The 54,006-nt window shown below is 37.4% G+C and carries 50 protein-coding genes, 1 rRNA gene and 1 other RNA gene; 27 read left to right on the forward strand and 25 right to left on the reverse strand.

What is annotated here, in order from left to right; translation table 11 throughout:
• From rrf to DHD80_RS18410, 4 genes are all read left to right on the forward strand, one after another.
• Positions 1-103: ribosomal RNA gene (gene rrf, locus DHD80_RS18395) — 5S ribosomal RNA — on the forward strand; the annotation flags it as partial.
• 435 nt (positions 104-538) lie between these two features.
• Positions 539-1,483, forward strand: coding sequence for a DUF4382 domain-containing protein (locus DHD80_RS18400; RefSeq protein ID WP_251742934.1), 945 nt, complete (start codon positions 539-541; stop codon positions 1,481-1,483).
• Between the two features lie 167 nt (positions 1,484-1,650).
• Positions 1,651-2,520, forward strand: coding sequence for a creatininase family protein (locus DHD80_RS18405; protein WP_251742935.1), 870 nt, complete (start codon positions 1,651-1,653; stop codon positions 2,518-2,520).
• Between the two features lie 5 nt (positions 2,521-2,525).
• The gene (locus DHD80_RS18410; RefSeq protein WP_251742936.1) at positions 2,526-3,746 is read left to right on the forward strand and encodes an MFS transporter; all 1,221 of its coding nucleotides are present in this window, start codon (positions 2,526-2,528) and stop codon (positions 3,744-3,746) included.
• A gap of 149 nt (positions 3,747-3,895) precedes the next feature.
• Here the strand turns inward: DHD80_RS18410 and DHD80_RS18415 are convergent, their stop codons facing one another.
• On the reverse strand, positions 3,896-4,579 hold the full coding sequence (locus tag DHD80_RS18415) for a ZIP family metal transporter (protein WP_251742937.1): 684 nt from the start codon (positions 4,577-4,579) through the stop codon (positions 3,896-3,898).
• A 108-nt stretch (positions 4,580-4,687) separates the two neighbouring features.
• Here DHD80_RS18415 and DHD80_RS18420 point away from each other — a divergent pair, with 108 nt between their 5' ends.
• On the forward strand, positions 4,688-5,851 hold the full coding sequence (locus DHD80_RS18420) for a THUMP domain-containing protein (RefSeq protein WP_251742938.1): 1,164 nt from the start codon (positions 4,688-4,690) through the stop codon (positions 5,849-5,851).
• Here the strand turns inward: DHD80_RS18420 and DHD80_RS18425 are convergent.
• From DHD80_RS18425 to rlmD, 3 genes are read right to left on the reverse strand one after another with little or no spacing between them, the layout of a single operon-like run.
• A complete protein-coding gene (locus tag DHD80_RS18425; RefSeq protein WP_251742939.1) occupies positions 5,848-6,549 on the reverse strand; it encodes a DUF6048 family protein in 702 nt (233 codons plus the stop codon). The genes DHD80_RS18420 and DHD80_RS18425 overlap by 4 nt on opposite strands.
• A complete protein-coding gene (locus tag DHD80_RS18430; protein ID WP_251742940.1) occupies positions 6,530-7,042 on the reverse strand; it encodes a DUF6452 family protein in 513 nt (170 codons plus the stop codon). The genes DHD80_RS18425 and DHD80_RS18430 overlap by 20 nt, the downstream gene beginning before the upstream one ends.
• Positions 7,043-8,452 (reverse strand): 23S rRNA (uracil(1939)-C(5))-methyltransferase RlmD, encoded by a 1,410-nt coding sequence (gene rlmD, locus DHD80_RS18435; RefSeq protein WP_251742941.1) that lies wholly within the window; start codon positions 8,450-8,452, stop codon positions 7,043-7,045.
• Positions 8,453-8,619: 167 nt separating this feature from the next.
• Between rlmD and rocD the strand changes: the two genes are divergently transcribed.
• Positions 8,620-9,900, forward strand: a complete 1,281-nt coding sequence (gene rocD, locus DHD80_RS18440; protein WP_251742942.1) for an ornithine--oxo-acid transaminase — start codon at positions 8,620-8,622, stop codon at positions 9,898-9,900.
• Between the two features lie 139 nt (positions 9,901-10,039).
• Here the strand turns inward: rocD and DHD80_RS18445 are convergent, their stop codons facing one another.
• Genes DHD80_RS18445 through DHD80_RS18455 form a run of 3 tightly spaced genes read right to left on the reverse strand, consistent with a single transcriptional unit; the run spans position 10,040 to position 12,430 of the window.
• The gene (locus DHD80_RS18445; RefSeq protein ID WP_251742943.1) at positions 10,040-10,366 is read right to left on the reverse strand and encodes a CCC motif membrane protein; all 327 of its coding nucleotides are present in this window, start codon (positions 10,364-10,366) and stop codon (positions 10,040-10,042) included.
• A gap of 10 nt (positions 10,367-10,376) precedes the next feature.
• The gene (locus DHD80_RS18450; protein ID WP_251742944.1) at positions 10,377-10,679 is read right to left on the reverse strand and encodes a DUF2752 domain-containing protein; all 303 of its coding nucleotides are present in this window, start codon (positions 10,677-10,679) and stop codon (positions 10,377-10,379) included.
• Positions 10,676-12,430 (reverse strand): T9SS type A sorting domain-containing protein, encoded by a 1,755-nt coding sequence (locus DHD80_RS18455; protein WP_251742945.1) that lies wholly within the window; start codon positions 12,428-12,430, stop codon positions 10,676-10,678. The genes DHD80_RS18450 and DHD80_RS18455 overlap by 4 nt, the downstream gene beginning before the upstream one ends.
• A 76-nt stretch (positions 12,431-12,506) precedes the next feature.
• Here DHD80_RS18455 and DHD80_RS18460 point away from each other — a divergent pair, with 76 nt between their 5' ends.
• Together DHD80_RS18460 and DHD80_RS18465 are read left to right on the forward strand one after the other, a co-directional pair.
• Positions 12,507-12,701, forward strand: coding sequence for a hypothetical protein (locus DHD80_RS18460; RefSeq protein WP_251742946.1), 195 nt, complete (start codon positions 12,507-12,509; stop codon positions 12,699-12,701).
• A gap of 8 nt (positions 12,702-12,709) precedes the next feature.
• Positions 12,710-13,258, forward strand: a complete 549-nt coding sequence (locus DHD80_RS18465) for a Smr/MutS family protein (RefSeq protein WP_251742947.1) — start codon at positions 12,710-12,712, stop codon at positions 13,256-13,258.
• Between the two features lie 6 nt (positions 13,259-13,264).
• Here the strand turns inward: DHD80_RS18465 and DHD80_RS18470 are convergent, their stop codons facing one another.
• On the reverse strand, positions 13,265-14,302 hold the full coding sequence (locus DHD80_RS18470; protein ID WP_251742948.1) for a hypothetical protein: 1,038 nt from the start codon (positions 14,300-14,302) through the stop codon (positions 13,265-13,267).
• 87 nt (positions 14,303-14,389) lie between these two features.
• On the opposite strand from DHD80_RS18470, the gene DHD80_RS18475 reads away from it, so the two are divergent.
• Entirely contained in the window at positions 14,390-15,538 is a 1,149-nt protein-coding gene (locus DHD80_RS18475) for a cysteine desulfurase family protein (protein ID WP_251742949.1), read from the forward strand.
• A gap of 393 nt (positions 15,539-15,931) precedes the next feature.
• Here the strand turns inward: DHD80_RS18475 and DHD80_RS18480 are convergent, their stop codons facing one another.
• The gene (locus DHD80_RS18480) at positions 15,932-17,599 is read right to left on the reverse strand and encodes a M23 family metallopeptidase (protein WP_251742950.1); all 1,668 of its coding nucleotides are present in this window, start codon (positions 17,597-17,599) and stop codon (positions 15,932-15,934) included.
• A gap of 207 nt (positions 17,600-17,806) precedes the next feature.
• Here DHD80_RS18480 and DHD80_RS18485 point away from each other — a divergent pair, with 207 nt between their 5' ends.
• The 4 genes from DHD80_RS18485 to rny all read left to right on the forward strand — a co-directional run bounded on the left by DHD80_RS18485 (position 17,807) and on the right by rny (position 20,179).
• Entirely contained in the window at positions 17,807-18,097 is a 291-nt protein-coding gene (locus DHD80_RS18485) for an Atg14 domain-containing protein (protein WP_251742951.1), read from the forward strand.
• Positions 18,098-18,106: 9 nt separating this feature from the next.
• The gene (locus tag DHD80_RS18490; protein ID WP_251742952.1) at positions 18,107-18,400 is read left to right on the forward strand and encodes a cell division protein ZapA; all 294 of its coding nucleotides are present in this window, start codon (positions 18,107-18,109) and stop codon (positions 18,398-18,400) included.
• 49 nt (positions 18,401-18,449) lie between these two features.
• A non-coding RNA gene (ssrS, locus tag DHD80_RS18495) (6S RNA) lies at positions 18,450-18,566 on the forward strand.
• Between the two features lie 50 nt (positions 18,567-18,616).
• Positions 18,617-20,179 carry a ribonuclease Y gene (gene rny / locus DHD80_RS18500; RefSeq protein WP_251742953.1) on the forward strand — a complete coding sequence of 521 codons (1,563 nt, stop codon included), beginning with the start codon at positions 18,617-18,619 and terminating at the stop codon, positions 20,177-20,179.
• 218 nt (positions 20,180-20,397) lie between these two features.
• Here the strand turns inward: rny and DHD80_RS18505 are convergent, their stop codons facing one another.
• A complete protein-coding gene (locus tag DHD80_RS18505) occupies positions 20,398-21,345 on the reverse strand; it encodes an aldo/keto reductase (RefSeq protein WP_251742954.1) in 948 nt (315 codons plus the stop codon).
• Positions 21,346-21,422: 77 nt separating this feature from the next.
• Entirely contained in the window at positions 21,423-22,319 is an 897-nt protein-coding gene (gene xerD, locus DHD80_RS18510) for a site-specific tyrosine recombinase XerD (protein ID WP_251742955.1), read from the reverse strand.
• Positions 22,320-22,430: 111 nt separating this feature from the next.
• On the opposite strand from xerD, the gene DHD80_RS18515 reads away from it, so the two are divergent.
• The 3 genes from DHD80_RS18515 to DHD80_RS18525 all read left to right on the forward strand — a co-directional run bounded on the left by DHD80_RS18515 (position 22,431) and on the right by DHD80_RS18525 (position 24,225).
• Positions 22,431-23,033 (forward strand): porin family protein, encoded by a 603-nt coding sequence (locus DHD80_RS18515; RefSeq protein WP_251742956.1) that lies wholly within the window; start codon positions 22,431-22,433, stop codon positions 23,031-23,033.
• Positions 23,034-23,110: 77 nt separating this feature from the next.
• Positions 23,111-23,527, forward strand: a complete 417-nt coding sequence (aroQ, locus tag DHD80_RS18520) for a type II 3-dehydroquinate dehydratase (protein WP_251742957.1) — start codon at positions 23,111-23,113, stop codon at positions 23,525-23,527.
• Positions 23,527-24,225, forward strand: a complete 699-nt coding sequence (locus DHD80_RS18525) for a diphthine--ammonia ligase (RefSeq protein WP_251742958.1) — start codon at positions 23,527-23,529, stop codon at positions 24,223-24,225. Before aroQ ends, DHD80_RS18525 begins: the two co-directional genes overlap by 1 nt.
• 319 nt (positions 24,226-24,544) lie before the next feature.
• Here DHD80_RS18525 and lpdA read toward each other — a convergent pair whose 3' ends face one another.
• The 5 genes from lpdA to DHD80_RS18550 form a co-directional block, all read right to left on the reverse strand.
• Positions 24,545-25,936: a dihydrolipoyl dehydrogenase gene (gene lpdA / locus DHD80_RS18530; RefSeq protein ID WP_251742959.1), complete on the reverse strand. Its 1,392-nt coding sequence runs from the start codon at positions 25,934-25,936 to the stop codon at positions 24,545-24,547.
• Between the two features lie 153 nt (positions 25,937-26,089).
• Positions 26,090-26,629 (reverse strand): hypothetical protein, encoded by a 540-nt coding sequence (locus DHD80_RS18535; RefSeq protein WP_251742960.1) that lies wholly within the window; start codon positions 26,627-26,629, stop codon positions 26,090-26,092.
• Positions 26,630-26,644: 15 nt separating this feature from the next.
• Entirely contained in the window at positions 26,645-27,037 is a 393-nt protein-coding gene (msrB, locus tag DHD80_RS18540; protein ID WP_251742961.1) for a peptide-methionine (R)-S-oxide reductase MsrB, read from the reverse strand.
• Positions 27,038-27,045: 8 nt separating this feature from the next.
• The gene (gene msrB / locus DHD80_RS18545; protein WP_251742962.1) at positions 27,046-27,531 is read right to left on the reverse strand and encodes a peptide-methionine (R)-S-oxide reductase MsrB; all 486 of its coding nucleotides are present in this window, start codon (positions 27,529-27,531) and stop codon (positions 27,046-27,048) included.
• Positions 27,532-27,562: 31 nt separating this feature from the next.
• Positions 27,563-28,453 carry an alpha/beta hydrolase gene (locus DHD80_RS18550; protein ID WP_251742963.1) on the reverse strand — a complete coding sequence of 297 codons (891 nt, stop codon included), beginning with the start codon at positions 28,451-28,453 and terminating at the stop codon, positions 27,563-27,565.
• A gap of 162 nt (positions 28,454-28,615) precedes the next feature.
• Between DHD80_RS18550 and DHD80_RS18555 the strand changes: the two genes are divergently transcribed.
• Positions 28,616-29,437, forward strand: coding sequence for a M48 family metallopeptidase (locus DHD80_RS18555; protein WP_251742964.1), 822 nt, complete (start codon positions 28,616-28,618; stop codon positions 29,435-29,437).
• A 63-nt stretch (positions 29,438-29,500) separates the two neighbouring features.
• Complete coding sequence (locus DHD80_RS18560) at positions 29,501-30,838, forward strand: MFS transporter (protein ID WP_251742965.1); 1,338 nt, start codon at positions 29,501-29,503, stop codon at positions 30,836-30,838.
• 46 nt (positions 30,839-30,884) lie between these two features.
• Here DHD80_RS18560 and DHD80_RS18565 read toward each other — a convergent pair whose 3' ends face one another.
• The 4 genes from DHD80_RS18565 to DHD80_RS18580 are packed head-to-tail and all read right to left on the reverse strand — an operon-like array spanning position 30,885 to position 33,804.
• Positions 30,885-31,610, reverse strand: a complete 726-nt coding sequence (locus DHD80_RS18565) for a head GIN domain-containing protein (protein ID WP_251742966.1) — start codon at positions 31,608-31,610, stop codon at positions 30,885-30,887.
• Between the two features lie 20 nt (positions 31,611-31,630).
• Complete coding sequence (locus DHD80_RS18570) at positions 31,631-32,716, reverse strand: hypothetical protein (RefSeq protein WP_251742967.1); 1,086 nt, start codon at positions 32,714-32,716, stop codon at positions 31,631-31,633.
• Positions 32,697-33,257 carry a DUF4179 domain-containing protein gene (locus tag DHD80_RS18575; RefSeq protein ID WP_251742968.1) on the reverse strand — a complete coding sequence of 187 codons (561 nt, stop codon included), beginning with the start codon at positions 33,255-33,257 and terminating at the stop codon, positions 32,697-32,699. The genes DHD80_RS18570 and DHD80_RS18575 overlap by 20 nt, the downstream gene beginning before the upstream one ends.
• Complete coding sequence (locus tag DHD80_RS18580; RefSeq protein WP_251742969.1) at positions 33,247-33,804, reverse strand: RNA polymerase sigma factor; 558 nt, start codon at positions 33,802-33,804, stop codon at positions 33,247-33,249. Before DHD80_RS18580 ends, DHD80_RS18575 begins: the two co-directional genes overlap by 11 nt.
• Before the next feature lie 211 nt (positions 33,805-34,015).
• Here DHD80_RS18580 and lon point away from each other — a divergent pair, with 211 nt between their 5' ends.
• The 3 genes from lon to rpsA all read left to right on the forward strand — a co-directional run bounded on the left by lon (position 34,016) and on the right by rpsA (position 39,338).
• A complete protein-coding gene (gene lon / locus DHD80_RS18585; protein ID WP_251742970.1) occupies positions 34,016-36,466 on the forward strand; it encodes an endopeptidase La in 2,451 nt (816 codons plus the stop codon).
• Between the two features lie 108 nt (positions 36,467-36,574).
• Positions 36,575-37,276, forward strand: a complete 702-nt coding sequence (cmk, locus tag DHD80_RS18590; RefSeq protein WP_251742971.1) for a (d)CMP kinase — start codon at positions 36,575-36,577, stop codon at positions 37,274-37,276.
• Positions 37,277-37,478: 202 nt separating this feature from the next.
• Positions 37,479-39,338 (forward strand): 30S ribosomal protein S1, encoded by a 1,860-nt coding sequence (rpsA, locus tag DHD80_RS18595; protein ID WP_251742972.1) that lies wholly within the window; start codon positions 37,479-37,481, stop codon positions 39,336-39,338.
• 240 nt (positions 39,339-39,578) lie between these two features.
• On the opposite strand, the gene DHD80_RS18600 is transcribed toward rpsA, so the two are convergent.
• Positions 39,579-41,957 carry a glycogen debranching protein gene (locus DHD80_RS18600; protein WP_251742973.1) on the reverse strand — a complete coding sequence of 793 codons (2,379 nt, stop codon included), beginning with the start codon at positions 41,955-41,957 and terminating at the stop codon, positions 39,579-39,581.
• A 101-nt stretch (positions 41,958-42,058) separates the two neighbouring features.
• Between DHD80_RS18600 and DHD80_RS18605 the strand changes: the two genes are divergently transcribed.
• The 6 genes from DHD80_RS18605 to DHD80_RS18630 all read left to right on the forward strand — a co-directional run bounded on the left by DHD80_RS18605 (position 42,059) and on the right by DHD80_RS18630 (position 46,607).
• On the forward strand, positions 42,059-43,060 hold the full coding sequence (locus tag DHD80_RS18605) for a hypothetical protein (protein ID WP_251742974.1): 1,002 nt from the start codon (positions 42,059-42,061) through the stop codon (positions 43,058-43,060).
• A 93-nt stretch (positions 43,061-43,153) separates the two neighbouring features.
• Positions 43,154-43,693, forward strand: a complete 540-nt coding sequence (pyrR, locus tag DHD80_RS18610) for a bifunctional pyr operon transcriptional regulator/uracil phosphoribosyltransferase PyrR (RefSeq protein WP_251742975.1) — start codon at positions 43,154-43,156, stop codon at positions 43,691-43,693.
• A gap of 6 nt (positions 43,694-43,699) precedes the next feature.
• Complete coding sequence (locus DHD80_RS18615) at positions 43,700-44,632, forward strand: aspartate carbamoyltransferase catalytic subunit (protein WP_251742976.1); 933 nt, start codon at positions 43,700-43,702, stop codon at positions 44,630-44,632.
• Between the two features lie 22 nt (positions 44,633-44,654).
• Positions 44,655-44,987 (forward strand): ribonuclease Z, encoded by a 333-nt coding sequence (locus DHD80_RS18620; protein ID WP_251742977.1) that lies wholly within the window; start codon positions 44,655-44,657, stop codon positions 44,985-44,987.
• A 28-nt stretch (positions 44,988-45,015) separates the two neighbouring features.
• On the forward strand, positions 45,016-45,924 hold the full coding sequence (locus DHD80_RS18625; protein ID WP_251742978.1) for a ribonuclease Z: 909 nt from the start codon (positions 45,016-45,018) through the stop codon (positions 45,922-45,924).
• A gap of 176 nt (positions 45,925-46,100) precedes the next feature.
• Positions 46,101-46,607 carry a CAP domain-containing protein gene (locus tag DHD80_RS18630; protein ID WP_251742979.1) on the forward strand — a complete coding sequence of 169 codons (507 nt, stop codon included), beginning with the start codon at positions 46,101-46,103 and terminating at the stop codon, positions 46,605-46,607.
• A 130-nt stretch (positions 46,608-46,737) separates the two neighbouring features.
• Here DHD80_RS18630 and DHD80_RS18635 read toward each other — a convergent pair whose 3' ends face one another.
• The 4 genes from DHD80_RS18635 to DHD80_RS18650 form a co-directional block, all read right to left on the reverse strand.
• Positions 46,738-48,222, reverse strand: coding sequence for a S41 family peptidase (locus DHD80_RS18635; protein WP_251742980.1), 1,485 nt, complete (start codon positions 48,220-48,222; stop codon positions 46,738-46,740).
• A gap of 509 nt (positions 48,223-48,731) precedes the next feature.
• Positions 48,732-50,600 carry an OmpA family protein gene (locus DHD80_RS18640; protein WP_251742981.1) on the reverse strand — a complete coding sequence of 623 codons (1,869 nt, stop codon included), beginning with the start codon at positions 50,598-50,600 and terminating at the stop codon, positions 48,732-48,734.
• 15 nt (positions 50,601-50,615) lie between these two features.
• A complete protein-coding gene (locus DHD80_RS18645; protein ID WP_251742982.1) occupies positions 50,616-51,512 on the reverse strand; it encodes a type IX secretion system membrane protein PorP/SprF in 897 nt (298 codons plus the stop codon).
• A gap of 13 nt (positions 51,513-51,525) precedes the next feature.
• Positions 51,526-54,006 (reverse strand): HYR domain-containing protein (locus DHD80_RS18650; RefSeq protein ID WP_251742983.1); only part of this gene is annotated, 2,481 nt, incomplete at its 5' end.

The raw sequence follows: 54,006 nt of genomic DNA on the forward strand, positions 1-54,006 counted from the left end.
GGCTATAGCAACGGGGCTCACCTCTTCCCATCCCGAACAGAGAAGTTAAGCCCGTTAGCGCCGATGGTACTGCACCTCGTGGGAGAGTAGGTCGCCGCCTTCTTTTTATAATCAAAACCCCTTCAGTCTAACTCAAGGGGTTTTTTTATGCCGTGAAATGAAGGGTGATCTATCCTCTTAAATCTATAGACCTTTTTTTATTAAATAAAACAAACTTAAAAGCTGGCGCATATTTCCGAATTCTTTACAGAATAACGTGATTGCAGCATATTTCTACAGTTGTTTGAAAAAAATTCACAGTTCTACAGTCTTTCAGCTATGTTTTTGGTATTTAAGCTTGTTTGTATAAAACTTAAAAGGATTTTAAAGTGTTCAATGTAAGAAAAGTATCTTTTTTAAGAAAATTTTAAGGGATAATGGTGTAGTGCTTGCGTTTATATAACCTGAAACAAAATCTAAATTTTATCCATTACAAACCCCAGATTAAATTAGTGGATATTAACTAACGTTAAAAAAAGACGTTTAAATTAAATTATTTATGCTATTTAAAAATTTAAGTAGACTAGGATTATTATTAGGATTAGCTTTATTCGTTTCATGTTCAGAAGATGATTCTATAGGGAATCCTGACAGTGGAAGCGAAAGTAATCCAACAGCTGTTTACATCACGGATTCCCCTGTAGATGAGGCAAATGTGGAAGCTGTTTTTATAACAGTTTCCGAGGTTAAGGTTAATGGAAAGGCTATTGAAGGATTTAGTAAAACAACACTGGAAATTAGTAGCCTCACCAAAGGACGTACCGAATTATTGGGACAATTAAACCTCCAGTCTGGTACAACTTCAGATATTGTACTGGTTCTTTCAGATACCGATACTTCAGGAAGTGGACCTGGAAACTATGTTAGGACCCGTGGTGGAACAAAACAGAAAATTTCATCTGCCTCAGAAATCAATATTAAAGATCAGGTAGAGATTGTTGAGTCTGCCCAAAATGAGATAGTACTTGACTTTGACCTTAGAAAGAGTCTTAAGCAAGAAGGTGAAAATTATTCTTTTGTATCAGAAGGTCAGTTAGAGAATAATATTAGGGCGGTAAATACCATAAATACCGGTACTGTGAAAGGGAGTGTGGATAATTTGAGCGAATCTAACTCTGAGACTGTAGTTGCATTTGCCTATAAGAAAGATACTTTTAACGAGAGTGAAGATAATGCAAACGGTGAAGGGATTCGTTTTGGTAATGCCGTAAGTAGTTCGGTTGTTTCTGAATCTAATGGGAATTTTGAAATACACTTCCTGGAGGAAGGTGACTATGAGTTGCATTTTGCCTCTTTTTCTGATGATGACCAGGATGGCAAACTTGAATTTTCTGGAATGATCAAGGCAACTACCTTAAGCAATTTGAACTTAAACGGTTTTACGGTAAAATCAAATTCTGAAGTAGACCTTCAAATTTCTTTTACAGGCCTTCTAGGTTTGTAAAAAATTTCAAATAAAAAATTTTTTACAAGGCTGCCACATGGCAGTCTTTTTTTATCGATCATTTTTGAATTTTTAATAGTTTGGTTATGGCTTCCATTAGAAATTATAAGCATTTCTTTTTTCTGAAATAAATCATAACTTATGCTTTAATTTTTTAAATAGTATTTATGAGAATTCTTTTCATTTTTTTAATCCTAGGTTTAAATTCTTTTTCCCAGGAAATTCCCAGTAAATGGGAGGAGTTAACGGCAAGTGATTGGCCACAGGCTTTAGAAAAATCAAAACGTACTATTATATTGCCAATAGGAATTTTAGAGAAACACGGCCCTCAGGGCCCTATTGGTTCCGATTTAATTCGTGCAAAGGAATGGGCTGAAAGAGTTTCTGATTTGGAATATGCCGTAATTTTCCCAGATTACTTTTATGGCCAGGTGAATGAAGCGAGACACATTCAGGGTACCTTTTCTTTACCTAGTGATTTAACGATGAAATTGTTAGAGGCAACCTGTAAAGAGATCGCCAGAAACGGATTTAATAAAATTCTAATCATCAATGGACATGGAGGTAATCCTTCCTTTTTGAGATATTTTGTGCAAAACCAAATGGAAAGCCAAAGGGATTATGTCATTTATTTTTATGATCCAGAGGGAGATCCCGAATATGAAAAGAAGCTAGCAGCCCAAAGAACATCTGATGCTGCTGGAGACATGCATGCTGGAGAAAGAGAGACTTCAGAACTTCTATATCTTCGACCTGAATTAGTGCAAATGGAAAAATCTACTTCTGAATCTGGAAAAGATCAAATGAGATTGAAAAATATTCCTAATATATACAGAGGAATCTGGTGGTATGCTTCTTTTCCCAAGCATTATGCAGGCCGGGGCGAGACTGGTACCGCTGAATTAGGAAAGCTCATTACTGATCATCAGGTGAGTTCTATCGCCAAAGCATTAAAGTCAATTAAAGAAGATACTGAAACTTTGAATTTACAAAATCAGTATTTCGATGACGTGCGGAAATCTTCTACAGAAAATTAATGCCTATGCAACGCAATTATAAAATTGTAGTTCTCATACTTATAACTTTTTTTGTAATATCCTTCCTCACTAATATTCTGGGGGCTTTAAACCCAAGCGCAAGTTTAAGCTTTGAGCTTACAGAAACCATGGCCGGTTTTCTTCCATTCTCATTCTTTATCGCTTATGGGATTATGTCTATTCCGGCAGGATTTTTATTAGAGAAGTACGGAGAAAAACCTTTAATGCTTGCCGGCTTTAGCCTGGCTTTTTCGGGTTCAATTATTTTTGCCATTTTTCCCTTCTTTTGGGTATTTTTATTAAGCCTGTTTACCATTGGTACCGGAATGGCAATTTTACAGGTCGTTATTAATCCTTTATTGCGGGTAGCTGGTGGAGAGGAGCATTATGCGTTTAATTCTGTCTTAGCACAATTGTTCTTTGGATTGGCATCTTTTATAAGTCCCATGGTCTATACTTATCTCGTCATTAATAGCAATACCTTTCATTTTTTTGAAAATATTCAAAATGAGGATATGGCCTGGATTTCCATATACTGGCTTTTTGCCATTTTAGCTTTAGGGATGATTCTTAGCATTTACTTTATGAAACTACCCAGAATTAGATTAAGGGATGAAGAAAAGGTTGGCGATCGAAAAACTTATTTAAAGCTTTTTAAGAATCCTACAGTAAGGTTATACTTCTTAGGTATTTTCATGTATGTAGGCGCAGAACAGGGAATCTCTTTTTGGATGTCTAAATTCCTGCAAATTTACCATGGTTTTAATTTTGAAACAACCGGTGCAATAGCCGTGGGCCGTTTTTGGGGCTTAATGACAATTGGTGGTCTTTTTGGCCTGGTTCTTTTGAAAATTCTTGATAGTAAGTTGGTTTTAAGGATTTTTACAACTATGGCGATAATTTCTTTTGCCTGTGGGATTTTTGCAACAAAAAATATTTCCTATTATTCTTTCCAGGCATGCGGATTTTTCCTCTCTGTCATGTATCCCATTATAATATCACTGGGTTTAAATTCAATAAAAAAGCACCATGGATCTGTAGCAGGAATTTTAATGTCTGGAATAATGGGTGGAGCTATTTTCCAGGTTATTATTGGATTTCTTGGAGATATTTATTCTTTAAAAGCAGGAATGATGTTGATATTTGTTCCGTTGGCTTATATACTTTTCATTAGCTTTTGGGCATCTCCCATTATTCGAAATAAAACGGTGAAAATTTCGAAGTAGGCATAACATTTTTTACTAAGGGACTGCAGCAGTTCACTTTTGATTAACAATCTGATTTGATGGAAGCTTTTAAAAGCTGGAAAAGCATTTCCCCAGGTAAGGATCCAAAATTCCTGGCGAATTTTTTTAGTTCTTTCCCGAATGAAATTTTATATAAAGTAAGCTAAGAGAATACCTAAGATGATCACGCCTAATTTAGTAGCGTTAAAACTATGGTTTTTTGAAGCTTCAAATAAGATAGTTGTGGAAATATGAAGAAATATACCAATTACCACGGCATTGATATAAGAGGAATATTCAGACATTATAGAAATATTATTTTTTAACCAGCTTCCCAGCGGAGTCATCATTGCAAATACGGTTAATATTAAAGCAATTTTCATATTGCTTAATTTTCTCTGAATAAGAAAAATAGACAGGATCGCCGCAACGGGAATTTTGTGCACTACCACACCATTCAATAAATGGTTGTCTTCATTTAGCGGGAATCCTTCTAAAAGGCTGTGTATGCTTAAGCTTATCAAAATGATCCAGGGTAAATTTCGATTAGTTTCGTGGTGGTGAATATGGCCATGTTCCACCCCTTTAGACAAAAACTCCAGAATGATTTGAAGTAGCAATCCTAAGAGAATAAATACGCCAATATCTTTCTGGTTAGACGAATAAACTTCCGGAATGAGATCAAGAACGGTGACAGATAATAAATAGGCGCCACTAAATGCAAGCAATAATTTAAAACCGGAGCTGCTATCTGGCTTTAAAAATTTTGAAATTACAAACCCGATAATTACGGCTAAAATCGGGAGCAAATAAATTATAAAACTTGAATACAATCTAAAATTTTGGTTGGGCTGGCAGTATCAAACCACGCTGAACTTACCGGCAATTATTATTCATTCGCACAAAATTAACCTATTTTTGTGGTTCTTTAAAGTTGAAATATGAGTAACTACAATATGATCGCCAAAACCCTGTATGGTTTTGAATCTATCCTGGCAAAAGAGCTTCTGGACCTTGGTGCAACAAACATCAAAGAAGGAAACCGCATGGTTAGTTTTGTTGGGGACAAGGGTTTTATGTACAAGGCCAATTTGTGTCTGCGCACAGCGATCAAGATTTTAAAACCATATGAAAGTTTTAAAGCAAATTCTGAAGAGGAATTATATGACCAGATAAAAAGATTGCCCTGGGAAGATTTTTTGGATGTAGATGGAAGCCTGGCCATAGACTCCGCGGTGCATTCTGAAATTTTTACACATTCCCAATATGTCGCTTTAAAATGCAAGGATGCAATCGTGGACAGGTTCCGGGAGAAATTTGGAAAAAGGCCAAATGTAGATCTGGATTTTCCCACATTGCGAATAAACATTCATATTGAAAATAATAATTGTAATGTTTCTTTTGATAGTTCAGGGGATTCATTGCACAAAAGAGGTTACCGTACCTCTACCAATATTGCACCTATCAACGAAGTTTTGGCGGCAGGAATGCTGAAAATGTCTGGTTGGGACGGGCAATGCGATTTCCTGGACCCCATGTGCGGTAGCGGAACGATCTTAATTGAAGCGGCGATGATCGCCTGTAATATTCCCCCCAATTTAAACCGAAAAGAATTTGCCTTCGAAAAATGGCAGGATTGGGACGAGGAGCTTTTTGAAAAAATTGAAAGTTCAGCCTTAAAAAAAGTAAGGGATTTTCATTTTTCGATTAAAGGTTACGACAAAGCGCCTTCCGCAGTAATGAAAGCAGAAGAAAATGTTCAAAATGCGAACCTTTCAGAATTTATTAAAATAGAGCAGAAGAATTTTTTCGAAACTTCGAAGGAAACTGAAGGTTATTTGCATATACTTTTCAATCCGCCATACGGAGAAAGACTGGAAGTGGATATTGAAGACTTCTACGGAAAAATTGGCGATACCTTAAAACAGAACTATCCGGGGACACATGCCTGGTTTATTACGACCAATTTCGATGCGATAAAATCTGTAGGGCTTCGCGCTTCCAGAAAAATTAAACTCTTTAACGGGCCAATGGAAGGAAGATTATTAAAATATGTACTGTACGAAGGTTCTAAAAAGAAAAGTAAGCAAGAGAGTGATAGTTAGTCTTTGTCTTTTTTAAAGATAGGCACGAGGTAAGAAATGGCATAGCTGTATCCCGCACCAAATTGTCCCGCGTCATAGGTCCTTCCAAATCCGGGAATGGCGAGATTATCAAAATTTCGCGGCGTACTTTCACCAATCAATCTTTTAAGCTGAACGTTAGCTGAAAGAAAGAAGTTATTGAACAATTCAACCTTGATTCCTGCAATCACTTCAAGCCAGTTTGCGGTAAGTCCTTTTTCCTCCACAGCATCAGTACGATAATCAGGGCCAAAGTAGCTTGATCTGGAATAGATCCTGTAACCTTCAAGGGTTTGGGAAAAGGTAGCAAATCCATAACGGACACCCACAAAAATACTATTCTGCATATTTTCCCAGTTATCGTATGCATTGTAATCGCCACCAAGCTTGATATAGCTTCCGCTGGTAGTAGTGAGGATATTTTCACTGTCGAAAGTGATCTTTTCATTACCCAATTCAGCCGCTAAATAATAATCTTTATAAATTCGGTAATCTCCTAAAAGTTCAATTCCGCTATAATCATCCTCCAGTATGGTTCGCAAAGGTTTGCTTAGGTCTATCCCCACGCGTAGCCCAAATTTTTCCTTATAATTTGTCGTATCTGCAACCTGGGCAGTTTGCGAAAAGCCGGAACCAATTACCGATATGAAAAGAAATAAACTAAAAAAATATCGATACATGGGCCTGGATTTCGTCTTCTACAGTATTTTCTTCTATCTGGATTCTTTGTATCCAGTTTTGCGTAGTATTTACACTAAGTCCATTATAATCTACTTTAAAGGCACATGCCCGGTTTAAATATTCTTCATCACGGGAATAGGTAAATCGAATCGTATCTGTAATACTTAAATCTTCAGCATCCGTATTGGTGCTGTCGGGAGTGTTCAAAGTAAAAATATATTCTGTAGTATTTGCATTGGTTTTCAAAGGAATAGCAATACTATCCTGACTATAGCGATAATATGTAGTTCCATTATTGGTTACGTAATTATCAACATCTATAGCTTTTACACTAAGATTTTGAGGTGCCTGCAAATCAAAAGGATCCACACTCTCATAAAACCGGATAATCAATCGGGGAGTGGTGGCTGTACTTTCAGCGCAAATATCATCACGCTGGCAACCCAAAGTGATGCATATAATGGAAAGTAAGAGGTAAAACTTATTTTTCATTTATCTTCTTTCTAATCGAACCACATTTTCAACGTGATGTGTCTGCGGAAACATATCTACTGCCTTCGTGGCCGTTACTTTGTAATGCTCGTCCAACATGGCTAAATCTCGTGCCTGTGTCGCCGAATTACAGCTAACATATACTATCCTTTCCGGCAAGATACCAATAATTTGAGCCACCACATCCTTATGCATTCCATCACGTGGAGGATCGGTTATAATAACGTCTGGCCTGCCATGTTTATTGATAAAAGATTCGTTAAAAACTTTTCTCATATCGCCCACATAAAATTCTGTGTTTGTAATTCCATTTCGTTCCGCATTTTCTTTGGCATCTTTGATCGCTTCCGGAACAGCTTCAACACCTACCACTTTTTTGGCATTTTTCGCCACGAACTGGGCGATAGTACCGGTTCCGGTATAAAGGTCATAGACTAATTCATCACCTTTTAGATCAGCGAATTCGCGGGTGATTTTATATAAATTGTAAGCCTGTTCTGAATTTGTTTGATAAAAGGACTTGGCATTAATTTTAAAAGTAAGTCCTTCCATCTCTTCAAAAATGTGATCCCTGCCTTTAAAACAAATTACCTGTTGATCATATATGGTATCATTGGGTTTCCCGTTGATCACATATTGAAGCGAAGTAATCTCCGGAAATTTTTCAGCAAGGGCATTCAGCAATAATTCCCTTTTTTCTTTATCTTCTTTGAAAAACTGGATGAGCACCATAATTTCTCCTGTGGAAGAAGTTCTAATCATGAGCGTTCTTAATAATCCTTCCTGATTTCGGGTATTGAAAAAATCAAGATCATTTTCCGTAGCGAAGATTTTTACAAAATTTCGAATGGCATTACTGGGATCTTCCTGAAGGTGACATTTCTCAATATCCAGGATCTTATCCCACATACCCGGAATATGAAAACCTAAAGCATTGCGATTGGATATATCATGACCGCTATCTACTTCATCCTGGGTGAGCCATCTGCTGTCGCTAAAAGAAAATTCCATTTTGTTACGATAAAAATAAATCTTTTCACTGCCCAGAATTGGAGAAACTTCGGGAAGTTCAATTTTACCCAATCGCCGTAAATTGTTTTCAACTTCTTTTTGCTTGTATTCCAGTTGAAACTGATACTCCATATTTTGCCATTTGCAGCCACCGCAGGTTCCAAAGTGTTTACAAACCGGAGTAGTTCGTTTCTCTGACAATTTGTGGAAATGTATGGCAGAACCATAGAAGTAACTTTTTCTTTTTTTGAAGGTCTGCACATCTACAATATCGCCGGGAACCGCGTTGTCGATAAATACAATTTTCCCGTCTTCAGCTTTGGCAACAGCTTTGCCTTTCGCGCCTGCATCGATCACTTCAATTTCCCTGAGAATTACTTTTCGGTTTTTTCTGCCCATGGCGCAAAAATAGGATAATTAACAAGATTTAGGGAAGCACACTTTGAAATTTTACTCAAACATTTAGTATTTTGCGACAATTCAAAAAACGGATGATTTCTCTCCATTTTTATCAATTTTCAGCTAAAAAAAGAAGGAATAGGAAACGATAAATTAAAAAATAACAAATGCCATTACCAAAGATTTCAACTTCACAGGAAGCTATTCAATTAGAAGACCAACATGGAGCTCATAACTATCATCCGTTACCGGTTGTTTTAAGCAGGGGAGAAGGCGTGCATGTTTGGGATGTTGAAGGTAATAAATACTACGATTTTCTGTCGGCTTATTCCGCAGTGAATCAGGGACATTGTCATCCAAAAATAGTGGATGCCTTACATGAGCAGGTGTCAAAACTCGCCCTTACTTCAAGGGCTTTTCATAATGACGTATTGGGTGGGTATGAACAATATGCTACGGAATATTTTGGATTTGATAAGTTGCTACCAATGAATACTGGAGCTGAAGCTGTAGAAACCGCAATCAAGATTGCCAGAAAATGGGCATATGAAAAGAAAGGTGTAAAGGAAGCCGAAGCTCAGATTATCGTATGTGAAAATAATTTTCATGGAAGGACGACCACAATTATCTCATTTTCAAATGATGAAGATGCAAGAAAGAATTTTGGACCTTATACCCCGGGATTTATTAAGATCGCTTATGATGATCCTGAAGCTTTGGAGGCAGCGATTAAAAGCAGTCCAAATATTGCGGGATTTTTAGTAGAACCAATACAGGGTGAAGCCGGGGTTTATACTCCTGCTGATGATTATATGATGAAAGCCAAAGAAATTTGTAATCGTCATAATGTTCTTTTTATGGCAGATGAGATCCAGACCGGGATTGCACGAACGGGATCTTTACTTGCGGTTTGCGGACATTGTACCTGTGAAAATCATTGTGAGAGGCAGGAGACCTATAGCAGGCCTGATATCCTGATTCTGGGAAAAGCGCTTTCAGGAGGGAATTATCCGGTATCAGCAGTATTGGCAGATGATGAAATTATGAATGTGATCCAACCCGGGCAGCATGGTTCTACTTTTGGAGGAAATCCTGTAGCTGCAGCCGTTGCTGTAGCAGCATTAGATGTGGTGAAAGATGAACATTTAATTCAGAATGCGAGAAAATTGGGGAATCTTTTCCGAAGATTGCTTGATGATTATATCAGGGAGTCCAGTATTGTAAACCTGGTGCGGGGTAGAGGTTTGCTGAACGCGATTGTTATAAACGATTCTGCGGAAAGTTCTACCGCCTGGGATATTTGTATGGCATTGAAGGAAAATGGCCTTTTGGCTAAACCAACGCATGGAAATATTATAAGATTCGCTCCGCCTTTGGTGATGACTGAAGAGCAATTGAGGGATTGCGTTAATATTATTACAGATACATTGAAGAAATTTGAAAAGTAACCTCAATATTTCTACAAAATAAAAACTGTCTAGATTTAGAAGTTTCGTCAAGCTGAAACAAGTTCAGCTTCTAATTGTTTAGATCCTGAAATAAATTCAGGATGACGTCTAAATTTAGACAGTTTTTCTTATAAGAAAATTATCCTCCGTAATTCTCCAGGATCTCACGTTGCATTTCTTCCATACCTTCTAATCCACCATAAATAATAAGCATAACGATAGAAGTAATAAGGCTTATAGCACTTAACACAAGTCCTATAATCGCAAGAATACGCCCTGTTTTCACATTCTTGTAGCCAGTATAAAGATCAGGATCAGCATTGTAAAGCTCCATTGCTTTTTTGGCCATTACCAGTGCGATGATACCGAATACAATACCGGCAACACCGTAACAGCAACATCCCACAATAGATAAAATCCCGAAGACCAGGATGAGTGTTGAATTGGGTAACTCTCTTCTTTCCATAATTTTTGATTTAATTGGTTAGTTGATAAAGATGAATCATTTTATAAATATAAGAGCCGGCAATAATGATCGCATTGAAAATTATTAGACCCAGCTTTATGGTATAGTCAAATTTGAATTTTACAAAAATGTTGAAACCTACGAAAAGCAGTAAAAATGCAATGCTGTAAATGGCTGGATACATGTGGAAAGCTTCAGAGAATTCCCCTTTAAATAGAAAAACTACAGCTCTTTGTGCCCCGCAGCCGGTGCAATCTATCCCCAGAACAGTTTTGTTCAGGCAGGGTAACATGTATTCTTCAGGAGAGGTCAATTTTTTACACCAACTTTTTTAGATAATTCATTTTTGTCTTTGGTAAAAACCTTTACGATATAGATACCATTGCTCAGGTTTCCAGTTGGAAGATAATATTCTTTTTCGTTTTTAGTGAATTTTTGATTGAAAAGTCTTTTGCCATTGAGGTCGAACAAACTTATTTCTTTTATATCTGTTTCATATAAAATCCTTATTTCCAGTTGCTCCAAAGCATTATTCTGAAAAATATCAATAGTATTCAATAAAATATTTGGAGGTTTTGCTGATAGAATGCCTGGCTTATCCTTTGACGTATTATCTACAGCTGGAAGATTTTCAATAAAAGTGATGAAGAACCTGTTTTCGTATTTTCCCGCCGACAGATCAAATTTTAAACTTCCTGTTTTGATGCCAAAATATAAATTGTCTCTGGAATCATACAGAAAAATTCGGTCGGGATCAAAATTGGCCATCTCATTAACTTTAAATTCGATAGGTCCGTTTTTTTCCATGCTAATTTTCAGCGGAATTAAATCCTCATCTTTCTTCGGCCGTACATCGATCACATAATGTTCATCTTCGATATTCCAGAATACAAAACTGGGCGTTTCATTATGAGACTTTGCATCCAAAGCCCGATCTGCTTTTTCAGAAGAATTTGGATCAAATGCCAGAGCCAGAAAATGATGATAGGTATCACTGGTTATAATTTCAAATTTTACACTTTGTAGTTCATTTTCAGAAGTTTTAAATTCAGAAATGCCATTTTCCTGTTTTTTATAAATTCGGTGACTATTTTTAAAAGAAACAAGACCATCATTTGAACCTTCGATCATAAAACCCTGCGCTATGGGAGCAAATCTTCTTGGGATTATTTTGCCAGAATTGTTGCCAGTTGCATTCGTCCCGTAATTCACAAAAACCGGTGGAATATAAATGCCGGTTCCGGCAGAATATGCCCCGTAGCCTCCTTCATAATCGGCCAGGTAATGAGAATTCACATTTTCTGCAGAATCCCAGAAATAAGCAATTCCGGTAGTGTTGGTATTTTCCAGTAAGAATTTATTTAGATCTATCGCTGAAGGATAGGGATTTCCCACTAATAGGATTTGCTCTTTTCTAATAGATAACTCAATATTTCCGTCATTGGGTAAACCCCGAAAATCATAGGTTTGGCGATTGCCGGTATTTATCGCCTCTCCTTCAATTTCAGAAAAATTATAGCCGCTAACACCTTTCATACTAAAACCTTCTCCCGGTTGCAGCTGAAAATTATCTCCTAAATAATTCCAATCGGAATACTCTGTTCCTGAAAAACTATATAACCACCGGTCGCTAATACTCAATGGATCGCTTTTTCCATCTAAGGCAGAAATTAATTTGGCAGGTCTTGATTCTGTTTTGCCCATTGGGTCGTAAATAAAATCATTGAGCAGATAATTCTTTCCATCAGGAATTTTAATAGGAAGTCCCCAGAAATTATAATCATATTGGTTAGAGGTGCCTGTTTGAAAAACTGAAATTTTCCCGTCACCTTTATTATAGTTGGAATTTTTTTCTCCCTGAATTAACTGGGCGTCTTTCCGAAGATAAATAGAAGCTTCCACATCTTTATTCTTGTTCGCATACATTTCAATTCCCTTTTCCACATAGACCAGGCGATCTTTGACATATATAAAATGATCAGCATTGTTTGACGGACTAACATATAATTGGGCAAAACCCAGATTTATCGTAAAAAGTGCTAAAAGTCTTAAGAGAAGCTTCATGAATCGTCTAACTTTGCTTAAAATTATTAAATAAAATAATCGGAAAAGATTAATTTATTAATGTAATTCATTGAAAATGAATAATTCACAGTTGATCAACACCATCCTGATCCTTATTGGCGGAGGCTTGCTTATTTACTCAATTTCTGCAGAAGATGTAAGTCCGTATTTTAAAATTATCGGGCTGGTTGTAATAATGATCGGACTTTATAGAGCAACAAATTATTGGGTTGCCACTAAGGATGACCATACCAATAATGACGAAAAATAAGATTTATTATGAAAATTGAAATTGGTGATTTTGTTTCCTTGTTGGACGATGATTTAAGTGGAACCGTAGAAGAGATCAATGGAAGTAATGCCACTATTAAAACCACGGAAGGTTTTTCCATGGAATTTCCTTTGGCAGATATGGTAAAGATCGAGGATGATATTGATGATATGCATATGGAAGATCATGTGATTTCAGAAATTATAAAGGAAAAAACCCAGAAGAAAAATTCAAATTCTACCAAAAATAGCAGGAAAGAAAAAGGCATTCCGCCCATGGAGGTAGACCTGCATATTAATCAGTTAATTCGATCGACCAGATCGATGAACGCGCATGAAATTTTAAATTTGCAATTGGATACGGCCAGGCATAAACTGGAATTTGCCATAAAAAAGCGTATTCAGAAGATTGTTTTCATCCACGGAGTAGGTGAAGGAGTGTTGAAAATGGAACTGGAATACCTTTTAGGTCGCTACGGAAATATAAAATATTACGATGCCGATTATCAAAAATATGGCCTTGGTGCTACTGAAGTCTATATTTTTCAGAATCCTTAAGTATTCTTAATTTTCTGTACCTGTTTCATCGGTAGTATCGGGTTCTTCCGTAGTATCATCAGAACAAGGTAATATAACTCCTTCTATCACCGGGCATTGCGGAAAATCAACATTTGTTTCCTGAAGATTTCCAAAGCGATAATTGGTATACTGAATAGTTTCCATATCACCCTGTTGCTTTTGCAGCAATAAGTTAGTGACATTTATGGTATAGCCATAATTTCTGGTGATATCATGAGATCTGTATAAATCATGTTGAAAACTACTGGTTTGTTCCGGGTTTAAATAATTTGAAACCCCATCTCCGGTACTGGAAAAACTTACAGGGGAATCCTGGGCAGTTTCGGTTACTTCTAATCTTGTAGGGACACCATCATTATCATCATCATTATCCAAATAATTTGGTATCCCGTCTTCATCAGTATCTAAATAACCATCATCTGTTATTGGTTCACCTGTATTGGCTTTGGTTTCAGATTTCGTGATTACATTATCATTATCATCATCAATATCAAGATAATCGGGAATTCCGTCCCCGTCAGTATCTAAATGTCCGGTTCCACTTGAATTCCAGCCTTCATTTATATTTTTGATCCCGTCCCCATCCGCATCGGCATCTGCGGTTTCATCGGTAAAATTACTGGTTATGGTTACAACCGCCCCGGTACCACTTAACCATTCTTCTACAATAGTGACATTACTGGGGGGTACTACCTGGCAGAAATAATTAGCCGGTAAAGCATCTTCATAAATTCGATAGACGATTCTATTGTTACCGGTTAAAGCAAAACTTACCGATTCCTGACCATCTGCTAAAGTAAAATTACCATCTTCGTCAATAGTAATTCCGGAAACGTTAGAAAATTCAAGCGAAATCGATTCATTAGTTTCGTCGCTATTTACAGCATAAATCACATTTTTGTTCGTGCCCTGGCAGAATTTAAAGGTACTATCTTCAAAATCGAAATTAGTAACGGTAATTTCTCCATCATCACATGAAAGCATAAAAGTTATCGCGAAGAAAGCGGCAAGGAAACGTTTCATTTAATAGCATTTTCAACAAAAATAAGGAATCAAACTTATAAGAAAGCCTTATGGAAAATTATTTTATTTCCTTTAATTTTGCTGACTATGAAGAAAGCTTATTTCGATTCTGCGGCAACCACTCAACTTCGTGAAGAAGTGATCGATAAAATGACTGAAGTTCTAAGGAATAATTTTGGAAATCCTTCATCTACACATAGTTATGGAAGGTCTGCTAAATCATTAGTTGAAAATAGCAGAAAGACGGTTGCGGCAATTTTAAATGTAAAACCTTCAGAAATAGTTTTTACTTCCGGAGGTACTGAAGCTGATAATCTTGCGATCAACAGTGCGGTTCGGGATCTTGGAGTGGAAAGGATCATCACTACTAGAATCGAACATCATGCGGTTTTATATACCGTAGATCAAATGCAGGAGTGTTTTAATGTGGAAGTGGAATATGTGGCTCTTGATGACTGCGGAAATATTTTGCTGGATGATCTTGAGGCAAAGTTAAAGGCTTCAGATCAAAAAACACTGGTGAGCCTTATGCATGTGAATAATGAGATTGGGAATATGATCGATCTTGAAAAGGTGGCAAAACTGGTAAAATCTCATAACGCGCTGTTTCATTCCGATACCGTACAGTCCATTGGTCATTATAAACTGGATTTTGATAAAATTCCGGTAGATTTTACCGCGGTAAGCGCACATAAATTTCATGGCCCTAAAGGAGTTGGTTTTGCTTATATCAGAAGAAATTCAGGTTTAAAACCTTTGATTTTTGGAGGTGAGCAGGAGCGGGGTTATCGCGCAGGAACTGAAGGCGTGCACAATATTGTGGGTTTGGAAGAGGCCTTGAAGCTGGCTTACGAGCACCTGGAGGAAGAGAAATCTTATGTCATCGATTTAAAGAATTATTTTAAGGAGCAATTGCAGGCTGAAATTCCCGGTATTAAATTCAATGGTAATTGTTCAGACGATCAAAAAAGCACTTATACACTTTTAAATATTTGTCTTCCATGTAGTCAGGAAAAAGCGCTGATGCTGCTATTTCAATTGGATTTAAAAGGAATTGCCTGTTCTAAAGGAAGTGCCTGCCAAAGCGGAAGTGATAAAGGCTCTCACGTTTTAAACGCTTTTCTTTCCCCGGAAGACCTTCAAAAACCATCTTTGCGTTTTTCTTTCTGTAAGTACAATACAAAGGAAGAGATAGATTATGTGGTTGAAACCTTGAAAGAATTTTTAGAAAATTGAGGTTTAACTTTACAAAAATTCAACTTAGAATCCTAGTTATTGTACTCATCTTAGCCGCCATTTTTATTCGATATTATATAGAGAATACCTTGGCCAGCTTTATTGCAGGTGGATTAATGGGGGCAGGTCTTTTTCTATTATTTTCAGAATTTTTGAAAAAGAAAAAATAAAATCTTATTCTTTATTATCTAGTTAAAGGTTAAAACCCTGCAATTTCATTGCAGTTACTTTAGTTTCTATAAACGTCTTGTCATTTCGACAGAGCGAGGAACGAGTGACGAGAAATCTTATAATAATGAGATTCCTCTTCGTACCTCATTCGGAATGACTTGCTAACTTTAAAAAGTATTTCTTTTTTAATTTTAAAACTATGGACTTCCAGTCCATAGCGGTTTATTTTCTAAAGAACTTAGCCGTATAGGTAGTTGAATTCCCAACATTATCGGTAACAATTACTTTTAAGTCATTTTCTGTATCGGTTACAACTCCATCAGAAAAATCATGGGTAAGGGTAGCATTTTTATATTCATATTCCATCAGGATAAATTTTCCATTCACCGTAGCGCGGAAAGACTCAATTCCTGAAAGATCATCGGTAATCTTCAATTTTAGCGTTTCATTTTCTGAAATCCACTTTCCATCATAAAAATTAACCGGACTTACCTTAGGCGGAGTGATATCAGCAACCAGTTTATATGTGCCAAAAGTTCTCGTTGCTGTCGAGAACCTGTTTCCTTTTTTGTAGGTAGTAGAATAATTGGGGCGTCCATATTGCGATAATCTGGCAATAAAAAATTTCTCGCGATCTTCCGGAGCATATTCCGTAACATCAAAGCCAATCGTCATATTGGACTGCAAGGGGACTTCATCTTTATGTACCACAAAAGATGTAGGATCAAAAGTAAGCTCTAAAAAAGTATCATCATATAGCGCGCCTGCCGGAATATAAACATCAATACCATTTGCATTTGCTGAAAAAGATTGAGTGCTTTTTGCCAAATATGGAGTTTCATTCCCTACTTTTTTATTGATATTTTCACTGAAACTTCCTTTTATGGGAATCCTTACCAGGGTCTCGTTTCCTTTAAAATCGGTTACTTTGATGGTATATTGATAATCCAGGCTATCCTGAATATTCAGTTTTCCCTCATTTTTTAGGTCACCGTAAATACTTAGTGGATTGTTCTGGTTTTTAAATAATTTTTGAATCCGGTTATTATTGGTTTGATAATATTCATAATCGATAAGCTGATTCAGCCTTCTGGTTTCCGCAAAAGAAAATTTATCGAAGGTGACTTCAAAAATAGTATCTCCATTTACTGAAGCCTGCATCTTATAAACGCCATTTCGGTTTGGGGCCATATTTTGCTGATCTACTGTGTTGATCCCAAATCCAATATCACCACAGGCCTGTACTTCCCGTGTTGTATAACTTCCATCCTGTAGGGGAATTAAAGGTAATCTTAGCCTTTCTTGAGAGTTATTTACATGAGCGTCTTCATCAAGGGAGTATGCGAAAAGGCCTTCGATCAAAGGCTTCCGGGTATCAGCAATATCAAAACCAAATAACTGGGCATTCATGGGTCGCTGGCTGCCATCCCTAATTTCGAAATGTAAATGGGGACCGCCGCTTCCTCCGGTGTTTCCACTATAGGCAATTAATTCTCCCTGTTCTACGGCCAGTTCACCCGGTTTTGGAAATAATTCAATCTCATAAGATTCTTTTGCATATTGTTTCTGCTTAAGATATTCTTCAAATTTGGGAGCAAGCTTTTGAAGATGTCCGTAAACTGTAGTGTAACCATTGGCATGTTGAATATATAAAGCTTTTCCGTAGCCATAATGCTGAATATTTATCCTGCTGATGTAGCCTGCGGCGGAAGCTTTTACTTCCAGGCCTTCGCGTTGTTCCGTTTTAATATCAAGACCGCTGTGAAAGTGATTGGAGCGTAATTCCCCAAAACTCCCTGCCAGGACAATGGGAACATTTAAAGGGTTTTCGAAATATTCTTGTGGAAATTTTTGTTGTGCGTTAAGAGTAAAAATACTGCACAGTAACATAACAATTAGGTTGGCTCGCGTCATAGATCTGGGAAAATTCTGGTTTAACCTCGCAGTAAAGTTAGGCAAAACTATGCCAAAATTAAACTGCTTTCGCACAGGCTTTTATTGCTATTGTTGATTATAAAATAAAATCAGATGAAAAACTATTGGGATATTTGAAAGCGTATGTTAACTTTGTAAGGGTTCACATCGTTTTTTGTGCTTATGGGTGAAATTGCAGAAATAGTTGATAATCTTGAGAATAGGATCAGTAAAATGCTTCATAAATATGATATGATGAAGCTGCAAAACGAATCCCTGCAACAGGAATTAGACGCTGCGAAAGAAGAATGTGGAAAAATGGAAGATGATTTACAAAATTCCAAAGACCAGATTCAAACACTTAAAGCTGCAAATGCGATGCTTGGCAGTACCGACCATAAAAGAGAAACAAAGCTCAAAATAAATAGTTTGATACGGGAAATTGATCAGTGTATTGTTCAATTATCTGAATAGAACGAAAATATGAACGACAAACTTAAAATAAAGCTTTCTATCGCAGATCGCGTCTATCCGTTAACCATTCAGCCAAGTCAGGAAGAAGGTTTACGCAAGGCCGCGAAAAAGATTGAAGCGATGATCAAACAGTTTGAGCAAAATTACGCGGTGAGGGATAAGCAGGATGTATTGGCAATGTGCGCTTTACAATGTGCTGCCCAAACTGAGCAAAAAAATATTGATAACAGTAGCGATTTGACTGAAGCTGAAGATAAATTAAGGTCACTTAATGATCTCCTGCAGAATCACTTATCTGCTTAAGTTCTTAAAATATATAAGGTTACTGCCTGTATTAGTGCTTTTTTGATAAACTCAACACGAATTCTTTAAAAAGGATGAGTCTAGATTGTAAAAGCAGGCCGTGTCCCCTCGGGGAAAGCGGATCCTTGATCAATCTGTTAGTCCTAAACTTGTTTTAAAGGAGTTTAATACAAAACCCAACTAATACAGGCTTTTTTTATTAATTAATATCAAAACATGGAAATAACATATATAGTGATTGCGGTGATAATTGGTTTAGCCATTGGTTTCGCAATCGCCAAAATGCTGGAAAGAAACCAGGCATCTTCAACAATTTCAAACGCTAAAAAAGAAGCAGCTTCAATAGTTAAAGAAGCTAAAAGCGAGGGAGAGAGTATTAAAAAAGACAAAATATTACAGGCGAAAGAAAAATTTATCGAATTAAAATCTGAACACGAAAAGGTGATTTTGTCGAGAGACAAAAAAATCAATGAAGCTGATAAAAGGGTTAAGGACAAAGAATCCCAGGTTTCCAATGAACTTGGAAAGAACAAGAAATTAAATAAGGACCTCGAGGATAAAGTTGCCGATTACGATCACCGCGTAGCATATTTAGAGAAAAAGCAGCAGGAAATTGATAAACTTCATAACAGTAAAGTACAGCAACTGGAAGTTATTTCCGGGCTTTCTGCGGAGGATGCCAAATCTCAATTAGTTGAATCCCTGAAAGATGCTGCCAAGACCGATGCCATGTCCCTAATACAGGATACGGTTGAAGAAGCCAAGCTCACAGCACAACAGGAAGCTAAAAAGATCATTATCAATACAATTCAAAGAATTGGCACTGAAGAAGCTATTGAAAATTGCGTTTCAGTTTTTAATCTTGAAAGCGATGATGTAAAAGGAAGGATAATTGGCAGGGAAGGACGTAATATTCGTGCCTTAGAAGCCGCTACAGGAGTTGAGATTATTGTAGATGATACTCCGGAAGCAATCATTTTAAGCTGTTTTGACAGCGTTAGAAGGGAAGTGGCACGTTTGTCCCTGCATAAACTAGTTACTGACGGGAGGATTCATCCTGCACGTATTGAAGAGGTAGTTAAGAAAACAAGGAATCAAATTGAAGAAGAAATAATTGATATAGGAAAACGTACTGTGATCGATCTTGGCATCCACGGACTTCAACCTGAATTGATTAAAATGGTTGGAAGAATGAAATATCGTTCTTCTTATGGACAGAACCTCCTGCAGCATTCCAGGGAAGTTGCCAAACTTTGTGGGGTGATGGCTTCAGAATTAGGATTGAATCCGAAACTGGCCAAAAGGGCCGGTCTCCTGCATGATATTGGTAAAGTACCGGAAACAGAAACCGAAGTGCCCCATGCCATTCTTGGAATGCAATGGGCTGAAAAGCACGGTGAAAAACCTGAAGTTTGTAATGCTATTGGTGCCCATCATGACGAAATAGAGATGAATTCATTGTTATCCCCAATCGTTCAGGTTTGTGATGCCATAAGTGGGGCAAGGCCCGGCGCAAGAAGACAAGTGCTGGATTCATATATTCAAAGGCTTAAAGACCTTGAAGATATCGCCTTCGGGTTTGGTGGGGTTAAGAAAGCTTATGCTATCCAGGCGGGTAGGGAATTGCGGGTGATTGTTGAAAGTGAAAAAGTAAGTGATGAAAAAGCGGCTACGCTTTCTTTTGAAATCTCTCAAAAAATTCAAACGGATATGACGTATCCTGGCCAGGTAAAGATTACGGTTATTCGCGAAACACGTGCTGTAAACGTGGCAAAGTAAAATTAATACTGAAATAGGTTAGGTAAGACAATATTATTAAAAAACCTGCCAGGTTTTTCAAAACCTGGGAGGTTTAATCCCTCATTGAGGGTTTAATTCCCCGAGGCTGCCTCGAATTTTTAAAAGTATTTTCCAGTTCATATCTCGTGGACTTGCCCCAAGGTTCTTGATTTTTTTAGAGCACTTCTTAGAGCACTTCAAAAGAAATAAGTTGCCAGTTATTCATCATAAATGTTAGAATAAGAATTTCCCTCAAGCTCAAAAAACTTCCCGTTCACATATCTAAAATGTTTATCCAGACCTGCAATTTCTCTGAGATCATCTTCATCCAACTGAAAACCTGCACTCATCAAATTTTCTTTGATTCTTCCTTCATTGGTAGATTTTGGTATGACCGCCGTTCCTCGTTGCATACTCCAATTGATCAAAATTTGTCCTTCTGAGGCGCCATGTTTCTTAGCGATCTTTTTAATTACAGGATTTTCAAGCAATGAAGGTTCATCATCAGCTTTCATTCCATCTGGCCTGTCGCCACTTCCCAAGGGTGAATAGGCAGTCAAATGGATCCCATGCTTGCTACAAAATTCCAGTAACTCATTTTGTTGTAAATAAGGATGCAATTCCACCTGGTTCATTTCCGGGATTTCATCGGTTTTCGAAATAAGGTCTTTCAATTTTTCTTTACTGAAGTTGGAAACTCCAATATGTCTAACCAATCCCTGTTTTTTAGCTTCGATCAGGGCTTCCCAGGTTTCAATAATAGGTGCTTCTTCCAGAGAAAGAAAATCATCTGCACCTTTAGGATTTTTTGCATCAGGTTTGAAAGCAACCGGCCAATGAATTAAATATAGATCCAGATAATCAAGTTTTAGATCTTTTAAAGTTTCCTTTAAAGCCGGAATTACATCATCCTTTAAATGGGCATTATTCCAAAGTTTGGAGGTTACCCAAATATCCTCACGTTTTATTTTGCCATTTTTAAAAACTTCTGCAAAGGCTGCTCCAACTTCTGCCTCATTGCCATAAGTAGCCGCACAATCAATATGCTTATAGCCATTATTCAGCGCAATTTTTACCGCATCGGTAACTTTTCCTTTTTTAGATTTCCAGGTTCCTAAACCTATCGCATCAAGTTGATCGCCGTTCTTAAATTTCAATTTCTTCATAATTCAATTTTTCTGAAAGTTAGGAAGAATGCGAGCTAGCATAAAAAATATGGAAGGGTTTAGCAGAACTTTAATACCTATCTACGCGGATGGAAATCTTCCATTACTTTTTTAAGATGACTGCGATCTACATGTACATAAATTTCAGTAGTAGTAATGCTTTCATGACCAAGCATTTGTTGTATGGCCCTAAGATCGGCTCCGTTTTCCAGAAGGTGGGTGGCAAAGGAGTGTCTAAAAGTGTGCGGACTCACTTTTTTATTAATTCCGGCTGCTTCGGTCAAATCCCGTGTTATGGTAAAGATCATAGCGCGGGTAAGTTTTTTCCCGCGGCGATTAAGAAATAACGTATCGGTAGCTTCAGCAGAGATATTTAGATGAATGCGCACTTCACTTTTATAGATATTGATGAATTTAATGGTATAGTCTGAAATAGGAATAAATCGTTGCTTGTTCCCTTTTCCGGTCACTTTTATATAACCTTCTTCAAAATAAAGGTCAGATATTTTTAAATCGATCAATTCTGAAACTCGTAAGCCACATCCGTAAAGGGTTTCAATAATAGCGCGATTTCGTTCACCTTCAGGTTTGCTAAGGTCAATCGCCTGGATAATTTTATCAATTTCTGCAATAGAGATGGTATCGGGCAATTTCCTGCCAATCTTGGGAGATTCTAAAAGATCAAGGGGATTGCTTTTTCTATAATCTTCAAAAACTAGAAAACTAAAAAAACTGCGTAATCCGGAAATAAGCCTGGATTGAGAACGGGCGTTTAGGGATTTTGAGGCATTATAGACAAACTCCTGAATAGTTTTTTCAGAAATTTTAAGCGGGCTTACTGAAATTTCATTAACACTTAAATATTTCATCAATTTCAACACATCCAGAGAATAATTATCTATGGAATTCTTTGAAAGTCCGCGTTCAAGCTTTAGATAATGCTTATAATCTTTAAGTGCATTGTCCCATTTCATATGTTAAAGATAAAATTTAGAAGTAAGAGTATTGAGAATACTTTAAGCTATCCTAACTTTTTATTAACAGGATGCCGACTACATTTGCTTCACATTTAAAAATCAAAAACAATGAAAAAATCAGTTTTACTTATTGCAATCGCAATTTTAGGTTTGGGAAGTAGTGCCAGTGCACAGGAATATTGGAATTTTGGGATTAAAGGAGGCTTGAACTTCTCTACGATCACTGGTGATTATTTTGAATCTCCAAAAACAAGAACCGGTCTTAATTTTGGTGTACTTGCAGAAATCCCTGTGAGTGATAAATTTTCAATTCAACCAGAGGTCCTATATTCTGCACAAGGATATGATTTCGCTTCTATTGATGAAGATAATATTTTTGATAATGATGATAATATTGAATATCAAGTTGATTATATTTCAGTACCTGTACTTGCGGAATTTTATGTATTGGATGGTTTAAGTATCCAGGCGGGGCCGTCTTTCAACTTTAAGGTAAACGAAGAGTTGGATTATCAACCTAGGAATGATGCCGGCGATATTGATAAGGATCGTTTTGACAGTTTCGGCTTAAATGGAGTTGTTGGCTTAGAGTATAAATTGAATAGTGGGTTATTCTTTGATGGTCGATATAATTATGGATTTACTGAAGTTTATGAAAATTCTGGTGCACATAATTCTATATTCCAGGTTGGATTAGGGTTTATGTTCTAGGGCATTAAAAATCAATAAAGAAAAAAGCAGGCCATTGGCCTGCTTTTTTTATGAATCGAATTTAATATCTTTAAATCATGAAAATAATGATCATAAACGGGCCAAACCTGAATCTTTTAGGAAGCCGTGAACCGGATACCTACGGAAGTAAGAGTTTTGAAGATTACTTTACAGAGTTACAATTCAAATTTAGAAATGTGGAATTGTCTTATTTTCAAAGCAATATTGAAGGTGAGCTTATAGACCAAATTCAGAGCTCTGATAAGGATTTCGACGGAATTATCCTAAATGCTGCGGCGTACACGCACACTTCCGTTGGCATAGGCGATGCAATAAAGGCCATTGCCACGCCGGTAGTTGAAGTACATATTTCCAATACTTTTTCCCGGGAAGATTTTCGGCATAAATCCTTTATTTCTCCAAATGCAAAAGGTGTAATTATTGGTTTTGGATTAAAAAGTTATAATCTTGCCATTCAAAGTTTTATAGAATAATGCGGAAAGCTTTTTTAAACTGGAGCAGTGGTAAAGACTCGGCCCTCGCTTTATATGCGATTCAACAAAGTGAAGAATTTGATATAGCGATGCTGGTGACTTCCATCAATGCAGAAACCAATAAGATTTCCATGCATGGGGTTTCCATTGAACTTCTAAAATCCCAGGCTGCACAAATAGGAATACCGTTGCATACTTTAAATATTCCTACTGAATTTTCTAAAGAGAAATATGACGAATTTATGAGAAAGAGGCTTTTGGGTTTTAAATCTGAAGGCTATACGCATAGTATTTTCGGGGATATTTTTTTGGAAGATTTGAAAGATTATAGGGAAACAAAACTGAAAGAAGTAGGCTTAAAGGGAGTTTTTCCTTTATGGAAAAAGAACACAAAAGATCTAATGGAAACTTTTTTAGATAGTGGTTTTCATGCTATTTGTGTGTGCACCAATTCTAAATATTTAAGCAAAGATTTTTGCGGAAGAAAGATAGACCGGTCATTTCTAAATGATCTACCAGAGAATGTTGATCCCTGTGGCGAAAACGGAGAATTTCATACCTTCGTATATGATGGCCCAATTTTTAAAAATTCGGTAAGCTTTAAAACCGGAGAGGTTTATAAAAAATCTTACGATTCCTTAGAAAAGGAAAAGAACTGGGATACAGAATTTTATTATTGTGAACTTCTCTCCGTTTAATTTTTTCAGCAGTATTAAACTGAATTTATTTCTGATTCTATGAATTTCTAAAGTAAAATATTTAGGAATTTCGGCATTAGGTAGAATTCTAAATATAGGGATTTCTCAGTCATCCCGGTAGTTATCTGTACTTCTTCGGATGACAATTAAACAAAAATTCCGCCTCCATAAAGAAGCGGAATTTTTAACTTTGCTAATTGCTAATTGCTAATTGCTAATTGCTAATTGCTAATTGCTAATTGCTAATTGCTAATTGCTAATTGCTAATTGCTAATTGCTAATTGCTAATTGCTAATTGCTAATTGCTAATTGCTAATTGCTACAAGTGAATTACTTCATCATAAGCAGCTGCTACCGCTTCCATAACCGCCTCGCTCATTGTGGGATGAGGATGGACGGTTTTTAAAACTTCATGTCCTGTAGTTTCCAGTTTTCTACCTAGAACGGCCTCGGCGATCATATCGGTAACGCCGGCGCCAATCATATGGCAACCTAACCATTCCCCGTATTTCGCGTCAAAGATCACCTTAACAAAGCCATCAGATTGTCCTGCAGCTTGTGCTTTCCCTGAAGCTGAAAATGGGAACTTACCCACTTTAAGTTCATAACCGGCTTCTTTGGCCTGTTTTTCAGTCATACCCACAGAAGCAATTTCAGGAGTAGCGTAGGTACAACCCGGGATATTACCGTAATCTAATGGTTCAACGTCCATTCCTTTGATTTTTTCCACACAAATAATTCCTTCAGCAGAAGCAACATGCGCTAAAGCGGGTCCCGGAACTACATCTCCAATCGCGTAAATTCCTTTTACATTGGTTTGATAAAAATCGTTTACAAGGATCTTATCTTTTTCAGTCTTGATGCCCAGATCTTCCAGGCCAATATTTTCAATATTTGTTTTGATACCTACTGCGGAAAGAACGATATCGGCCTCCAGCGTTTCTTCACCTTTCTGAGTCTTTACCTTCGCCTTAACGCTATCCCCAGATTTCTCCACACTTTCTACGGAAGAATTGGTCATTACTTTAATTCCGGCTTTCTTTACGCTTCTTTCGAATTGTTTAGAAACTTCTTCATCTTCAAGTGGTACAAGGTTTGGAAGGAATTCAACGATAGTCACTTCGGTTCCCATCGCATTGTAAAAATGGGCAAACTCAACCCCAATTGCTCCGGAACCAACCACGATCATTTTCTTCGGCTGCTTGTCCAGGCTCATCGCTTCACGATAACCAATCACCGTTTTGCCATCCTGTTTTAAACTTGGCAATTCACGTGACCTGGCACCGGTGGCGATAATAATATGATCTCCTTCAATAGTTGAAGTTTTCTTATCCTTATTGGTTACTTCAATTTTTTTTCCTGATTTTAATTTCCCGAAACCTTCAATGACCTCAATTTTATTCTTTTTCATCAAAAACTGTACGCCCTTGCTCATTCCATCGGCAACATTTCGGCTACGTTTAATAACTGCACCAAAATCCTTGTCTGGATTTTCCAATTTCAATCCATAATCTTCAGCATGTTTTAAATAATTGAAAACATCAGCACTTTTTAGGAGCGCTTTGGTGGGAATACAACCCCAGTTTAAACAAACCCCGCCTAAACTTTCTTTCTCCACGATGGCTACTTTAAAACCTAACTGCGAAGCTCTGATGGCGGTTACATATCCGCCGGGACCACTACCTAAAACTATAATATCATATTTACTCATATCGGAATTTTTTGAATCATTTTCAGAAGTTGCGAATTTAAGGAAATAAACCCTAAACTAAAAGTAGGAGTGAGGCTGTATAAAATAAAAAAGCCCGTTTATAGAAACGGGCGGGTGGGTGGTGTAGTATTGGCTTTCTTAGATTATTGCATTTCAATTCTCTGTGTTCACAATGTCGAAGGCATCGATCACTTCAAAATAATTATTCAAATCTACATTTGGATTGGCAGCAAAAGTCGCAGAAGGCACTACGACAATCCTAAAAGTTTGATTATCTGTAAAGCCGGTGTCAAGGTTACTCAAATCATAATTCCCATCTAAAATGATTTCTACATCATCAATAGTATGATTATACACATATTGAATGGTTCCTTCAGTAGTAAAGAAATTCTGCGGAATTAAACTCCAAGAATCCAAATCACCATTAGTTCCAGAAATAACTTCTAACCTATAAACTAAAACTGCATCTGATTCAGGTTCTGAAGTATTTACAGTGGCAGGGATGGGAATAGTAGGATTAGTAATCCAGTAATTGCGTTCAGCATCATATTCCAGATTAACTGTACTTTCAAATGTATATCCCAGTCCGTCAAGACCATCCAATCCCGGAGGGCCCTGTGGTCCCTGAGGCCCTTCAGATGAGCAGGAAAATAAGACGAAGCAAAAACTTAAAAGTGTTAGTATTTTTTTCATAATTGTAATTTTAGGTTATTTTTTAAATTCAATACTGGCCGAGTTAACACAATATCTCTGGCCGGTTTCTGTAGGGCCATCATCAAAAACGTGGCCAAGATGGCTTCCGCAGTTTGAACAGAGTATTTCCGTACGCATCATTCCAAAGGTTTTATCCTGAACATATTCAACCTTACCTTCAATTGCATCATCAAAACTTGGCCATCCGCAACCACTTTCAAACTTTGAGTTGCTTTCAAATAATTTTTCACCGCAGGCCGCACATTGGTACTCTCCATCTTCGAAGTGAAGGTTATACTTTCCGGTATTTGGTGCTTCTGTTCCTTTTTGTCTCAAAATCCTGTATTGTTCTGGAGATAGTTCTTTCTTCCAGTCTTCTTCAGATTTTTCAAGATTATATTTTTTCATAATAGGTATTATTTGGCTGGTTTAAATTTTAGGGCGACACCATTGATACAATGCCGTTTCCCGGTAGTTTCTTTGGGGCCATCATTAAAAACATGTCCTAAATGCCCTCCACATCGGGCACAATGAACTTCATCCCTCTGGTAACCTAATTTTGAATCACTTCCGTAAGCAACACCGCCATCTATAGCGCGGTCAAAACTTGGCCATCCTGTACCGCTTTCAAATTTATTTTCAGTTTTATAGACTTCTTTTCCGCACGCGGCGCAAACAAAAGTTCCCGGTTCATGGATATCTAATAATTCACTGCTAAAAGGCCTTTCTGTTCCTTCCCTACGCAACACGTCATATTCAGCAGAACTCAGTTCAGCTTTCCATTCGTCTTCGGTCTTGGTGATTTCAAACTCTTCCTGTTCTTCTGAAGTTGCTTTTTTCTGGGCATTGCTGTTACAGCTAAAGAAAAGGGCAATAATGGCAAGAGTGATTAATTGTTTCATTTTTCTAACTTTTCAGCTAAAATTACAAAGACTATGCCGTTATGAAAGTTGAAATTTTGTTAATTACTTTAGGATTACCCAGAATACGGCGATGTCCTAAGCTTTTTGTGATTAGCAACTCGCTGTTTTTTAAGGCAGCATCAATTTCATAAGCATCCTGAACTGATACATCTACATCATTTTCATCGTGCAAGATCAAAGTGGGATAAGTAATGCTTTTTGCGGAAAGCGCCCCGGAATACTGCTCCATTTCTTCCCCGAATTTCTTTTCCAGGTAATTCTGCATCAATTTCGCTACCTTATTGTTCATCTCCATATTCTTTGCAAAATCCCGGGTGATTTTGGATATGCTATTTGCCGTGCCTATAATAACCAGTTTTTTGGTTTTCACTCCTTCCTGTACAGCCCTTAAAGTTGAAATGCCACCGAGGGAATGACCAATAATTGCATCAAAAGGACCAAACTTTTCATTTAAAAAATGAAGGCTTTCAATAAAATAGGGCATCATGCTAAATTTACCTTCCATTTTGCCATGAGCCGGCGCATCAAAACTTATTGTAGCGTAGCCTTCTTGAAGTAAAGCTTTGGCAATTTTAGACATTTGCGTCCCGCTACCGCTCCAACCATGAACCAGCAATATTTTTTTTGAAGAGGAACCATATTTATATACCCGTATCTGCTTTTTACTCTTAGGAAGGATAAGGTTTTCCTGTTCAGAATTTAGATTCATTTCTTTTTCCCTATCCGGAATTTTATATCTAAAAGGAGTTAAAAATAATCTTGCGGCGAACCTGCTCGCAATTTTAGGGGAGAACCAGGTTAAAAACTTAGAAATTTTTAAAATATAGAGGGGGATCAATAATCTTTGCACCGGTACATAGTCTTTTTTCTTCTCCAACTTATCTAATCTAAACGAATTCAAACTTACAAAATTTGACTTTGATGCTGCCTGAAAAGCCTATGAATGTTAGTTTATTAGATATTGGTATTATTTTTGAAACTCTATTTTTTGTTAAATCATACTTAAACTCAAAAGTGTCGAGATGAAGCTTTTGTACTTTTAGGTAACTAAAAACCAATTATCATGAACTTGAAAAAGACTTTTATAGCATTCAGCCTTATAATGATGGTCGTTGCCTGTAAAACAAACCCATTTACCGGTGAACGGAATTTAAATTTTGTTAGTAACGATCAATTGTTTCCTTCATCATTTGCGCAATACGATCAATTTTTAAAAGAAAATGAAGTAGTTAGAGGTACTGCAGAGGCACAAATGGTTCAAAGAACCGGGCAGAAAATTGTTACGGCTGCGGAACGATACTTAAACGCGAATGGATATCAGGGATTTCTGAATGACTTTGAATGGGAATTCAATTTGGTTAAAGATGATGCAATAAATGCATTTGCGATGCCAGGGGGTAAGACCGTGTTCTTTACAGGGATGATGCCAATCGCACAGAATGAAACCGGGGTTGCGGTAGTGATGGCCCATGAGGTAGCGCACGCTCTTGCAGATCATGGCGCACAAAGAATGAGTGCAGCTCAATTGCAACAAATTGGTGGTGTAGTTGGATCTGTAGCCGTGAGTGGTAGAAGCCAAGAAACCCAGCAAATGTTTGCCCAATTTTATGGATTGGGAACTACAGTGGGGGTAATGCTTCCTTTTAGTAGAAGCCATGAAACTGAAGCGGATAGAATTGGATTGACTTTAATGGCAATTGCCGGATATAATCCAGATGAAGCTGCAGATCTTTGGAGAAGGATGCAGGCGCAAAGTGATGGACAGGCTCCACCGGAGTTTTTAAGCACTCACCCTTCCAATGCAACAAGAATTAATAATCTTACGCAATGGGCGCCACAGGCAAAAGCCGAAGCTGCCAAATATGGGGTCACCAGTTTTAAATAATTTTCAAATAAATATAAAAGCTAAAAAGCCGCTGATCTCAGTGGCTTTTTCTATTTTTAGAAAATGAAACATCTGGAAAAGGGTAGCAAAAAATTAATTACTGCCTGGGCATTTTACGATTGGGCAAACTCTGTATATCCTTTAGTAATTTCTTCAGCAATTTTCCCCATATTTTACGGTGCCTTAACAATTGAACGCAATGAGTTAGGTGAAAAAATAAATGATACCGTAAATTTCTTCGGTATCGATTTTAATAATGATACCTTAATAAGTTATGTAACCGCAGCAGCTTTTCTTGTGGTTAGCATATTGAGTCCGCTTCTTTCCGGGATTGCAGATTATGTGGGGAATAAAAAGAACTTTATGAAGTTCTTTTGCTATTTAGGAGCGGTATCATGCATAGGACTTTTTTGGTTTGACCTTGAGGTTCTCTGGTTTGGATTTCTTTGTTACTTTTTTGCTTTAATCGGGTTTTGGAGTAGTATCGTTTTTTATAATTCTTATTTACCTGATATTGCTTTTGAAGATCAACAGGACAAGGCCAGTGCTAAAGGATATTCTCTTGGATATCTTGGAAGTGTGATATTGCTTATTTTTTGCCTTTTAATGATTTTGAAATTTGAATGGTTTGGTTTTGAAGATGAAGGTTTTCCAACCAGATTATCTTTTGTTTTAACTGGTATCTGGTGGATTGTCTTTAGCCAGTATAGCTATTATTATTTACCAAAAGGTAATAAAAAATCCAGGCTCACAAAAAATGTCATTTTTAATGGCTTTCGTGAAATAAAAAAGATCTGGAACTCCCTAAATCAAAATAAGACTTTAAAAAAATACCTGGTTGCATTTTTTGTGTATAGCATGGCGGTACAAACCATTATGTTGATTGCCACCTATTTTGGAATTGAAGAACTCGATTGGGGAGATCAAAATCCAACTACAGGGCTAATTATAAGCATACTTTTAATTCAATTAGTTGCGATTGTAGGGGCGACACTAACTTCAAGACTGGCTTTAAAATTCGGAAATATTAAGGTGCTTATTTTCATTAATTTAATCTGGATTGCGATTTGTGGATACGCTTATTTTATAACCACACCTAACCAGTTTTATATCGCTGCGGCATCTGTGGGGATGGTAATGGGCGGGATACAATCTCTATCAAGATCTACTTATTCCAAAATGCTGCCTGCAAACACCGTAGATACAACAAGTTTTTTCAGCTTTTATGATGTTGCTGAAAAAATAGGAATTGTGATTGGAATGTTTTCTTACGGACTGGTTGCCCAAATAACCGGAAGTGTTAGACAATCAATTTTATTCCTTATAGTTTTTTTTATCGCCGGGGTGATCTTGCTTATGCGGGTGCCAAAACAACTTCCTGCTATAACCTCTTCGGAATAGAAAAAGCCCGAATTAATCGGGCTTTAAAAAAAAGTATTTGAATATTTTATAAAGAAGAAACTCTTCCGGAACCTGCGGTTTTCACTTTCTTATCAGGATTCCCGGAATATTTAATATCTCCAGATCCTGCAATACTTGCCTCCAGTGTTCCGGTTACATTAACAAAAATGTCACCCGAACCCATAATTCTCGCATCCACATTACTGGCCTCCAGTGATCTTGCATCAAAATCCCCGCTGCCGGTAACTGTACAATTTAATCTAGAGGTTTTCCCTTTCAGGTCAATATCCCCAGACCCGGTTACTTTTCCTTCAATTTCCTTTACTTCAAGATTAAGTTTTAAATTACCTGAACCTGTAACTGCAAGTTTCATCTCTTCGCCCCTTATGGTTGATCCTCCATAAATATCTCCAGATCCTGTTACGGAAACTTCTTCTATACTTTCAACTGGAACGGTAATCTTAACCGACCTTGTGGTTTGAAGGCTCACATTTTTTTCAGTACTTATTTCAAGCTTTCCATTCTTTACTTCAGTAGTAATATACTCCTGTAAATTGCTTTCCGCTTCAATCTTTATAGAGCCTTCTTTTCCTTTAACCAGTTCCACATCAAAGGAACCGGTAAGGCTTACCCCATTATAAGAACCCACAGATCTTGTTTTGGTAACCACCTCTCCATTCCCTTTAATTTTGTCATTTCCTCCCCACCATTGCGCGTTTGCAGTTTGACTTATCATAAAGACTGCTGCTAGAATGAACATTACTTTTTTCATAATTTCTGTTTTTTGATTGATTATTCTTTTATAAAATTTACACTACCATAACTGGTATTTATTTTGATCATCCCATTACTGGAAGACGATCCGTAAAATCCCGAAACTGAATGGCTGGTTCCGCTATTATTTTCATTTTTTACAGAGAGTTCATTTAAACCATCAATCCCGCCATACGATGTTCTTACGTCAAATTGAAAATCCATTTCATTGTCGTAACCAAGTTTTACCCCGGCATAATCGGTTTCAATATCGATTCGACGTGTGCCTTTAATTACTTTTTCAATGGAGATCGAACCATAGTCCTGGTTGATTTCAGCAGAAGTAAAAATTCTATTGATCTTAGTGCTTAGGTAATCGCCATTTCCGCGTAATTCTTTAACCTTTCCAATGCTAATGCTTCCGTAGTCGCAATTATATTCCAGCCGGTTTACTTTTTCAATGTTGCTATCAGAATAATCGGCCCTAATGATCAAGGTTCCAACTTCGCCAATTTCATAACTAGAATAATCAGCATTTATTTCAGCATTGGTGATGTATTCTATTTTGCTTTTGCTGGTATAATCAAAATTAAGGTAATTAGAACTCCCGCGTAATTCCCCAATATCAATCTTTCCATAATCACAATTGATCTTGGCATTTCCGGTTGTTTTGTCAATATAGATTCCGCCGTAATCGTTGCTAATATCCAGTTTGTTACCAATGGGAGCACGAACGATATAATTAATTTCCATATTAATATTACTGGAACCATCAAAAATTTGTTTCCACCAGGATCTATTGTCTTTGGAAAATCTTGTTTTCGCACTTACCGAACCGGAAGATTGATTAAAATCTATCTGAATATCCCTTAATTTTTCTTCCACCAGATCTTCATCGTTGCCGTTGGTCTTAATCCTAACCTCGATAGTCACACGATTTTGATCCCAGGTTTTGATATCTACATTGCCGTAACTGTTATCGATGATGAGATTGTCATAAGCGCCAACGCTAAATTCCTTCTGGACTTTTTTCTCCCGGGTATGCTTGCCGTTAAAATCATTCCCGGTGCTTACCGATCCTGAAATTAGGAAGAGGAGGAGGATATTAGATAGTATTGATTTCATAATTCTCTTTTTTAAATTCTTTGATTTGTTCTATTTGGATTAAGGTTTTATTTAAAAGATCGATTCTTTGTTGAAAATTCTGAATCATTGCATGAACCACGCGATTGTCCTTGCCGCTGGTATTGAGATCGCTTCTTAAATCCTGATATTCTTTTTCCAGCTTATCCAGCTGAAGAATTGCATCTTCAATAACCTTGGCAGTTTCCGGAGTTTTATTTTCCTTTAATGAGATCAGTTCTTTGCTGATCACTCCGGTATAAAATTCCTGGGTTTGTTTCATTTCAGAAGAAACACTTGCCAAATCTGCATTTTCGACATTGAGGTTATATCCAAAAAATTGGCCTGCGATCAATAATCCCAAAATGAATACAGCAGCAATGCTGGAAATAATATACCAGCGTTTATAACTATTTTCAGGAGTCTGAAGATTTTTTGCGTCTTTCAGCTTTTCAAAAAAACGTTCTTCGTGATCTGGACGTGGCTCCCTAATATTAAAATCAAGATTCTTAAAAAGTTGTTCTATAGAGTCGTTATTCTTCATTTTGTAATTTTTTTCTTAGACTTTCTTTTGCTCTGGAGATCATTGTTCGGCAATTGGCGTATGAGATATCCATTATCTGGGAAATTTCCTCATAATCATAGCCTTCGATCAAATGGAGGGTTAAGCCTAACCTGTAATTCTTTTTAAGAGATTTTATTTTACTTAAAATAAGCCTCACTTTTTGGTTATTTTCATCTTCATTTTCCAGAATAAGTCCGTCGTTATCTGTTTCATTTTTAAGTTCATCGTTATAATTCACTTCAGCCAGACGTACTTTTTTATTATAAGAGGTAATACTTTCATTCACTACAATTCTTTTTAGCCAGGCTCCAAAGGTTGAATTCCCTTGAAAACTTTCTATCTTGCCAAAAACTTTCAGGAAAGCTTCCTGCATTGCATCCTCGGCTTCAGCCGAATGGCCGGTGATTCGATAAGCGGTATTGTACATTGCTTTATAATACCTATTATAAATCTCCATTTGAGCTCGATTATCGGCACAGCGACAACGATCTACCAGGTCATTGATATGTGTGATGGTTGGTGTCAATTATAACTTGGTTTCACTTATAAAGATGAGGTTGTTTTTCATTTGTTACACTTTTACTGAAATTTATATAAAAAATCCGTGGCACAGGAATTGAATATTTGAAAGAGCGAATAGGGATAGATAGTTTAAACCTTTGTAATTAAAGGGTTTAACTGAATATGAATCCTTCTGAAGGCTGAAAAACTGGTGACAGTTTGACTTAAAATTAATTATGACGAAAACAAAATTTTTAAATATTGACAGTTTGTCATTTCAGGGAATAGAAGAGGATGCTGAATTAATCCCATTAATGACTCCTGAAGATGAAGAAGAAATAAATAAAGAAAATTTACCGGAAACCTTACCTATACTGCCATTACGCAATACAGTTTTATTTCCAGGGGTGGTAATACCAATTACCGCCGGCCGTGATGCCTCGATCAAGCTTATTAATGAAGCTAATAGTGGGAATAAAACAATTGGGGTGGTGTCTCAAAAAGATGAGTCGGTTGAAAATCCTGAATCTAAAGACATCAATAAAGTTGGGGTCGTTGCCCGAATTTTAAGGGTGTTAAAAATGCCTGATGGAAATACAACCGTGATCATCCAGGGTAAAAAGAGGTTCAGAATTACACAGATTGTAACAGAAAAACCTTATTTAAATGCCGTGGTTGCTGAAGTGCCGGAAACCAGACCGGAAAAAGGCAATGCCGAATTTACCGCAATTGCCGACTCTATAAAGGAACTGGCTCTTGAGATTATTAAAGGAAGCCCAAATATTCCTTCTGAAGCGTCTTTTGCTATCAAAAATATTGAAAGCACGTCGTTTTTGATCAATTTCGTTTCCTCGAATATGCAGTTGACTGTGGAAGAGAAGCAGAACCTGCTTGAGGTGAATGATCTGCGGGAAAGGGCATTGGCGACTTTAAAGCATATGAATACCGAGTACCAAAAACTGGAATTGAAGAATGATATCCAGAGCAAGGTACAGAGCGATATGAGCCAGCAGCAACGGGAATATTTTCTGCATCAGCAAATGAAAACCATCCAGGAAGAATTGGGTGGAGTTTCCCATGAAGATGAAATTGTTGAAATGAGGGCGCGGGCTAAAAAGAAAAAATGGGACGAAAGGATCGAAAAGCATTTTGATAAGGAACTTTCAAAAATGCAGCGAATGAATCCGCAGGTTGCGGAGTATTCCATTCAACGCAATTACTTGGATCTTTTTCTGGAGCTTCCCTGGAATGATTTCAGCAAAGATAAATTCGATTTAAAACGTGCTATGAGAATATTGGACCGTGATCATTACGGTCTTGATGATGTGAAGAAACGTATTATTGAGTATTTGGCGGTTTTAAAACTTCGGAATGACATGAAGTCTCCAATCCTTTGTTTGTATGGACCTCCGGGAGTAGGGAAAACCTCTCTGGGAAAATCTGTAGCAGAAGCATTGGGAAGGGAATATGTGAGGGTTTCGTTAGGTGGTTTGCGGGATGAAGCTGAAATACGCGGGCACCGTAAAACCTATATTGGGGCCATGCCGGGAAGAATTATTCAGAGCTTAAAAAAAGCGGGGACAAGTAATCCTGTTTTTGTGCTTGATGAAATTGACAAATTAAGCTCCGGTCATGCGGGGGATCCTTCTTCAGCTTTGCTGGAAGTATTAGATCCTGAGCAAAACAGCGAATTTCACGATAATTTCCTGGAAATGGGATTTGACCTTTCCAAGGTAATGTTTATAGCTACCTGTAACTCTTTAAGTACCATTCAGCCTGCCTTAAGGGACAGGATGGAAATCATCAATGTTACGGGTTATACTATTGAAGAAAAAGTGCAGATCGCGAAAAGACATTTATTGCCCAAACAACTAAAAGAGCATGGCCTTAATTCTGATCATTTAAAAATTGGAAAAAAACAATTAGAAAAAATTGTTGAAGGTTATACTAGGGAATCGGGTGTTCGTGGTTTGGAAAAGCAAATTGCAAAAGTAGTACGATATGCTGCGAAGAATATTGCCATGGAAGATGAGTATAATATTAAAATCTCAAATGAGGATATTATTGAAATTTTGGGAGGCCCTAAAATGGAGAGGAATAAATATGAGAACAATGATGTTGCCGGTGTAGTAACCGGACTGGCCTGGACTCAGGTAGGTGGGGATATTCTTTTTATAGAATCTATTTTATCAAAAGGAAAGGGAAACCTTTCTATAACCGGTAACTTAGGTAAGGTGATGAAAGAATCTGCTACCATTGCTATGGAATATATGAAATCTAATGCCGAAGAATTGGGGATAAATCCTGAAATTTTCGAAAAATATAATGTGCACATTCACGTGCCGGAAGGGGCGACTCCAAAAGATGGGCCCAGTGCCGGGATTACGATGTTAACTTCGTTAGTTTCATTATTCACTCAGAAAAAAGTAAAGAAAAATATTGCCATGACCGGTGAGATTACTTTGAGGGGGAAAGTTTTACCAGTTGGCGGGATTAAGGAAAAGATCCTGGCCGCTAAAAGAGCTCGTATAAAAGAACTTATCCTTTGCGAAGAAAATAAAAGGGATATTGAAGAGATTAAAGCTGATTATCTTGAAGGACTTACGTTCCATTATGTAAAGGATATGAGTGAGGTGATCGATCTTGCCATTACCGATGAAAGTGTGAAAAATGCTAAAAAATTTTAACCCAAAATAATTTAGTTTTGAAGAGCCCCGCTAAAAACGGGGCTTTTTTAGTTTCAGCCTAAAATCCACTTCAATAATACTATCTTTGATATTAGAAATTTTAAAGAGATGGAAACTAAAATCACCATTGCGATTGATGGTTATTCTTCAACGGGGAAAAGTACGGTAGCGAAACAATTGGCTCAAAAATTAGGCTATGTTTATGTGGATACAGGAGCTATGTATCGCGCGGTAACCTTATTTATGATGCGAAAATTATTCGTTTCCGCTACCACTTTAAATTCCGAAGCAATTGTAAGACATTTACCATTTATCTCGGTAAAATTTGTTTTTAACCCAAAAAAAGGTTTTGGTGAAATCTATCTCAATGGTGAAAATGTTGAGAAAGAGATTCGATATATGGAAGTTTCTGAACAGGTGAGTAAAGTTGCCTCAATTCCTGAAGTTCGAAAATTACTGGTACAGCAGCAAAAAGAAATGGGGAAGGATAAAGGCGTGGTTATGGATGGACGGGATATTGGGACTGTAGTCTTTCCAAACGCTGAATTAAAATTATTTATGACCGCTTCTACTGAAACCCGCGCCCAAAGACGTTATGATGAGTTAATACAAAGAGGGGATAAGGTTTCCTTTGAAGAGGTGCTTAAAAATGTAAAGGAACGTGATTATTTGGATACTACCCGGGACGATTCTCCTTTAATCATGGCGAAGGATGCGCTGGAAATCGATAATTCTAACCTCACCTTAGAGGAACAATTTGGCAGGATTCTCAAGATTGCCGAGGATAAGATTACGGAAATTTCTACCTGATATTTTTATTCATTTTTTGATAGATTATTTTCTTTTAGATTTAGTTGTACTATTTTCTTAATTATCGTATTTTTGCACTCCTTTTTGGCAGAAAAACGGAAATCCGAAAAGGGCTGATAATCAAATTTATAAATCACTTCTGTGTTTCTCTTTTGCTTTACAGATTTCCGAAGAACATGGAATACAAAATAATGAGTCAGTAATGGCTGAAGAAACAAAAAATTCACAAGTAGAAGATTCTAATCAGGATCTTGAAGTACAGGAAGTTGCAGGTTTGGACAATGAGTCACAACCTGAAGCTGAAAACCAACAGGATAATCCTGAAAAATTCCTAAAAGATTTCAACTGGCATAATTATGAGGAAGGTATCGACCCGATCGATGATTCCAAGCTGGAAGAATTCGAAAAGTTAGTAGCTGCGAATTTCGTTGACACTCTTGACGACGAAGTTGTAACCGGTAGGGTAATTAATCTTACAGATCGTGATGCAATTATCGACATTAACGCGAAAAGTGAAGGTGTTATTTCTCTTAACGAGTTTCGCTACAATCCAGATTTAAAAGAAGGTGATGAGGTAGAGGTTCTTATAGACGTTCGTGAAGATGCTACAGGACAATTAATTCTATCTCACCGTAAAGCCAGGGTAATTAAAGCATGGGAACGTGTAAATAAAGCTCATGACGACAGTTTAGTGGTAAACGGATTTATTAAATGCCGTACTAAAGGTGGTATGATCGTAGATGTTTTCGGAATTGAAGCTTTCTTACCTGGATCTCAAATCGATGTAAAACCAATCAGGGATTATGATGCTTATGTTGGGAAAAACATGGAATTCAAAGTTGTAAAGATCAACCATGAATTTAAAAATGTTGTAGTTTCACATAAAGCTCTTATTGAAGCTGACATCGAGGAACAGAAGAAAGAGATTATCGGGCAGCTTGAAAAAGGTCAGGTACTGGAAGGTACAGTTAAAAACATTACTTCATACGGGGTATTTGTTGATCTTGGAGGTGTTGACGGTCTTGTTCACATTACAGATCTTAGCTGGTCTAGAATCAACCATCCAAATGAGATTGTTGAACTTGATGAAAAACTGAATGTTGTAATTCTTGATTTTGATGAATCTAAAACAAGAATTCAATTAGGTCTTAAACAATTAAGCCAGCATCCATGGGATGCCCTTGATGGTAAGCTAAAAGTTGGTGATAAAGTAAAAGGTAAAGTAGTTGTGATCGCAGATTACGGTGCATTTATCGAAGTTGCTGAAGGTGTTGAAGGTTTGATCCACGTTTCAGAAATGAGCTGGAGCACTCACTTGAGATCTGCTCAGGATTTCGTAAATGTTGGAGATGAGGTTGAAGCTCAAATCCTTACTTTAGATAGAGAAGACAGAAAAATGTCCCTTGGTATTAAGCAATTAACGCCAGATCCATGGACTGATATTACTTCTAAATATCCTGTAGGTTCTAAACATAAAGGTATCGTTCGTAATTTCACTAACTTCGGTGTATTCGTTGAGTTAGAAGAAGGAATTGACGGACTTATCTATATCTCTGATCTTTCCTGGACTAAGAAGATCAAGCATCCTTCAGAATTCACCAATGTTGGTGATACTCTTGAAGTAGTTGTTCTTGAATTAGATGTGGAAGGTAGAAAGTTAAGTCTTGGTCATAAGCAAATCGAGGATAATCCTTGGGATAAATATGAAAAAGACTTTGGAGTTGGAACTACGCACACTGCAGAGATTACCGAAATTGTAGATAAAGGTGCAACGATAGACTTTAACGAGGATATCACTGCATTTGTTCCACAAAGACATCTTGAAAAAGAAGACGGTAATAAATTGAAAAAAGGTGAAGAAGCCGAATTCCAAATTATTGAATTCAATAAAGAATTTAAAAGGGTAGTTGCTTCCCACATGACAGTTCACAAAGAAGAAGAGCAAAAGATTGTGAAGCAGGCAGCTAAGAAGGCAGCAGCTTCCAGCAGTGACAAAACCACGATTGGTGATGTTAATGCAGATCTTCAGGCTTTGAAAGATAAAATGGAAGGTAAGAAATAATCTAACCTGAAGTTTAATTAAATGAAACCTCTCCGGGAAACCGGGGAGGTTTTTTTATGGAAGAAAATCATATCCAATTAAATAATTTTCTAAGTGTTGAAGGAGGAAATGCTCCCAATTAACATTTTATATGCTGAAGAAAATATAGAGGGTGATTGGATTTTAGTTCAATTAACACTTGGGAAGAAATTTCTGCCTTATTTTTCTAATGGCGGTTTTTTATTTCTTAATAAATAATTTTCAGTTTATGATTTCCTCCAGTTCCAGAAGGATCAAATTTTTGTCTGATCTTAATTCTTTATTTTCTTGATTTAAATCAGTTCCAATATTGGTAGATAAAAGTTTATAATTTTCAGGGACGGTAAATTCAACGATCCAACTGACATTGGTTTTTAAAATTTTCAAGCTCATAATATTGTCGTTTTTCTCATAATAAACTGAAACTTCATTGTCCTTCATCAACACATTTTCAAGGGAAGCCTTATTCCATGCTGAAGGCATTTGCGGTTGAATGCTGACAATTTTCTTCGCGGCATTAGGCTGAATGCCGAAAAACTGCTCGACGATTGGAATAGCAAAACTATAGATATTCCATGCCTGGGTAATCATCCCGTAGTCTGGTGAAACCTCGTAAATACTACCGGGAAGGGCATAGCTAAAGCTGCGCGTCATCCTCTTAAGATATTCCAGGGCCATGTCTGGATTTCCGTAATTATTTTCGGCAATAGCCTGCACGCCGGTAGGTAAAGTCATCACGGCACCGGTATAGGAAAACATTTTGCTTCCTTTAAATCCAGAAAGATCACTTTTAAAAGATTCGTCCCGGTCTATTCCGGTCACGAAAACCCCAAAAGGATTGGTATAGGTTTCAGCGGTTTTTAAAGCGGTTTTTGCTTTTTCGGGATCGGCTACTTTGGTTTCCATGGGCGTATTCACTACCCAGTTGTGGTGCAATACAAACGGGCTCGGTTTATTTGACGGATGTTCCAGGATATATTTTTTAGTTTCTTTTAATTCTTTTACAGACCAGGGTTTGTTTAGCGTATCGGCACGAACAATAGCATCTTCAAGAAGCCGGATCGCCTGCGCATCGGTTCCAATAAAGTCGGCATAGGATCCAAATTCCTGCGACCAAAATTCATTATTGATTTTTTCTTTGAGTTTATTTGCTATGTCCCTGTATTCGGCACTAAGAGAATCTAATTCAAGTTCAGTAGCTATATTTGCTGCATCACGAAAGGCTTTCTGGGTATATACGGCCACATCTATCATTTCGTTGTCCATTCCATGAATTTCCATCATCCCAAAACCATCAGGAAAAAGATTCTTGTTCTCATCATTTTCTAACATCAACCAGCTCAAGCCTTTTTGAATAGTTGGAAAGTACTTCTGTAAAAAATTTCTGTCGCCATCCCATTGATAAATTTCCCAGATGAGCGATGCGAATTGAGGGGTTTCATTGATATTTCCGTCATTAAAAACCGCACCATTAGTGGACATTTCGTGGATTATTTTACCATTTCCATTCACTTTTTGGGAAACGCTGTCCAGCAATGAGATGGTTTGGAAAACCGGCTCGGTTTGGCCAATTGCCATATAGCCCTGAAGGGCATATTCACTGTCTACTCCAAACCACCACGGGTAGTCTGGGATACCGGCAGTAATTCCTGTACCAATTCCCGGTACACTCTGGATAAGCCAGTCACTATTGTATTTTAACCATTCAAAAGCCTGCTCGAGATCCTTATTGGGAATAGATAATTTGGAACGCATCGCCAAATTTTCAAACCGTACTTTCTTGGAAATTAGCATTTCCTTCCAATCGCTCTTCAATAAAGCAATGATATTTTCTGCTTCGGCTTTAGACTGGTTAGAACCGGAAATGTAAAAATTGATTTGGGTACTGCCATTGGCGGGAACCTCCAAACTATAATCTGTAGAAATCGCTCTTCCCTTCCCCTGATAAGGATTCGAAATTGCTTTTGTCCCATTAGAACTGCGATTGGAAGCCACTATGGAAAACCAGGGATTATCGTTGTCTTTGAAGACGAGCAGATTTCCCTTCTCATCTTCTTCAAAAATATCTTCAGAATCTATCATGTTAGTTCTTTCTCCTAACCAGGTTGGTCTTAGATCAGAATATGTTTTTAAAGTGAAGTTGATCTTTTTGGATTTTTCATCTTTATTCTTGAAAACATATTGTACCACCAATCCCGCAAGGTTATCGGGAACAAATTGCCATCTTTCTACCCGGAGGGACGAATTGCCGGTATTATAAATGTGTTTTGCCGCAATGGGATAATTAAAAAAATCATCTGCTTCTAATAGCTTTTCTGAATGGCCCTCATAACTAATTTCTACTTCAAAGCCATCCAAAAGTTTGATGGGATGACTCCAAACTCCTCCCATTTCCCCTTTAATATGCCAGCCTATCTCCGGAAAGCTCCCATCCTGGTGCCCTACAACATACAATCGGTTTCCGGCAGTTACGAAAGGTGAGGCGAGATAGGCATCTTTGCCTTTTATGACCGGACTGTCCAATAATAGTTCTTCGAAGTTTTGCGAATGGCAAGGTCCAAAAAATCCTATACAGATAAATAGGAATAAAAAATTTCGCATGACATTTATATTTATTGATCTACCAACTCCCTAAAATAGGAAAAAAGATAGGATAACTTTGAGAACTCGGCTTTTCCATTAAAAATTACTATTATTGAAAAATGAAAAAACGATACTGGATTCCAGCTTTGATAATTCTTATTTTAGTGATCACCTGGTTTTCCGGGCCTGTGCCTCCAAAACCTACCTATCCCAAAGACCTGCCCGCATTACCTTCTGAATTAAATGCGCTGGCTGAATATATTGTTAAGGCCGAAGATTCCCTGCCCGTACGGACAGATAATGAAGCTCGCATTGTTTTTCATAACGCGGTACCTCAAAAAACTGAATATTCCATCATCTATCTCCACGGATTTGCCGGGAGTTATCGAGATGGTTTTCCCGTAAATAAAAATATCGCAGACACGTTAAAGGCAAACCTTTTTTATGCCAGATGGGCTGGCCACGGACTCAAACCTCCACATTCTCTGGAAAATTTTGGGCCAGATCAGGCCTGGGAATCGGCCAAGCAGGCGCTGGAAATTGGAACTTTAATCGGTGAAAAAGTTATTATTATGAGTACCTCTACCGGAGGCACACTTGCTATCGATCTTGCCGCCGCCTATCCTGAGAAAGTTTTTGCCCTAATTAATTTATCCCCGAACCTTGAAGATGATATGCCGGGAACTTTTGTGCTGAATTCTCCCTGGGGCTATGAGATCGCCAAACTCATCTCTTTCGGAGAAAATAAGAAAATAGAACATGAACAGGCAATCGCCAGAAAATATTGGGACACCATTTATCCTTCAAAAGCATTAGTAGATCTACAGGTTTTAGTTGAAACCACGATGGTCCCGGATACCTATAAAAAAGTAAAATGTCCTGTTCTCACCCTTTTTTATCGTAAAAATTTCATGGAAAAAGATGGACATGTGGAGGTAAGTGTTTATGAAGATGCCTATGCCTTTTTTTCCACTCCAGATAGCTTAAAAGTTTTAAAACCTCTACCCAATCCCGGAACACATTTTATTGGCAGCGATATAAAATCTAGGGATGTTGAGAGTGTAGAGCGGGAGATCGTTCGGTTTTTAAAAGATCAATTGAAAATAAATATTCAGGAATAAAATTTTTTGGAAATAATCGAAATTTGTTTAGGCCTGTTCATAAAAGGATTATTAAAAAAAATCTTACTTTTGCCCTAATCCACAATACCTCTCATGAGCCGAAAAGTACTGCTAGACGCTAACGAACTTCACATTATACTTCATCGTCTGGCTTGTCAATTAGTGGAACGTCATACCGATTTTAAGAATACCGTATTAATTGGAATTCAGCCAAGGGGAGTTTTTGTGGCCAGAAAGATCACTCAAATCCTGAAAGAGGAATATGGGCTTACAGACCTTAAATATGGAGACCTTGATATCACATTTTATCGTGATGATTTCCGCAGGGGGGAAAAGCCTTTAGAAGCCAATAAGACCAATATCGATTTTATAGTGGAAGATAAAAGTGTGGTTTTTATAGATGATGTTCTTTATACCGGCAGAAGTATCAGGGCCGCATTAACTGCAATCCAATCCTTCGGAAGGCCAAAAGAAATTGAATTATTAAGTCTTATAGACAGGAGGTTTAGCAGACATTTACCCATTCAACCAGATTATAACGGGAGACAGGTAGATGCCATCAATGAAGAAAAGGTAATAGTAAGCTGGAAGGAGCAGGATGGGGAAGATGCCGTGTATCTTATTTCAAAATAAAAGAAAATGAACAGCGAATTAAGTGTTGATCACTTACTGGGAATTAAATATCTTACTAAAGGGGATATTGAACTTATCTTCAAAACAGCCGATCATTTTAAGGAAGTTATCAATCGGCCCATCAAGAAAGTTCCCTCGCTTCGGGATATTACTATTGCAAATTTATTCTTCGAAAATAGTACCAGGACCCGTTTATCTTTTGAATTAGCTGAAAAACGATTGAGTGCAGATATTATCAATTTTTCTGCTGCTTCATCTTCAGTAAACAAAGGAGAAACGCTGATAGATACGGTGAATAACATACTTTCCATGAAAGTAGATATGGTAGTAATGCGTCATCCAAATCCGGGAGCTGGTATTTTTCTATCCAAACATGTTAAGGCAAGTATTATTAATGCGGGTGATGGTGCGCATGAACATCCTACACAGGCTTTATTAGATTCTTATTCTATAAGAGAGAAATTAGGGGAGGTGAAAGGTAAAAAAGTGGTGATTGTTGGCGATATCCTACACAGCCGGGTCGCCTTATCCAATATTTTCGCACTTAAACTCCAGGGAGCGACGGTAAAAGTGTGTGGGCCAAAGACTTTATTACCCAAGCATATTGAATCACTGGGAGTTACTATAGAGCCGAATCTTATAAAAGCTTTGGAATGGTGTGATGTGGCCAATATGTTGCGGGTTCAAAATGAACGGATGGAAATAAATTATTTTCCAAGTACCAGGGAATACGTGAAGCAATACGGGTTAACCAGAAAGATTCTGGATAATCTGAATAAGGAAATCGTAATCATGCACCCGGGACCCATAAATAGGGGAGTGGAGATCACCAGTGATGTGGCAGATTCAGAACACGCAATTATTTTAGACCAGGTTCAGAATGGAGTAGCCGTGAGAATGGCAGTTATTTATCTCCTTGCATCAAAAATAAAGCAATAGGTTAAAGAAAAACTTGATTTAAATGAAGCTTACGAGGAAAGACAAATACCTGCTTATTACCAGTGAATCAGAAGAACTTACTGCATTCATTTCGAATATTACCAAAGCTCATAACGAGTTCAAAGAAGAGAATGTAATTTTCGATATTTCTCAATTTGAAAATCTTTCAGAAGAGGATTTTTTAGGTTTTTTAGAAATTTCCAGTATACATCGTGAAGGGAACAAAAGTTTTGTGATTATAAATAATTCCCTTAGTATTGATGAACTACCCGAAGAATTAGTTGTAGTTCCTAGCCTACAGGAAGCTGAAGATATAATTCAAATGGATGATATCCAGCGAGACCTTGGCTTCTGATTTTTTATTTCGGAAATAAACAATTCTCATGAAAATTAATATTCTTGGGTGTTACGCTGCCACGCCCCGCAGTTTCACCAATCCTACATCTCAGGTACTGGAGATTAAGAACCATTTGTTTTTAATTGATTGTGCCGAAGGAACTCAGGTGCAGCTAAGAAGAAATAAGATCAAATTTTCCAGGATCGAACACATCTTTATTTCGCATTTACATGGGGATCATTTTTACGGGCTTATTGGTCTTGTTTCAACCTTTAGATTATTGAACAGGGATAAAGACCTTCATATATACGGGCCCAAAGGAATTAAGGAGATTATTACACTCCAGTTAAAATTGGCCAATTCATGGACCAATTTTCAATTATACTTTCATGAACTTACCTCCAAAAAAAGCGAGGTGATATTTGAAGATGATAAAATAAGTGTTGCTACCATCCCATTAAACCATCGTATTTACACCAATGGATTTCTATTTAAGGAAAAACAGGGAGATCGGAAACTTTTAATTAACGAAGCTGTCGAGCACAATATTGATGTGAGCCTATACCGAAGTTTAAAAAAAGGTAAAGATGTAATTTCTGAAGATGGGAAGCTCATTAAAAATGAAATGGTCACTAAAGAGCCGCCTCCACCAAAATCATATGCTTATTGTAGCGACACTGTTTTTTCAGAAAGCATTGTCCCCATCATAAAGAACGTTACTGCGTTATATCATGAATCCACTTTTTTAGAGGAACAGGCCGAATTAGCTGCACCCACAAAACATTCTACAGCTAAGCAGGCTGCGCTGATTGCTAAATTGGCTGAGGTAAAACTTCTTATTTTAGGGCATTATTCTACGCGCTATCCTAATATTCAATTATTCAGGGAAGAAGCTCAAACTATATTTTCTAATATTGAATTAGCTGATGATGGAAGAGAAATAATCGTTGAATAGTGTAAAGCAATATTTCTCATTCTTACCTTTTAATCGAAATATATAAATCACGTAGAAAGTTATTTCCTACAATTTAAGTTAAATTTATCATAAAATTAATAGTAAATTTAAGCTAATCAGGTTATTAGTCGATGTTTTAGGTATATTTATCCTTTCTGAATCTAATGACCTGACCGATGAAAAACATTACTACAGTAGGATTATTTTTATTAGCATGTACTTTTTTTCTTACATCATGTTCCAAAGAAAGTATAGATGAGCAGGTAACCTCATACGATCAGGTAGCCACCAGAGCAACAGATTATAACTACGATCTTATAGAAGTCCAAATTTTAGAGGAAATCAATATCTATAGAAAAGCAAATGGTTTGGCAGACCTTAAACCATTAAAGGAATTATCGATTGAAGCAGAAGACCACAATTTTTATATGATAGATGAAGGTGTAGTAAGTCATGATAATTTTTCTTTTAGAGCTTCTTATATCATGAATGCTACCGGAGCAAGAGAAGTAAGCGAAAATGTTGCCTATGGCTATAGAACGGCAGACGCTGTTGTAAAAGCCTGGTTAAAAAGTAAAGAACACAAGCAAAATATTGAAGATAGCCATACACACTTCGGAATTTCAGTTAGACAGGATGCCGAAGGTAAAAACTATTTCACCAATATTTTTATAAAAAAATAACCGCAAGTTTTGTTTCCCCCCAAATTGAAAAAAAGGGTTCCAGGCTAGAGGCTGGCCCCTTTTTTTACTATTACAGAATTAGCTGAAAAAGTCCCGTTTTGAATGGGACTTTTCAGTTTGACAAGTGTTGTTATTGCAGTTCGGGAACTTCATCAATATACATTTCCTGAAAATTAAAGCCTTTCATTCCACTCTCACCTAGCAGCATAAATTTATCCCCTTTCCCATTTGAAAGTAGTTCCTGTGATCTTTGCGCTCTTCCCAGAATATCATTAAGAGCTAGCTGCAGTAAAGGTTCATTCTCATCACCTAGCATTCCTAAATTATTCAGGTCTTCGCGATATTCAATATCTGGTGCAAGACCGTTTACATAATCTGTTCTTCCGGCAGAATTGATAGATTTAAATACCAGAGGTTGTACAGCATATTTATGATTTGGATTCACGTTTTGTTTTTTGAAATTTGGGCTATCATATAAGGTAACGGAAGCCTGAAATTTTCCCACGGTATTTGTACCTATCTGAATTATATCTATATAGGGATCCAATCCGTTAATGACCAATTCACTTGCAGAAGCACTGGAAGGGGAAGTAAGCACATAGATTTTATTTAAATTAAGACTATTGATCGTCGCCCCATTTCTAATTTTAGAATCAAAGCGATTAATGATGCTTTCAGGATCCTGTCGTTCCAGATAACTTTGATAATCCTGGTTCCATTGTTCTTTCATAAATACTTTACCTTCAAACTGACCGGTGATCATACTGGCCAAATCTATCGCCGAAACTACCGAACCACCACCATTGTACCTTAAGTCGAGTATGAAATCGGTGATGCCATTAGCTTTAAAATCCCCAAATGCTGTATTTAGCTCATCATCAAAATCTGATATAAAACTCGTATACATTAAATAACCTATTTTTTTTCCTCCCATTTCGAAGGTTTTGGCTAGTAAAATTGGGTTGGAAGTATAAGGATCATCTGTTAATGTCACAGTTTTTTCTGTCATATAAATCCTGTTGTCCTCGATCTTTCCAATATTTATGGTAAAAGAATCTGCATTTAAAAGGTTGTTAAAATTAGAAGAGGTCAATTGAGTTCCATTAACTTCTGTGAAAACTGTACCTCTGGTTAATCCTGCTTCAGCTGCAGAAGTTCCCGGGAGAACGTATCGTAAATAACCAAATACATTATTGGTACCGCTTATTTGCCCTATTCCGTATTTGATGCCGGTACTACCGCTAATTCCCTGAAAACTGTTTTCCAGATCACTATAATTATCAGTTAAAAAACTGAAGCGGTCGTCCTCATATTTAAGGGCATTAAAGAGCTTTTCAGGAGAATTGTGTCCAGCTAAAAAATCATATTTTTCATTGTCATTGGAAAAATAATTATCGGTAAGTTCCGGAACTTCAGCTTTATAAAGGTAGATATCGTTAAGACCACGATATATAAAATCTTCAATTGCTATTGCCGGATCCACACCGCTGGTGTTTTCGTTTTGCTGTTCTTCAGTAAAATTTGAATTCGTGTTTAGGGATTCTTCATCTTTTTCACAGGAAGCAAGTAAAAAACCTAAAATAATTACCGGAATCCATTTCTTTATTAGTTGCATAGCACAATTTTTTAAGAATTCTTTATAACAAAGAGTCATCAATTATGCCAGAAATAGAAATAACAATATACTTAACTAAGACAGAGAATAGTACAAAAGCGAAAAAGGTTCAGGCTAGGGGCTGAACCTTTTTCTTTGCATCGATTGGTTGGGGTCGATTTGCAATTGTTAATATCTTAAGAAAATCCAAGCCTTTAATCTAAATAACTCCCAGACGGCTCTACTTCGGGCCCGCCTGCCGGACGGGCAGGGTTTCCCCTTTACCTCTCCTTGGGAGAGGTCGGAACTGCTTTTTCGCAGTTCCGGGTGAGGTAAAATACAAAATTTCGTTTTTTGAATCAGAGACCAAAATGAAACTGACGAAATACCTCTATGGCTTTGCTTTGAGGATAGTCGGTTTCAAGAAATTTTTTATTTAAAATTAAAAGAGAAGAGTCTTTTTAGCTTTAACCTTCAGCATTTGCTGAAAATAATAGGGGGTGTAAAGCCTTTAAACTCTTCTCCAGTAATTAATTTTTCATTTCTACTACACTAAACATAGACCTTCTGTTTAATTGATGGTCTTTTTCTGAACACCTCTCACAGTCTATGGCCGGTTTGGTTTCACCAAAACCTTTATATTCCTGTATTCTTTCCGCAGAAATTCCTTTAGAGATCAGGTAGTCGTATGTAGATTTCGCCCGTCTTTCGGCAAGTTTTTCATTATAAGCATTGGAACCTCTCCTATCTGTATGAGAACCAATGGCGATTACAAGTTTAGGATAGGTATTTTGCATTAAATTAACCAGTTTGTCTAATTCAGTAGCGGCATCTGGCCGAATATTCGATTTATCGAAGTCGAAATAAATATTGTCAATTTCCGCCAGATATTCCACATCTGCGATTGGATCCAGCTGAATGTCATATATCAATTCTTCGTGATCATCCTGATTTACTGTATTTACGGTTCCATTAAAAGTTTCATACTTAATTTCCTTGGCTTCAATAGGGAGTTGCTTTTCTCTGGCAACTATCGTTTCATAATAGCCATCTTCATTAGTTTCCAGAAATACAATTTGTTCATTATTCTCATCCATCAACCTTAGCGTTGCCGCAGCAATGGGTTCCCCATTCACAGCATCTGTCACTGTACCTTTTAAAGTTAAAGGATTAAGTTTATTGAAGCTCATAATGTTATCGCTCCCGCCTTCGCGGTTGGTAGAAATATATCCTTCTTTGGAATCGCTTACCTGAAAATAGGCAAAATCATCCAGGTTGCTATTCATGGGTTCGCCTAGATTTTCAACGATAGCATCTTCATCTAGATCGATTCTGAAAATATCGAATAACCCAAGTCCCGGATGGCCGTTTGAAGAGAAATATAAAATCCCGTCAGCATCCATAAAAGGGAAAGTCTCGTCAAATTCAGTATTTACAGGTTCACCTAAATTCTCGGGTGCACCAAAAGTTTTATCTTCATTGATGGCGACCTTATAAATATCGGTTCCACCGATTCCGCCTGGCATATCTGAGGTAAAATAAAGTGTTTTACCATCTGCGGAAAGGCTGGGATGACCAATAGAGTAATCGTTGCTGTTGAAAGGAATTTCTTTAACCTCTTTCCATTCCGCTCCCGTTTTCGTGGCTGAATACAATTTTAAGTGGTTGGTCCTTTCTTTATCTTTTTTCCCTTCTTTATTATCAAGGAAATTATTTCTGGTAAAATACATGGTATTCCCATCTGGAGAAATCACTACAGGCCCATCATGTAATTTTGTATTGATATCCCCGGTTACCGGACTAACTGTTCCGGTAGAATCTGTTATATACACATCAAGAAATGGTTCCCCATTCCAGCTATAAATTTTATCTTTTTCAGCAATTCCCTGTGCTCTGGCAGATACAAAGTAAATTTTTCCATCTTTTTCGAATACCCCGAAATCACTCATTTCAGAATTAAAACCACCATTTTTTAACTTGTAAATGATCATGTTCCTGAATTCTGCCCCTTCGATCATTTCTTCGATATCGTTAGATTCCCTGCCGCTATCTAAATACTTCTGAAGGTATTCCCTTGATTCATCATATCTTTTAACTCCACGAAGTGCCTGGGCGTATTTGTAATAATATTCCGGAGAGATTCCTTCTTCTTCAATCACATCGCCATAATAGAAAACAGCGTTTTCCGGACTTCTAAGCATCATGTAAGCATCACCCAGTTTTTTACTATTTTCAGAAACATGATAATCCTTCTCGATTAGTTCCTTGTAAACATCGGTAGCTTCCAGATAAGCAAATTCTTTGAAGAGCTTATCAGCTTTTTTCTGCTTTCCACTCTGGGCCTGAGTTAGCACCGGGAGAGCAAAAAAGATAATAAACAGATAGTAATATTTTCTCATAATAGTCAGGTTAAATTAAAAGAATCGAGGCGATTTGTACCTGGTATTTTTGAATCTGAATTCATAGATCAGCAGGAATTCATGTGATCCCGAAGTATAAGGTTGAATATCTGAAATTGAATATTCATAAGCATATCCCGCTCTAAAACCCGGGAATAACTGAACATCCAGAAACGCACCTACCGCATCTTCCAAACGATAATTCGCCCCAAGATAGAATTTTTCATTAAAGATTGCAGTTCCGGTAAGATCTAGGGATAGCGGTGCTCCACTGGTTGCCTTAACCAAGGCCGAAGGTCGCAGCTTCACATTATTGCTTACATCAAATACATATCCTGAGGTAAGATAATAGTGAACCTGTTCGAGTGCTTTAAATTCTTCAAGACGATTATTGTCTTTGTTGATCATTTTTGGAGCGGAAAATCCTACATACCAGTTTTGAGCTGAAAGGTAGGCACCCGCACCAAAGTTGGGCGTCCATCGATTAAAATCATCAGAAAAGAAGGGATCACTTCCAACCGTTGGATCATCCAGGCCATAATAATAGGCTCCGGCTTTTAAGCCTAATCTCAAACTAATATCGGCGCTAAGATCCACACGATAAGAGAAATCTCCATATACAAAGGTGGTATTCTCATCTCCAATTTTATCGTTGATCACAGATAAGCCTAAACCAATCTTATCATTTCTCAGGGGAGAGTGTATAGATAAGGTTTGAGTTACAGGGGCTCCATCTACACCAACCCATTGGTTCCGGTTTAAAGCGGTGATGGAGAACCCGTCCCTGCTTCCGGCATACGCCGGGTTAATAGAGATAGTATTGTACATATATTGAGTAAACTGAGGGAGCTGTTGCGAAAATGCTGGGGCTGCAACAAATAAAATCAATATGATTAGATAAACTTTTTTCATGGTTTCCCTTTTTTTATTTAGTTCCTAAGTAAATATAACCTTGTATGGGCTGGAAGTCGTTATTTCTGAATTCTACAATGTAGAAGTAGGTTCCAGAAGGAAGCTGGTTAGAGCTAGTAAATGAACTATCTGAATAACCATCCCAGTCGTTTTGATAATCATTGGCTTCGAATACTTTCGCACCCCATCTGTTAAAGATCTTCACATCATAAGTAAAGCCACAACTGTTAACAGGATCTACTTCAAAAGTATCATTGATCCTATCCCCATTTGGCGTTACCGCTTTGGAGATACTATCTCTTATATCTTCAGTGCTACATGCTAACACCACACAATCATTATTAATAGACACGGTAACCAGGGTACTTGACGGACAGTTTCCTTCTACCTGATAGGTAAACTGATATGTTCCAACTTCAAGTAGGGAAGGATCAATAAATCCATCATCCAGAGCACCAGTATTATTGGTATCTACAAACATTCCACTATCATCGTAATCTCCCAATAGCAAATCAAACAGATCATACACTGAATCATCTACACAAAGGTCTATAGTATTTGTCTCAATAGTTGCGGCTACAGGCTCGTTTATAGTAACTTCAGTAGTATCTGAAATTTGTCCCAGACTGTCCATAGCTGTTACCTGATAGGTTCCGGGAGCAAGGGTTTCGAACAATCCGCTTTCCTGGTAGTTCTCCCCATCAATGCTGTAAGTAAGTCCGTCGATCACAGTAACTAAAATTGTTCCTGTTGGCAATGCACATGTTGCCTGGGTTACTTCAACATCTGGTGCTGTTGGAGCTGGTGCAGGATCATTTACATCTACAGTTACAGTAAAGCTACATGTGGTAAAGTTTCCAGATGCGTCGGTTACAGTATAAGTTACAACTGTTTCTCCCACAGGGAATTCTTGACCGGAAGCAATTCCGGAAGTAAGTTCAACCGTTGTTCCTTCACAATTATCTGTAGTGGTGACAGTAGCATAGTTTACAACCATACCAGTTACGCCATTTTCAACATTTACCGTGATACTATCTGGACATTCTATTGATGGAGCATCATTATCGACCACAGTTACGGTGAAAGAAGATGTTGCTATGTTGCCGTTATTATCAGTAGCGGTATAGGTTACTTTGGTAACACCAACCGGGAATACAGTTCCAGGCTCCAGTCCTTCTGTAAGGATTACACTTTCTACTTCGCAATTATCAGTAGCGTTAGGAACAGTAAAGTTTACAATGGCTCCACAAATTCCTGCATCAGTATTAGTAGTGATATTGTTTATATCATCAATTACCGGAGCTTCATCATCAGCAACTGTTACTTTAAAACTACATGTTATACTATTACCTGCTGCGTCTTTTGCCGTGAAAGATATAGTTGTTATTCCTACCGGAAAAACCTGTCCCGATTCTAAACCTGCTGTTTGCTCTACAGTAACATTCCCTGAATTATCCAAACCAGAAGGAGTCTCAAAGTTTACAACTGCTCCACAAACACCTGCATCTACATTTTGATTAATATCAGCAGGGCAGGAGATGGTTGGATCTTCATTGTCCTCCACAGTTATGGTAAAGCTACATTCTGAAGTATTTCCAGATGCATCGGTAGCGGTGAAAGTAATAGTGGTTACCCCAATTTCAAATTGAGATCCTGAAACAGGTCCGCCGGTTTGTTCAACACTAACGGAACAATTATCAGTCGCTGTGGCATTTTCAAAATCGACAGTGGCATAAGAAACCCCGGTTTCAGTGCCCACAATTATAGCTGACGGGCAGCTAATTTCAGGAGTTTCATTATCCACAACTGTTACGGTAAAACTTTCTGTCGAAATATTATCATTAACATCGGTCACGGTGTAAGTTACGGTTGTTTCCCCTACTGGGAATACAGAACCTGATTCAAATCCTTCGGTAATCTCTACTGAATCAAGTTCACAATTATCAGTTGCTCCAACCACCCCGAAGTTTACAACGGCTCCACAAATAGTAGGGTCATTGTTTACGGTAATGTCATTCATTTCTTCCAGAACCGGAGCTTCGTTATCTTTTACAATTACGATTTGCTCACAGGAAGATAAATTTCCAGTAGCATCTTTTACCGTCCATGTTACCACAGTCTTGCCCACTTCGAAAATCTCAGGAGCATCGTTCGTGATAATTAAGTCTTCATTGGCGGTACAATTATCAGAAACTGTTGATATACCAAGATCAACCTGAGTTGCCTGACATATTCCTTTATCTGCAGATACTTCCATTAGATCAGCAGGACATGTAATGGTTGGTATTTCGGTGTCTGTTATATATATTACTTCAAGGGAATCTTCATCAGTACACTGGCTATCCTGATTGGTGATCAGTACGGAATAGTCCCCGGCAGTGGCTACTTCAATAGCAGCAGTAGTGGCCCCGGTGTTCCACAGGTAATCAACATTGCCGGTAGTGGTGGCATCTAAAATGATACTTTTGGTCTCACAGTTTAATTCTTTGTTCCC

Source organism: Gramella sp. AN32 (assembly GCF_023718305.1).
GTDB classification, from domain to species: Bacteria; Bacteroidota; Bacteroidia; order Flavobacteriales; family Flavobacteriaceae; genus Christiangramia; species Christiangramia antarctica.

Excerpts from the sequence above, each read along its gene's own strand:
- DHD80_RS18400 (WP_251742934.1), top strand. The coding sequence starts at position 539 with ATGCTATTTAAAAATTTAAGTAGACTAGGATTATTATTAGGATTAGCT.
- DHD80_RS18405 (WP_251742935.1), top strand. The coding sequence starts at position 1,651 with ATGAGAATTCTTTTCATTTTTTTAATCCTAGGTTTAAATTCTTTTTCC.
- DHD80_RS18410 (WP_251742936.1), top strand. The coding sequence starts at position 2,526 with ATGCAACGCAATTATAAAATTGTAGTTCTCATACTTATAACTTTTTTT.
- DHD80_RS18420 (WP_251742938.1), top strand. The coding sequence starts at position 4,688 with ATGAGTAACTACAATATGATCGCCAAAACCCTGTATGGTTTTGAATCT.
- DHD80_RS18425 (WP_251742939.1), bottom strand. The coding sequence starts at position 6,549 with ATGTATCGATATTTTTTTAGTTTATTTCTTTTCATATCGGTAATTGGT.
- DHD80_RS18430 (WP_251742940.1), bottom strand. The coding sequence starts at position 7,042 with ATGAAAAATAAGTTTTACCTCTTACTTTCCATTATATGCATCACTTTG.
- rlmD (WP_251742941.1), bottom strand. The coding sequence starts at position 8,452 with ATGGGCAGAAAAAACCGAAAAGTAATTCTCAGGGAAATTGAAGTGATC.
- rocD (WP_251742942.1), top strand. The coding sequence starts at position 8,620 with ATGCCATTACCAAAGATTTCAACTTCACAGGAAGCTATTCAATTAGAA.
- DHD80_RS18445 (WP_251742943.1), bottom strand. The coding sequence starts at position 10,366 with ATGGAAAGAAGAGAGTTACCCAATTCAACACTCATCCTGGTCTTCGGG.
- DHD80_RS18455 (WP_251742945.1), bottom strand. The coding sequence starts at position 12,430 with ATGAAGCTTCTCTTAAGACTTTTAGCACTTTTTACGATAAATCTGGGT.
- DHD80_RS18460 (WP_251742946.1), top strand. The coding sequence starts at position 12,507 with ATGAATAATTCACAGTTGATCAACACCATCCTGATCCTTATTGGCGGA.
- DHD80_RS18465 (WP_251742947.1), top strand. The coding sequence starts at position 12,710 with ATGAAAATTGAAATTGGTGATTTTGTTTCCTTGTTGGACGATGATTTA.
- DHD80_RS18470 (WP_251742948.1), bottom strand. The coding sequence starts at position 14,302 with ATGAAACGTTTCCTTGCCGCTTTCTTCGCGATAACTTTTATGCTTTCA.
- DHD80_RS18475 (WP_251742949.1), top strand. The coding sequence starts at position 14,390 with ATGAAGAAAGCTTATTTCGATTCTGCGGCAACCACTCAACTTCGTGAA.
- DHD80_RS18480 (WP_251742950.1), bottom strand. The coding sequence starts at position 17,599 with ATGTTACTGTGCAGTATTTTTACTCTTAACGCACAACAAAAATTTCCA.
- DHD80_RS18485 (WP_251742951.1), top strand. The coding sequence starts at position 17,807 with ATGGGTGAAATTGCAGAAATAGTTGATAATCTTGAGAATAGGATCAGT.
- DHD80_RS18490 (WP_251742952.1), top strand. The coding sequence starts at position 18,107 with ATGAACGACAAACTTAAAATAAAGCTTTCTATCGCAGATCGCGTCTAT.
- rny (WP_251742953.1), top strand. The coding sequence starts at position 18,617 with ATGGAAATAACATATATAGTGATTGCGGTGATAATTGGTTTAGCCATT.
- DHD80_RS18505 (WP_251742954.1), bottom strand. The coding sequence starts at position 21,345 with ATGAAGAAATTGAAATTTAAGAACGGCGATCAACTTGATGCGATAGGT.
- xerD (WP_251742955.1), bottom strand. The coding sequence starts at position 22,319 with ATGAAATGGGACAATGCACTTAAAGATTATAAGCATTATCTAAAGCTT.
- DHD80_RS18515 (WP_251742956.1), top strand. The coding sequence starts at position 22,431 with ATGAAAAAATCAGTTTTACTTATTGCAATCGCAATTTTAGGTTTGGGA.
- aroQ (WP_251742957.1), top strand. The coding sequence starts at position 23,111 with ATGAAAATAATGATCATAAACGGGCCAAACCTGAATCTTTTAGGAAGC.
- DHD80_RS18525 (WP_251742958.1), top strand. The coding sequence starts at position 23,527 with ATGCGGAAAGCTTTTTTAAACTGGAGCAGTGGTAAAGACTCGGCCCTC.
- lpdA (WP_251742959.1), bottom strand. The coding sequence starts at position 25,936 with ATGAGTAAATATGATATTATAGTTTTAGGTAGTGGTCCCGGCGGATAT.
- DHD80_RS18535 (WP_251742960.1), bottom strand. The coding sequence starts at position 26,629 with ATGAAAAAAATACTAACACTTTTAAGTTTTTGCTTCGTCTTATTTTCC.
- msrB (WP_251742961.1), bottom strand. The coding sequence starts at position 27,037 with ATGAAAAAATATAATCTTGAAAAATCTGAAGAAGACTGGAAGAAAGAA.
- msrB (WP_251742962.1), bottom strand. The coding sequence starts at position 27,531 with ATGAAACAATTAATCACTCTTGCCATTATTGCCCTTTTCTTTAGCTGT.
- DHD80_RS18555 (WP_251742964.1), top strand. The coding sequence starts at position 28,616 with ATGAACTTGAAAAAGACTTTTATAGCATTCAGCCTTATAATGATGGTC.
- DHD80_RS18560 (WP_251742965.1), top strand. The coding sequence starts at position 29,501 with ATGAAACATCTGGAAAAGGGTAGCAAAAAATTAATTACTGCCTGGGCA.
- DHD80_RS18565 (WP_251742966.1), bottom strand. The coding sequence starts at position 31,610 with ATGAAAAAAGTAATGTTCATTCTAGCAGCAGTCTTTATGATAAGTCAA.
- DHD80_RS18570 (WP_251742967.1), bottom strand. The coding sequence starts at position 32,716 with ATGAAATCAATACTATCTAATATCCTCCTCCTCTTCCTAATTTCAGGA.
- DHD80_RS18575 (WP_251742968.1), bottom strand. The coding sequence starts at position 33,257 with ATGAAGAATAACGACTCTATAGAACAACTTTTTAAGAATCTTGATTTT.
- lon (WP_251742970.1), top strand. The coding sequence starts at position 34,016 with ATGACGAAAACAAAATTTTTAAATATTGACAGTTTGTCATTTCAGGGA.
- cmk (WP_251742971.1), top strand. The coding sequence starts at position 36,575 with ATGGAAACTAAAATCACCATTGCGATTGATGGTTATTCTTCAACGGGG.
- rpsA (WP_251742972.1), top strand. The coding sequence starts at position 37,479 with ATGGCTGAAGAAACAAAAAATTCACAAGTAGAAGATTCTAATCAGGAT.
- DHD80_RS18600 (WP_251742973.1), bottom strand. The coding sequence starts at position 41,957 with ATGCGAAATTTTTTATTCCTATTTATCTGTATAGGATTTTTTGGACCT.
- DHD80_RS18605 (WP_251742974.1), top strand. The coding sequence starts at position 42,059 with ATGAAAAAACGATACTGGATTCCAGCTTTGATAATTCTTATTTTAGTG.
- pyrR (WP_251742975.1), top strand. The coding sequence starts at position 43,154 with ATGAGCCGAAAAGTACTGCTAGACGCTAACGAACTTCACATTATACTT.
- DHD80_RS18615 (WP_251742976.1), top strand. The coding sequence starts at position 43,700 with ATGAACAGCGAATTAAGTGTTGATCACTTACTGGGAATTAAATATCTT.
- DHD80_RS18620 (WP_251742977.1), top strand. The coding sequence starts at position 44,655 with ATGAAGCTTACGAGGAAAGACAAATACCTGCTTATTACCAGTGAATCA.
- DHD80_RS18625 (WP_251742978.1), top strand. The coding sequence starts at position 45,016 with ATGAAAATTAATATTCTTGGGTGTTACGCTGCCACGCCCCGCAGTTTC.
- DHD80_RS18630 (WP_251742979.1), top strand. The coding sequence starts at position 46,101 with ATGAAAAACATTACTACAGTAGGATTATTTTTATTAGCATGTACTTTT.
- DHD80_RS18635 (WP_251742980.1), bottom strand. The coding sequence starts at position 48,222 with ATGCAACTAATAAAGAAATGGATTCCGGTAATTATTTTAGGTTTTTTA.
- DHD80_RS18640 (WP_251742981.1), bottom strand. The coding sequence starts at position 50,600 with ATGAGAAAATATTACTATCTGTTTATTATCTTTTTTGCTCTCCCGGTG.
- DHD80_RS18645 (WP_251742982.1), bottom strand. The coding sequence starts at position 51,512 with ATGAAAAAAGTTTATCTAATCATATTGATTTTATTTGTTGCAGCCCCA.